The sequence below is a fragment of the Tepidiphilus succinatimandens genome (assembly GCF_006503695.1).
GTDB classification, from domain to species: Bacteria; Pseudomonadota; Gammaproteobacteria; order Burkholderiales; family Rhodocyclaceae; genus Tepidiphilus; species Tepidiphilus succinatimandens.
This window is the reverse complement of the sequence record NZ_SBIK01000007.1, coordinates 56,905-112,171: the sequence shown is the minus strand read 5'-3', so window position 1 is coordinate 112,171 and position 55,267 is coordinate 56,905. Positions and strand designations below refer to the sequence as shown.

Annotated in this window: 51 protein-coding genes and 1 pseudogene (2 of these 52 running past the window's edge); 28 read left to right on the top strand and 24 right to left on the bottom strand. The window is 67.4% G+C overall.

All coding sequences use genetic code 11. The annotated features are described in order from the left end of the window. The 3 genes in view from arsB to EPD82_RS06075 are tightly spaced (each overlapping or abutting the next) and all read right to left on the bottom strand, a layout consistent with a single transcriptional unit that may run on beyond the window. On the bottom strand, positions 1-317 hold the beginning of the coding sequence (gene arsB / locus EPD82_RS06085) for an ACR3 family arsenite efflux transporter (RefSeq protein ID WP_141056131.1). The gene continues 730 nt to the left of window position 1, outside the view; 317 of the gene's 1,047 nt are visible here — the first part of the coding sequence; it begins with the start codon at positions 315-317; the stop codon falls past the left edge of the window. Then, positions 314-745 carry an arsenate reductase ArsC gene (locus tag EPD82_RS06080; RefSeq protein WP_141056130.1) on the bottom strand — a complete coding sequence of 144 codons (432 nt, stop codon included), beginning with the start codon at positions 743-745 and terminating at the stop codon, positions 314-316. The genes arsB and EPD82_RS06080 overlap by 4 nt, the downstream gene beginning before the upstream one ends. Then, positions 742-1,098: an ArsR/SmtB family transcription factor gene (locus tag EPD82_RS06075; protein WP_240803310.1), complete on the bottom strand. Its 357-nt coding sequence runs from the start codon at positions 1,096-1,098 to the stop codon at positions 742-744. The genes EPD82_RS06080 and EPD82_RS06075 overlap by 4 nt, the downstream gene beginning before the upstream one ends. 128 nt (positions 1,099-1,226) lie before the next feature. Between EPD82_RS06075 and chrA the strand changes: the two genes are divergently transcribed. Continuing rightward, positions 1,227-2,420: a chromate efflux transporter gene (chrA, locus tag EPD82_RS06070; RefSeq protein ID WP_141056128.1), complete on the top strand. Its 1,194-nt coding sequence runs from the start codon at positions 1,227-1,229 to the stop codon at positions 2,418-2,420. A gap of 100 nt (positions 2,421-2,520) precedes the next feature. Further along, complete coding sequence (locus EPD82_RS06065) at positions 2,521-3,303, top strand: GNAT family N-acetyltransferase (RefSeq protein WP_082438377.1); 783 nt, start codon at positions 2,521-2,523, stop codon at positions 3,301-3,303. Between the two features lie 102 nt (positions 3,304-3,405). On the opposite strand, the gene EPD82_RS06060 is transcribed toward EPD82_RS06065, so the two are convergent. From EPD82_RS06060 to EPD82_RS06050, 3 genes are read right to left on the bottom strand one after another with little or no spacing between them, the layout of a single operon-like run. Further along, positions 3,406-4,566 carry an acyl-CoA dehydrogenase family protein gene (locus EPD82_RS06060; protein WP_141056127.1) on the bottom strand — a complete coding sequence of 387 codons (1,161 nt, stop codon included), beginning with the start codon at positions 4,564-4,566 and terminating at the stop codon, positions 3,406-3,408. A gap of 10 nt (positions 4,567-4,576) precedes the next feature. Beyond that, the gene (gene badI, locus EPD82_RS06055) at positions 4,577-5,359 is read right to left on the bottom strand and encodes a 2-ketocyclohexanecarboxyl-CoA hydrolase (RefSeq protein ID WP_141056126.1); all 783 of its coding nucleotides are present in this window, start codon (positions 5,357-5,359) and stop codon (positions 4,577-4,579) included. A gap of 26 nt (positions 5,360-5,385) precedes the next feature. Continuing rightward, positions 5,386-6,153, bottom strand: coding sequence for a glucose 1-dehydrogenase (locus EPD82_RS06050; RefSeq protein WP_055423298.1), 768 nt, complete (start codon positions 6,151-6,153; stop codon positions 5,386-5,388). Between the two features lie 108 nt (positions 6,154-6,261). On the opposite strand from EPD82_RS06050, the gene EPD82_RS06045 reads away from it, so the two are divergent. Then, on the top strand, positions 6,262-6,732 hold the full coding sequence (locus EPD82_RS06045) for a MarR family winged helix-turn-helix transcriptional regulator (protein WP_055423297.1): 471 nt from the start codon (positions 6,262-6,264) through the stop codon (positions 6,730-6,732). On the opposite strand, the pseudogene EPD82_RS06040 reads toward EPD82_RS06045, so the two are convergent. Continuing rightward, positions 6,729-7,480, bottom strand: a pseudogene (locus EPD82_RS06040) (acyl-CoA dehydrogenase family protein). The gene EPD82_RS06045 and the pseudogene EPD82_RS06040 sit on opposite strands and share 4 nt — an antisense overlap. Positions 7,481-7,904: 424 nt before the next feature. On the opposite strand from EPD82_RS06040, the gene EPD82_RS06035 reads away from it, so the two are divergent. Genes EPD82_RS06035 through EPD82_RS06020 form a run of 4 tightly spaced genes read left to right on the top strand, consistent with a single transcriptional unit; the run spans position 7,905 to position 13,505 of the window. Beyond that, entirely contained in the window at positions 7,905-9,854 is a 1,950-nt protein-coding gene (locus EPD82_RS06035) for a hypothetical protein (RefSeq protein WP_055423294.1), read from the top strand. Next, positions 9,851-11,488, top strand: coding sequence for a PEP/pyruvate-binding domain-containing protein (locus EPD82_RS06030; RefSeq protein WP_206202212.1), 1,638 nt, complete (start codon positions 9,851-9,853; stop codon positions 11,486-11,488). The genes EPD82_RS06035 and EPD82_RS06030 overlap by 4 nt, the downstream gene beginning before the upstream one ends. Continuing rightward, the gene (locus EPD82_RS06025; RefSeq protein ID WP_055423292.1) at positions 11,481-12,653 is read left to right on the top strand and encodes a glycosyltransferase family 4 protein; all 1,173 of its coding nucleotides are present in this window, start codon (positions 11,481-11,483) and stop codon (positions 12,651-12,653) included. Before EPD82_RS06030 ends, EPD82_RS06025 begins: the two co-directional genes overlap by 8 nt. Positions 12,654-12,665: 12 nt before the next feature. Next, positions 12,666-13,505 (top strand): UDP-2,3-diacylglucosamine diphosphatase, encoded by an 840-nt coding sequence (locus EPD82_RS06020; RefSeq protein ID WP_055423291.1) that lies wholly within the window; start codon positions 12,666-12,668, stop codon positions 13,503-13,505. Between the two features lie 45 nt (positions 13,506-13,550). On the opposite strand, the gene EPD82_RS06015 is transcribed toward EPD82_RS06020, so the two are convergent. Beyond that, positions 13,551-15,335 carry a GGDEF domain-containing protein gene (locus EPD82_RS06015; protein WP_198289004.1) on the bottom strand — a complete coding sequence of 595 codons (1,785 nt, stop codon included), beginning with the start codon at positions 15,333-15,335 and terminating at the stop codon, positions 13,551-13,553. A 161-nt stretch (positions 15,336-15,496) separates the two neighbouring features. Here EPD82_RS06015 and EPD82_RS06010 point away from each other — a divergent pair, with 161 nt between their 5' ends. From EPD82_RS06010 to EPD82_RS06000, 3 genes are all read left to right on the top strand, one after another. Further along, complete coding sequence (locus EPD82_RS06010) at positions 15,497-16,729, top strand: sensor domain-containing phosphodiesterase (protein ID WP_141056124.1); 1,233 nt, start codon at positions 15,497-15,499, stop codon at positions 16,727-16,729. An 83-nt stretch (positions 16,730-16,812) separates the two neighbouring features. Further along, the gene (locus EPD82_RS06005) at positions 16,813-18,942 is read left to right on the top strand and encodes a methyl-accepting chemotaxis protein (RefSeq protein WP_141056136.1); all 2,130 of its coding nucleotides are present in this window, start codon (positions 16,813-16,815) and stop codon (positions 18,940-18,942) included. 30 nt (positions 18,943-18,972) lie between these two features. Continuing rightward, complete coding sequence (locus EPD82_RS06000) at positions 18,973-19,704, top strand: glutamine amidotransferase (RefSeq protein WP_141056123.1); 732 nt, start codon at positions 18,973-18,975, stop codon at positions 19,702-19,704. Between the two features lie 9 nt (positions 19,705-19,713). Here the strand turns inward: EPD82_RS06000 and EPD82_RS05995 are convergent, their stop codons facing one another. Further along, positions 19,714-20,025, bottom strand: a complete 312-nt coding sequence (locus EPD82_RS05995; RefSeq protein ID WP_141056122.1) for a hypothetical protein — start codon at positions 20,023-20,025, stop codon at positions 19,714-19,716. A gap of 79 nt (positions 20,026-20,104) precedes the next feature. Then, entirely contained in the window at positions 20,105-20,866 is a 762-nt protein-coding gene (locus EPD82_RS05990) for a TorF family putative porin (protein WP_055423288.1), read from the bottom strand. Between the two features lie 232 nt (positions 20,867-21,098). Between EPD82_RS05990 and phoB the strand changes: the two genes are divergently transcribed. Both phoB and EPD82_RS05980 read left to right on the top strand, forming a co-directional pair. After that, positions 21,099-21,800, top strand: coding sequence for a phosphate regulon transcriptional regulator PhoB (phoB, locus tag EPD82_RS05985; protein ID WP_141056121.1), 702 nt, complete (start codon positions 21,099-21,101; stop codon positions 21,798-21,800). Continuing rightward, positions 21,797-23,119 carry an ATP-binding protein gene (locus EPD82_RS05980; RefSeq protein ID WP_141056120.1) on the top strand — a complete coding sequence of 441 codons (1,323 nt, stop codon included), beginning with the start codon at positions 21,797-21,799 and terminating at the stop codon, positions 23,117-23,119. The genes phoB and EPD82_RS05980 overlap by 4 nt, the downstream gene beginning before the upstream one ends. Here EPD82_RS05980 and EPD82_RS05975 read toward each other — a convergent pair. The 4 genes from EPD82_RS05975 to gatC all read right to left on the bottom strand — a co-directional run bounded on the left by EPD82_RS05975 (position 23,112) and on the right by gatC (position 27,978). Further along, positions 23,112-24,656, bottom strand: coding sequence for a hypothetical protein (locus EPD82_RS05975; RefSeq protein ID WP_141056119.1), 1,545 nt, complete (start codon positions 24,654-24,656; stop codon positions 23,112-23,114). The two genes, EPD82_RS05980 and EPD82_RS05975, sit on opposite strands and share 8 nt — an antisense overlap. Positions 24,657-24,746: 90 nt before the next feature. Next, positions 24,747-26,207, bottom strand: coding sequence for an Asp-tRNA(Asn)/Glu-tRNA(Gln) amidotransferase subunit GatB (gatB, locus tag EPD82_RS05970; protein ID WP_141056118.1), 1,461 nt, complete (start codon positions 26,205-26,207; stop codon positions 24,747-24,749). Between the two features lie 14 nt (positions 26,208-26,221). Continuing rightward, positions 26,222-27,700, bottom strand: coding sequence for an Asp-tRNA(Asn)/Glu-tRNA(Gln) amidotransferase subunit GatA (gene gatA / locus EPD82_RS05965; RefSeq protein ID WP_055423283.1), 1,479 nt, complete (start codon positions 27,698-27,700; stop codon positions 26,222-26,224). Continuing rightward, entirely contained in the window at positions 27,697-27,978 is a 282-nt protein-coding gene (gene gatC / locus EPD82_RS05960; RefSeq protein ID WP_055423282.1) for an Asp-tRNA(Asn)/Glu-tRNA(Gln) amidotransferase subunit GatC, read from the bottom strand. Before gatC ends, gatA begins: the two co-directional genes overlap by 4 nt. A 145-nt stretch (positions 27,979-28,123) precedes the next feature. Here gatC and EPD82_RS05955 point away from each other — a divergent pair, with 145 nt between their 5' ends. Genes EPD82_RS05955 through EPD82_RS05910 form a run of 10 tightly spaced genes read left to right on the top strand, consistent with a single transcriptional unit; the run spans position 28,124 to position 39,451 of the window. Continuing rightward, positions 28,124-29,164 (top strand): rod shape-determining protein, encoded by a 1,041-nt coding sequence (locus EPD82_RS05955; protein ID WP_055423281.1) that lies wholly within the window; start codon positions 28,124-28,126, stop codon positions 29,162-29,164. 22 nt (positions 29,165-29,186) lie between these two features. After that, a complete protein-coding gene (gene mreC, locus EPD82_RS05950) occupies positions 29,187-30,053 on the top strand; it encodes a rod shape-determining protein MreC (protein WP_072247925.1) in 867 nt (288 codons plus the stop codon). Beyond that, positions 30,053-30,577 carry a rod shape-determining protein MreD gene (gene mreD / locus EPD82_RS05945; RefSeq protein ID WP_141056117.1) on the top strand — a complete coding sequence of 175 codons (525 nt, stop codon included), beginning with the start codon at positions 30,053-30,055 and terminating at the stop codon, positions 30,575-30,577. Before mreC ends, mreD begins: the two co-directional genes overlap by 1 nt. A 7-nt stretch (positions 30,578-30,584) precedes the next feature. Further along, positions 30,585-32,456, top strand: coding sequence for a penicillin-binding protein 2 (gene mrdA, locus EPD82_RS05940; protein WP_055423279.1), 1,872 nt, complete (start codon positions 30,585-30,587; stop codon positions 32,454-32,456). Continuing rightward, on the top strand, positions 32,453-33,613 hold the full coding sequence (gene rodA / locus EPD82_RS05935; protein ID WP_055423278.1) for a rod shape-determining protein RodA: 1,161 nt from the start codon (positions 32,453-32,455) through the stop codon (positions 33,611-33,613). Before mrdA ends, rodA begins: the two co-directional genes overlap by 4 nt. Next, positions 33,610-34,644 carry a septal ring lytic transglycosylase RlpA family protein gene (locus EPD82_RS05930; RefSeq protein ID WP_141056116.1) on the top strand — a complete coding sequence of 345 codons (1,035 nt, stop codon included), beginning with the start codon at positions 33,610-33,612 and terminating at the stop codon, positions 34,642-34,644. The genes rodA and EPD82_RS05930 overlap by 4 nt, the downstream gene beginning before the upstream one ends. A 52-nt stretch (positions 34,645-34,696) precedes the next feature. Further along, complete coding sequence (locus EPD82_RS05925) at positions 34,697-35,839, top strand: D-alanyl-D-alanine carboxypeptidase family protein (protein WP_055423276.1); 1,143 nt, start codon at positions 34,697-34,699, stop codon at positions 35,837-35,839. Then, the gene (lipB, locus tag EPD82_RS05920) at positions 35,836-36,501 is read left to right on the top strand and encodes a lipoyl(octanoyl) transferase LipB (protein ID WP_198289003.1); all 666 of its coding nucleotides are present in this window, start codon (positions 35,836-35,838) and stop codon (positions 36,499-36,501) included. The genes EPD82_RS05925 and lipB overlap by 4 nt, the downstream gene beginning before the upstream one ends. A 12-nt stretch (positions 36,502-36,513) precedes the next feature. Beyond that, entirely contained in the window at positions 36,514-37,470 is a 957-nt protein-coding gene (lipA, locus tag EPD82_RS05915; protein ID WP_141056115.1) for a lipoyl synthase, read from the top strand. 10 nt (positions 37,471-37,480) lie between these two features. Beyond that, a complete protein-coding gene (locus EPD82_RS05910; RefSeq protein ID WP_055423274.1) occupies positions 37,481-39,451 on the top strand; it encodes a UvrD-helicase domain-containing protein in 1,971 nt (656 codons plus the stop codon). On the opposite strand, the gene dsbD is transcribed toward EPD82_RS05910, so the two are convergent. Together dsbD and cutA are read right to left on the bottom strand one after the other, a co-directional pair. Further along, positions 39,448-41,277, bottom strand: coding sequence for a protein-disulfide reductase DsbD (dsbD, locus tag EPD82_RS05905; protein WP_141056114.1), 1,830 nt, complete (start codon positions 41,275-41,277; stop codon positions 39,448-39,450). The genes EPD82_RS05910 and dsbD overlap by 4 nt on opposite strands. Further along, entirely contained in the window at positions 41,274-41,612 is a 339-nt protein-coding gene (gene cutA / locus EPD82_RS05900; RefSeq protein ID WP_141056113.1) for a divalent-cation tolerance protein CutA, read from the bottom strand. Before cutA ends, dsbD begins: the two co-directional genes overlap by 4 nt. Positions 41,613-41,707: 95 nt before the next feature. On the opposite strand from cutA, the gene paeA reads away from it, so the two are divergent. Next, positions 41,708-43,036 (top strand): polyamine export protein PaeA, encoded by a 1,329-nt coding sequence (gene paeA / locus EPD82_RS05895; protein ID WP_141056112.1) that lies wholly within the window; start codon positions 41,708-41,710, stop codon positions 43,034-43,036. A gap of 1 nt (position 43,037) precedes the next feature. Here paeA and EPD82_RS05890 read toward each other — a convergent pair whose 3' ends face one another. Together EPD82_RS05890 and EPD82_RS05885 are read right to left on the bottom strand one after the other, a co-directional pair. Beyond that, on the bottom strand, positions 43,038-43,253 hold the full coding sequence (locus tag EPD82_RS05890; RefSeq protein WP_141056111.1) for a glycine zipper 2TM domain-containing protein: 216 nt from the start codon (positions 43,251-43,253) through the stop codon (positions 43,038-43,040). Positions 43,254-43,332: 79 nt separating this feature from the next. Next, entirely contained in the window at positions 43,333-43,848 is a 516-nt protein-coding gene (locus EPD82_RS05885) for a lipid-binding SYLF domain-containing protein (RefSeq protein WP_420824930.1), read from the bottom strand. A 270-nt stretch (positions 43,849-44,118) separates the two neighbouring features. Between EPD82_RS05885 and EPD82_RS05880 the strand changes: the two genes are divergently transcribed. Next, complete coding sequence (locus tag EPD82_RS05880) at positions 44,119-45,270, top strand: N-acetylglucosaminyl phosphatidylglycerol synthase (RefSeq protein ID WP_055423268.1); 1,152 nt, start codon at positions 44,119-44,121, stop codon at positions 45,268-45,270. Beyond that, positions 45,267-46,082: an N-acetylglucosaminyl phosphatidylglycerol deacetylase gene (locus EPD82_RS05875; RefSeq protein WP_141056109.1), complete on the top strand. Its 816-nt coding sequence runs from the start codon at positions 45,267-45,269 to the stop codon at positions 46,080-46,082. Before EPD82_RS05880 ends, EPD82_RS05875 begins: the two co-directional genes overlap by 4 nt. Here EPD82_RS05875 and EPD82_RS05870 read toward each other — a convergent pair. The 6 genes from EPD82_RS05870 to EPD82_RS12050 are packed head-to-tail and all read right to left on the bottom strand — an operon-like array spanning position 46,005 to position 51,923. Next, entirely contained in the window at positions 46,005-47,024 is a 1,020-nt protein-coding gene (locus EPD82_RS05870; RefSeq protein ID WP_170210798.1) for an alpha-hydroxy acid oxidase, read from the bottom strand. The two genes, EPD82_RS05875 and EPD82_RS05870, sit on opposite strands and share 78 nt — an antisense overlap. Before the next feature lie 2 nt (positions 47,025-47,026). Then, positions 47,027-47,707, bottom strand: a complete 681-nt coding sequence (locus EPD82_RS05865; RefSeq protein ID WP_141056107.1) for a Fe2+-dependent dioxygenase — start codon at positions 47,705-47,707, stop codon at positions 47,027-47,029. Between the two features lie 43 nt (positions 47,708-47,750). Beyond that, on the bottom strand, positions 47,751-49,943 hold the full coding sequence (locus tag EPD82_RS05860; protein WP_141056106.1) for a TonB-dependent receptor: 2,193 nt from the start codon (positions 49,941-49,943) through the stop codon (positions 47,751-47,753). Positions 49,944-49,981: 38 nt separating this feature from the next. After that, positions 49,982-50,404: an ExbD/TolR family protein gene (locus EPD82_RS05855; RefSeq protein WP_055423264.1), complete on the bottom strand. Its 423-nt coding sequence runs from the start codon at positions 50,402-50,404 to the stop codon at positions 49,982-49,984. A gap of 12 nt (positions 50,405-50,416) precedes the next feature. Then, positions 50,417-51,184 (bottom strand): MotA/TolQ/ExbB proton channel family protein, encoded by a 768-nt coding sequence (locus EPD82_RS05850; protein WP_055423263.1) that lies wholly within the window; start codon positions 51,182-51,184, stop codon positions 50,417-50,419. Positions 51,185-51,203: 19 nt separating this feature from the next. Beyond that, positions 51,204-51,923, bottom strand: a complete 720-nt coding sequence (locus EPD82_RS12050; protein WP_055423262.1) for an energy transducer TonB — start codon at positions 51,921-51,923, stop codon at positions 51,204-51,206. A gap of 245 nt (positions 51,924-52,168) precedes the next feature. Here EPD82_RS12050 and EPD82_RS05840 point away from each other — a divergent pair, with 245 nt between their 5' ends. The 3 genes in view from EPD82_RS05840 to EPD82_RS05830 are tightly spaced (at most 13 nt apart) and all read left to right on the top strand, a layout consistent with a single transcriptional unit that may run on beyond the window. Then, positions 52,169-54,148, top strand: a complete 1,980-nt coding sequence (locus tag EPD82_RS05840; protein WP_141056105.1) for an AMP-dependent synthetase/ligase — start codon at positions 52,169-52,171, stop codon at positions 54,146-54,148. 11 nt (positions 54,149-54,159) lie between these two features. Next, positions 54,160-54,942, top strand: coding sequence for an ABC transporter ATP-binding protein (locus EPD82_RS05835; RefSeq protein ID WP_055423260.1), 783 nt, complete (start codon positions 54,160-54,162; stop codon positions 54,940-54,942). Between the two features lie 13 nt (positions 54,943-54,955). After that, a protein-coding gene (locus EPD82_RS05830; protein WP_141056104.1) for a branched-chain amino acid ABC transporter permease crosses the window boundary here: on the top strand, positions 54,956-55,267 show its start. The gene runs 615 nt beyond the window's last position; only the first 312 of its 927 coding nucleotides appear in the window; it begins with the start codon at positions 54,956-54,958; its stop codon lies beyond the right edge, outside the window.

Sequence of the window (55,267 nt, the reverse complement as noted above, 5' to 3'; positions counted from 1 at the left end):
CGAATGAAGAACCAGCCGAAGAATGCCATCGAAAAGGGTTTGACCAGCCAATTGACGAAGAGCGTCACGCCGATGCCGCGCACGTGGCGGCGCAGGTCGTGCAGGGCGCTGAAATCGACCTTCACCAGCATCGGGACGATCATTACCCAGATGAGGAGACCCACCGGCAAATTGACTTCGGCCACCGTGCAGCGGGAGAGTGCCGCGAACACCTCGGGCAGCGCCTGCCCTAGCCCGATGCCGGCACCGATGCACAGGAGCACCCAGAGCGTGAGATAGCGTTCGAAGAATCCCAAAGGCGAGGCGGGAGCGCTCATGGACGGGCTCCTCGTTCAGCATCCAGAGCCTGGCGAACGGCAGGCACCAGCCTGGCGCGGATTTCGTCGCGCACTTCGAGGAAACGCGCAAGCGGCTGCCCCATCGGGTCGGGGAAGGCAACGTGCAGCCGTGGCACCGGACGCGGGAAGACGGGGCAGGATTCCTTGGCGTCGTCGCAGACGGTGACGACGAGCTCGACCGGTTCGTCGAGCACGGCGTCGAGGGATTTGGGCACGAGCCCATCGGCCGGCAGGCCGGCGAGGCGCAGCGCGGCGAACACTTCGGCCGGCACTTCGTTCGCCGGCCGGGTGCCCGCCGAAATCGCCCGCACCGCGGGAGCGAGGTCGTGCGTGAGAATAGCTTTTGCCAGTTGCGAGCGGCAGGCATTGTGCGTGCACAGCACGAGCACGGTTTTCGTCATCGTCATGTTCCTTGGGGCGCAAGGATGGTCGTCGGAGGGCGTTTTTCGCTGGGTCCGGTTGCCGCCCCAGAGAGGCAAGTGACCCCGCCGCAGCAGTTCTGCGTGAGGAAGGCAAGGAGTTCGTCCATCGTCTCGTAAGCAGCGGCGTAGCGCAGGTACCGCCCCTCTTTGTGCCGGCGGATGAGACCGACGCGGTTCAGATGCGCGAGGTGGAAGGACAGTGTGGTGGGAGGCAGGCCGAGCGCTTCGCTCAGTTCGTTCGGATAGCGACCCTGCGGCCCAGCTTCGACGAGCAGGCGGAAGATGGCGAGCCGCGTTTCGTGCCCCAGCGCGGCGAGGAGTTCGGCAGCAAGTAACATTTCCATATTTCCATTATTGTTGAAGTATTGAATGATGTCAAGCATGCGATACCCGAAAAACCGTTCACCGACTATCCTGAGTCGACCAGGCGGTCGATGTGCCCGGCGCAGATGTGGAGGGAGGGGCAATGAACGGGGAACGAAAAAGGGCAGGGGCGTGGGACGTCTTGTTCGTCTTTCTGCGCCTGGGGCTGACGTCGTTCGGCGGGCCGATCGCGCATCTGGGCTATTTTCGCGAGGAGTTCGTGGTGCGCCGTGGCTGGCTCGACGAGCGGGAATATGCCGATCTGGTGGCGCTGTGCCAGTTCCTGCCGGGACCGGCGAGCAGTCAGGTGGGAATGGCATTAGGCTATCTGCGGGCCGGCTACGGCGGGGCGCTCGCCGCCTGGCTCGGGTTCACCCTGCCCTCGGCGGTGGCGATGATCCTGTTCGCGCTGGGCCTGACGCACTACGCCCAGGCGGTTCCCGCCGGCGTCTTGCACGGTTTGAAAGTGGCGGCGGTGGCGGTGGTGGCGCAGGCGGTGTGGGGCATGGCGCGCACGCTGTGTCCCGATGCGCGGCGCGTGACGCTGATGACGGTGGCGGCGTGCTGCGTCGCGCTCGCGCCGCTGGCTTGGGTGCAGGTGGCGGTCATCGCGGCGGCGGGCGTGGCCGGTTTGGCACTACTCCCAGGGCGGGAATTACCGCCGCCCGAGCCGTTGCCGATCGCGGTGCGACGGCGGATCGGCCTCTTTTGGCTCGCGCTCTTCGCCGCGCTGCTCATGGTCCTGCCGCTGCTCGCCCACTTGACCGAAAACCCCACGCTCACGCTCGTCGATGCATTCTACCGCGCCGGCGCGCTCGTCTTCGGCGGAGGGCACGTGGTGCTGCCGCTGCTGCAGGCGGAGACGGTGCCGCGCGGCTGGGTGGACGCGCAGACGTTCCTCGCCGGCTACGGGGCGGCGCAGGCGGTGCCGGGGCCGCTCTTCACCTTCGCGGCTTTTCTCGGTGCCGTTCGCGAGATACCGCCGGCGGGCTGGACGGGCGGTCTGCTCGCGCTCACCGCGATTTTCCTGCCTTCGTTCTTCCTGATCCTCGGCGCACTGCCGTTCTGGGCGAAATGGCGCCACCTGCGGCACACGCAGGCGGCGCTCGCCGGCGTCAATGCCGCAGTGGTCGGCCTCCTGCTTGCCGCGCTCTATCAGCCGGTGTGGACCAGCGCGATCCTGCAGCCGCAGGATTTCTGTCTCGCGCTCGTCGCCTTCGTCGCGCTGCTCTTCTGGCGCGTGCCGCCTTGGGCAGTGGTCGGCGGGTGCGGTTTCCTGGGTGGGGTGCTGGGGTGAGGGAAGGGTTGCAGCGATGTGCCGTTGACATCACCATGTAACCTGACGTGCTTACTCTGCCGCCGTCGTCCCGATCGGGACTCGTGCCGCAGGAGCCGTCATGACCCTTGCCGTTGCCGTGCAACACCAGCGCGCCACCTTGCCGGCGCTGGGACGCTATGAACTGGCGCTCGCCGCGAGCGAGCTCGACGTGTATGAGGCGCAGCGTCTGCGCTACCGCGTCTTTCACGATGAACTCGGGGCGCGTTTGACGAGCCGCATTCCTGGGCTCGATTGCGATTTCTTCGATCCGTATTGCGAGCACCTCATCGTGCGCGATCGGGTGGAGCAGCGCGTGGTCGGCTGCTATCGCGTGCTCACGCCGGAAGGGGCGAAGCGCGTGGGCGGCTTGTATTCCGAGCAGGAATACGATCTGGTGCGCCTCGACCCCTTGCGCGAGCGCATGGTGGAGGTGGGGCGGGCCTGCATCGCGCCGGGACACCGTCATGGCGGGGTGATCGCGCTGCTCTTTGCCGGCCTGGCGAGCTATCTGGACGTGCGCGGCTACCGTTATCTCTTTGGGTTGGCGTCGGTGCCGCTGCATGCGGGGCTCGACGCGGTTCATGCCCTGTTTGTGGCACAGTGGGCGGAACGCGCTGCACCGATCGAATATCGCGTCACGCCGCGCCGGCCGCTGCCTGAGGTCGAAGGGGCGACACGCGCCGAGCCGGCACCTTGCCCGGCGCTCCTCAAGGCCTATCTCAACGCGGGGGCGTGGCTGTGCGGTGCGCCCGCGCTGGATGCGGATTTCCGGTGCGCGGACGTGCCGGTATTGCTGTCGGCCGAGCGGATCTCTCGGCGCTACGCGCGGCATTTTCGGGCGGAGATGGGGAGCATTGGCTGAACATGAGCGAGACACGAACGGCCGGTACGCGACTCGAGCACCTGCCAGCGAGCGGCAGGCGCTCGGTTTGGCGTTGCGCGAACCCTTGGACGTGGACGCGACTCAGCCGTAGATTTTCCCCGAACGGATGAGGTTGCGCGCGATCACCAGCTGCTGGATCTGCGTGGTGCCTTCGTAGATGCGGAAGAGCCGCACGTCGCGGTAGAAGCGCTCGATGCCGTATTCGGCCATGTACCCCGCGCCGCCGTGGATCTGCACGGCCCGGTCGGCCACGCGGCCGCACATCTCGGTGGCGAACATCTTGGCGCAGGCCGCCTGCAGGTTGACGTTCTCTCCCGCATCCCGCAGGCGCGCGGCATCGAGCACCGTGCAGCGCGCGGCGTAGATCTCGGCCTGGCTGTCGGCGAGCATCGTCTGGACTAGCTGGAATTCGGCGATGGGCTTGCCGAACTGCTCACGCTCACAGGCGTAGCGCAGCGCATCCTGCAGCATGCGCTCGGCCACGCCGACCGCGGTTGCGGCGATGGCGATGCGCCCTTTGTCGAGCACTTTCATCGCCGTCTTGAAGCCTTGGCCTTCGCGTCCGCCGATGAGGTTTTCGGCCGGCACGCGGCAGTTCTCGAAGACGACGTCGGCGGTGTGGGCCCCGCGCTGGCCCATTTTGACGTCGGGCGGGCCGACCCACAGGCCCGGTGTGTCGCGCTCGACGAGGAAGGCGGAGATGCCGTCGGCTCCTTTTTTGGCAGGATCGGTGCGGGCCATCACGGTGAAGATGCCGGCTTCCGGGGCGTTGGTGATGAAGCGTTTGGTGCCGTTGAGCACATAACAGTCACCTTCACGCACCGCGGTCGTCCTCAGGCTTGCTGCGTCCGACCCGGCGCCCGGTTCCGTCAGAGCGAAGGAGCCGATGAGCTCGCCGGAGGCGAGGCGGGGCAGATAGCGGGCTTTCTGCTCCGGCGTCCCGTCGATGACGATCGCCTGGCTGCCGATGCCGCAGTTGGTGCCGAAATAGGAACGGAAGGCCGGCGAGGTGTGCCCCATTTCGAAGTACACCCGCACTTCTTCCTCCATGGTGAGCCCCATGCCGCCGTATTCTTCGGGGATCGTCAGGCCGAAGAGCCCCAGGCGGCGCATCTCGGCGACGATCTCCTCGGGGATGCGGTCGGTGCGCGCCACTTCCGCCTCGGCCGGCACCAGACGCTCGCGTACGAAGCGGGCGATCGTGTCGAGCAGAAGCGTCAAGGTTTCCTCGTCCCGGATCATCGACGCGCCCTCATTTGACGTATTTGCGGAAATCGGGCTTGCGTTTTTCCTGGAACGCGCGCACGCCCTCGGCCGATTCCGGCGTCTCGTAGTAGAGGCGCAGCGCCTGCATCGCCAGCGCTCCCATGCCGCGGATCATCTCGGTGTCGACGTTGAACGACTTCTTCGCCAGTGCGATCGCAGTCGGGCTCTTCTCCAGGATCTCGTCGCACCAGCGGCGCACTTCCTCATCGAGCCGCTCGGGCGGCACCACGGCATTGACGAGCCCCATGGCCAGCGCTTCCTGGGCCGTGTAGCGCCGGCATAGATACCAGATTTCGCGTGCCTTCTTCTCGCCCACGACGCGCGCCAGCAGCGCCGTACCGAATCCGGGATCCACCGAGCCTACCTTGGGACCAACCTGGCCGAACTGCGCCGTCTCGGAGGCGATCGCCAGATCGCACAGCGTCACGAGCACGTTGCCGCCGCCGATCGCATAGCCGTTCACCCGCGCGATCACCGGCTTGGCGATGTCACGGATCACGCTCTGCACTTCCTCGATCGGCAGGCCGATGGTGCCACGCCCGCCGTAGCCGCCCTCGTGGGTGCTCTGGTCTCCGCCGGTGCAGAACGCCTTGTCACCGGCGCCGGTGAGTACCACCACGCCGATGCTGCGGTCGAAGTCTGCATCTTTGAAGGCGTGGATCATTTCCTCGCAGGTTTGGGCGCGGAAGGCGTTGTAGCGCTGCGGGCGGTTGATCGTGATCGTGGCCACGCCATCGACCTTGGTGTAGAGAATGTCCTGATATTCCATCTTCTTGCTCCTTCCTTTTGGGTGGATCAGCCGGCCATCGTCAGGCCGCCGGAGACGCTGATGACCTGGCCGGTGATGAAGGCCGCTTCGTCGCTGGAGAGAAACACCACGATGCCCGCCACGTCTTCGGGTTCGCCCAGACGGCCGAAAGGGATTGCCTTGATGAGCGCCGCGCGCAGCTTCTCTCCTTGTTCGCCTTCGCCGGCAAAATCGCGAAAGAGTGCCGTGTCGGTGGGGCCGGGGCAGACGACGTTCACGTTGATCTTCTGCCGGGCGAGCTCGCGGGCGATCGTTTTCGAGAACGCCACCAGCCCGCCTTTGCAAAAGGCATAGACTGATTCGCCCGACGAGCCCACGCGCGCCGCGTCCGAGGCGATGTTCACGACCCGCCCCTTGCCGCGTGCCGCCATCCGGCTCAGCACTGCGTGGTGCATGTAGAGCGGCCCGTAGAGGTTGACCGCCACGATCTTGTCCCACAGCGCCTTGTCGGTTTTGAGGAAAGGAGCCGCCCGGTCCCAGCCCGCGTTGTTGACGAGGATGTCGATGGGGCCGAGATCATTCTCGACCGCCGCCACCGTGGCCTGTACCTGTTCCTGTACGGTGAGGTCGACGGGGTAGGCTTTGGCCTTGCCGCCGGCGGCACGGATCTCCCCAGCCACCTCCTCGGCGGCTTTGCCGTTGAGATCGAGCACCGCTACAGCCGTGCCCTCTTCGCCGAAGCGGCGGCAGATGGCCGCACCGATCCCGCCTCCGCCGCCCGTGATTACCGCTACTTTGTCGCGCAAGCCTTTCATCATCTTCCTCCTTCCTCCTTGGTATCGAACACGATCCCGGTGCCGGGACCCCTACGGTTATACTTTCCTATTCTTTCCCGCCGCGTGCCTTTGCGCCATGAGTTGCCCATGAAGGATCTGACCCCTGAAAAGACCCTCGCCATCGTCGAGATCAACAACCGTCTCTTCTTTCGTTTCTTTCAGACGGCCAACACGCTGCACACCAAAGGGACGCAGGCGCTGAGCGAGTTTGGCGTGACCACCCAGCAGTGGTCGGTGCTCGGGGCACTCTCCCGTCCGCAGGCGGCCGAGGGGATGACCGTGGGTGAGCTCAGCCGCTATCTGCTGGTGAGCCGGCAGAACCTTTTCGGCATCCTCAACCGCCTGGAACGCCAGGGGTACGTCGAACGCGTCACCGGCGAGGAGGACCGTCGCTCGCGCAAGGTGCGCCTTACCGCGAAAGGGGAGAAGCTCTGGGCCGATCTTGCCGAACCGATCCACGATTTCTACGACAAGGCGCTCAAGGGGTTGTCGTTCGACGATCGCATCACCTTCATCCATTATCTCAACGTTCTGCATAACAACATGGCCAAACTCTAGGGGCGATGCCGGGCGAGCATCTGCCGGGAGATGATCATCTTCATGATGTTGGCGGTGCCGTCGCCGATCTGCAGACCGAGCACGTCGCGGTAGCGCTGACCGAACGGCAGATCGTTGCTGTAGCCTCCGTGACCGTGGGCGATCAGGCACTGCTGGATGATCTCGCAGGCGAGCTTTGGCGCCCACCACTTGCACATCGCCGCCTCGGCCGTGTGCGGAAGCTCTTGGTCTTTCAGCCATAAGGACTACCGCCACGTCGGCTTGGGTAGCCATCGAAATCGAGGCCTTCTCTCCGTTGAGCACGAAATGATCGCCTTTGCGCTGCGCTCGCAACCGGATGCGGGCGGCGTCCGACCCTGCGTGGGGTTCGGTCAGGGCGATCGCGATGAGTTTCTCTCCCGCCGTCACTGCCCGCAACCATTCCCTTGCCATGGAGGAGCGGCCGTACGTATTGTGCAACGATCTGCCCGCACAAGGAGGCGAGGAGATTGACATAGGCGACGTTGAAATCGCCCCTGGCGATGCTCTCGAGCAGTAAGCCGCTGCTGAGGCGATCCAGCCCCGAGCCACCGAAGTCCACGGGGAGCTCCGGCGCGATGAACCCTAGCTGGCCCATCTCCCGCGCGAGCTCCCTTTCGATCCGTCCTGCGTGCTCGCGGGCACGATAGCCCGGTTTCAGCCTTTGCGTGGCGAACCGGTCGGCTGCATCGACCAGTGCCTGTTGGTCTTCGCTGAGCGAGAACTCCATCTCCCCCCCCTCCTTCTTTTATCGTCAGTTTTTCTTTTCATTCCGCCGACGAGGATCAGTCTAGGGGAAGGGAAAGTTAATGTCAATACCTTTACGTTTACGCCCGAAAATTTGATTCGTGGCATGATTTTTATTGAAAACAGGTTGACACGATAATCGCAGGCTGCTAGCGTGGCTTCCCGAACGTCCCGTCGAAAGGGGCGCGTCAAAGGAGGAGACCATGGAATTCAACCCTGTTTTACTTTTTCGCCACCGACCTGCCATGGTCGCTGCAGGTATTCATGCTAACGGGTACGGGAAGCGGGTGGCTGAGAGAGTGCGTTAGAGAGCCGGGAAGAGGCTTGGCCCCGGTATCGTCTCATGTCATCGCTGCGCAATCTTTCCGCGTCAGACTCGGGGCATCGTGGTCGCGCCGGAGGGAAAGATGCGCAAGGAAGAGGCGGTGGCGGCGCTGGGACAGCGTTCCTTGCTGTTGCCCGGCTGGGTGCAGGCGGCGCTGGCGGCCAATGACCGGCTCAAGCTCTATCTGAGCTTGCTGCAGGAGGCGGCGCGCCATGCCGGTGATCCGCAGGCGGCGGTGACGGACTGGTCGGCCGAGTTCGCCCGGGCGGGGGTGACGGAGACGGGGTGGCTGCAGGAGCTGGTGCGCAGCGCCTATCTTGCCGACGGGGTGCTGATGCTGCGCCATCTCGACCGGTGGTGCGAGGCGGTGGCGGCCGATCTGCAGACGATGGCGCGCCCCGTGTGCGAGTCTGCACCGTCGGGGCCGGCCGAGCTGCTGGCGCGGCGCGATGCCTGGCTCGAATTCTTGCATTCGCTCGATCCGCAGGAGGGGCTGGAACCCGAGCAGCTCGCTGCCTTGACGCATGGCGAGCGCGAGCGCGGCGATAGCCTGCACCTGCTGGTGATGGACCTGCACAAGGCGCTCAATGCGCTGGCCGCCGAGATCGCCACCGAGGAGCTCGACGGGGCGAACGTCTGGGGGCTCGCGCCCGAGGATCGGCCCTTGGTGCGGGCGTTCATGCGCGGACTCAGGCGCACGGCACCGCTCAAGTTCTCTCACCCGGGGCTGGATACGGCGGCCACGCGCGACGGCGCGCGCCTGCTCATCCAAAACGACATCGGTACGAACGACGTGCACGTGCTGGTGGTGACGGTCGAAGATCTGGAGATCCGGCTGAACTATTCGGATCTGCATCGCGGGCGTTTCCGTTTCTTCCAACGCTTGCTGGAGGAGGTCGGTTTCGTCTGGACGGTGCAAACCTCCGCCGCAGGGGCGGGCCTCAACGCGGGGCGGCCCTACATGGTGGGGGAGGCGGTGTTTCGCGGGCAGGATCGCGCTGCGCTCGAGGAGGCGCTGGAGGAGCTGGCTGCCAAGATCGTGTTCGTGATCGACTGGAACCGGGCGCGCAAGCGCTTGCAGCAGTTCGTCGGCAAGGCGCAGGCCCAGGAGATCCTCTACCGGGCGGCCAAGGAGGAGTGCGGGCACATGGGGTGGTTGCTCGCCGGGGGCGAGCGGCTGGTGTTCGCGGCCATGGAATCGGTCGATGGCGAGGCGTTTCGCATCGGCGATCGGCTCGACGAGGTGTTGGGTCCGCAGGCGGCCGGTGAGTACCTCTTCACCTTGCTGCGCGTGTCGAGCCGCATGCTGCTCGAGCGCCAACCGGTGGATCTCGTCGCCGACGAGGCGCGCATCCTGCTCGCCCGTCTGCTGCGGCAGCGCACTTTCGAGCTGGAGCTGCTGGCCGAGCATGCGGCGTATACGCACGCCATCGCGCGCGAGGTCTGCGCCGTGCTGGAGGAGGAGCCTGGGCCCGAGGCGCTCGAAGCGCAGGGGCAACGCGGCAAACAATGGGAGCGCGAGGCCGATCATCTCCTGATGCAGGCGCGTGCGCGTGCCGAGCGTCACAGCCGCTGGCAGCCTCTGGTGGCCTTGATGGAGCATGCCGACGACGTGTCCGATGCGCTCGAGGAGGCGCTCTTTTTGCATTCGCTGCTCTTCGTTGGGCCCTTGGCCGGGCTCACGCCGGGGGCGCGCGAGCCCCTGAGCCGGCTGGCGGACACGACCTTGGCGGCGATTCAGGATCTGGTGCGTGCCGTAGAGATCGCCCGCGCGGTGAGTGCGCAGGGGGAGGCGGAGGACGAGGACGCGTTCTTGCAGACGCTGTGGCGCATCCTGCGCGCCGAGCGCCTGTGCGACCAGCTCGCGCGCGAGGCGAGCCGCGCCATCGTCGCGACCATGTCCGAGAAACCCACGGGGGCACAGATCGCCGGGCAGATGGCTGCCGCGGTGGAGAAAGCCTCCGACGGTCTGCTCGCCGTGGGGTATGCCTTGCGCCAGATGGTGATGGCGCGCACGGGGGTGACGTCATGAACGCGCCGCATTGGCCCGAGGCGTGCTATCTGATCGCTGGTCGTCGGGAGATGGAGACTTTGCCGCGCAAGGCCCATCCTCCGAGCAAAGGGGTGCTGCAGCTCGGGAACAAGGCGTGGAACCTGTGGCTGATGGCGAGCGCCGGCTTGCGCGTGCCGCCGGCGCTGGTGCTGGGAACGCCCTATGCGCACCGGCCGGTCGCGGCGTGGGAGGAGGCGCTCTTCACGGCAGGATTGCCGGCGCTGGAGGCACTCACCGCTCGGCGCCTGGGTGATGCACGTCGTCCCTTGCTCGTGTCGGTGCGCTCGGGGGCGCCGGTGTCGATGCCGGGGATGATGGAGACGGTGCTCGACGTGGGCTTGTGCGACGAGACGGTGCCGGGGCTGCTGCGCCTGACCGGCAATCCGCGGCTGGTGTGGGATTCCTACCGGCGCTTGGTGGCGGGCTACGGTGAAGTGGTGGCCGGGATCGACCCGGGCGTGTTCGAGGCGGCGCTCGCCGAGCTCGCCCAGGGGCGGGAGGAACAGGCGCTCGCTTTCGACACGCTGCGCGCGCTCACGCGCCGTTTCCTGGAGTGCTACCGCGAGCAGGCGGGCGAGGCGTTCCCTCAATCGGTGCGGGTGCAGCTGCGCGAAGCGGTGCGGGCGGTGTTCGCTTCCTGGAATGCCCCCAAGGCCGTGGACTACCGGCGGCATCAGGGGATCGACGACGCGCTCGGTACGGCGGTCACCATCCAGCAGATGGTCTTCGGCAACGCGGACCGGCGCTCGGGGGCCGGGGTGGGATTCACGCGCGACCCGACCGACGGGACGCCGCGGCCGTGGGTGGATTTCCTCTTCGAGGCGCAGGGCGAGGACGTGGTCTCCGGGCGGCGCAATGCCGTGGGGCACGAGCGGCTGGCCGCGCGTCTGCCCCAGGTATGGGAGGAGCTGTGCGACGGTGGGACGAAGCTGGAGCGGCTCTTCGGCGACATGCAGGATTTCGAATTCACGGTGCAGGAAGGCACGCTCTTCTGGCTGCAGGCGCGCTCGGGCAAGCGGACCTTGCGGGCAGCCGCGCGCATCGCCCTCGATTTGCTCGACGAGGGAGTGATCGATGAGCGCGCCGCCTGGGAGCGTACGCGCGACATCGCCTTGGAGGAGCTGGCGACGGTGCGCCTGGCCACCGAGGGAGGGGAGGCGCCGCAGCGGCTCGCGTGCGGGATTCCGGCCTCGCCCGGCATTGCCGGCGGTGAGCTCGCGCTCGATGCCGAACGGGTGGCGGAGCGAGTGGCTCAGGGGGCCAAAGTGATCTTGGTGCGGCAGGATGCCGAGACGGCCGACGTCGCGGCGCTGCGCCAGGCCGGGGGACTGCTCACCCGGCGCGGGGCACGCACCTCGCACGCGGCGGTGGTCGCGCGGCAGATGGGCAAGGTATGCGTGGTCGGGTGCGAGGGCTTGACGATCGACGGCTGGGCGCGCAGCGTGCGCTTCGGCGAGCGGGTCGTGGCCGAGGGAGAGCCGATCACGCTCGATGGCAACGACGGCAGTGTCTATGCCGGACTGGTGCAGACGCAGACCGTTCCTGATGCGGCGCTGCAGGAGCGGCTCGCCGCGCTGCGGGCGCGCTTTGTCGGGGAGGGGGAGAATGCCTGAGCGACGGCTGCGTCTGAGTGTGGTCACCGAGACCTATCCCCCCGAGATCAACGGGGTGGCGCGTACCGTCGGGCGGATGCTGCAGGAGGCGGTCGCCGCGGGCCACGAGCTCGAAGTGGTGCGGCCGGATCAGGGAAGAGCAGAAGGGGAGGAGCTCGCGGGCGTGGCCTCGCTGCGGGTGGGCGCGATCGCCTTGCCGCGTTATCCGGGTTTGCGCATGGGGTGGCCGGCGTATGGACGACTCGTGCGCCATTGGCGGCAGAAGCGGCCCGATGGGGTGCATCTGGTCACCGAAGGACCGCTGGGTCTGGCGGCGCTCGCGGCGGCGCGCCGTCTGGGCATTCCGCTCACCTCGGCCTTGCATACGAATTTCGACGCCTATGGGGCCCATTACGGCCTCGGTTGGTTGCGCGGCGGGATCGCGGCCTATCTACGCGCTTTTCACAATGCGACGCAGTGTACGTTCGTGCCGACGCAGCGCCAGCGCGACGCCCTGCTCGCGGCGGGATACCGCCGGGTCGAGGTGCTCGCGCGCGGCGTCGACGCCGAGCTGTTCTCTCCCGCGCGGCGCGATCCGGCGCTGCGCCGGCACTGGGGCGTAGGGGAGGAGGGGCTGGCGGTGCTCTACGTCGGGCGGCTCGCGCCGGAGAAGAACCTCGATCTGCTCGCGCGGGCGTTTCAGGCCATTGCGGCGCATCGTCCTGAGGCGAAGTTGGTCGTGGTGGGGGAAGGGCCCATGGCGGCCTGCTGGCGGCGCGATCATCCTGAGTTCGTTTTCTGCGGCGCGCGCCGGGGCGAGGATCTGGCAGCGCACTACGCCTCGGCCGATCTCTTCCTCTTTCCGAGCCTGACGGAAACCTTCGGCAACGTCGTGCTCGAGGCGATGGCGAGCGGCCTGCCGCTGGTGGGCTACGACGAGGCGGCGGTGGCCGAGTGCGTGGAGGACGGCGTGAGCGGCTTGTCCTGCCCGCCGGGGGATGAGGACTCCTTCATCGCGCGGGCCTGCCGGATCGCCGCCGATGCCCCCTTGCGGCGGCGTCTGGGCACGGCGGCGCGCGCCGCGGCGGCTCGCCGCTCTTGGGCCGAGATCTTTCGCCAGGCGGAAGCGGTGCTCTGCGCCGTGCTGCAGGAAGGGGGCGAAGCGGTGAGTGTGACATCAGCGTAGAAGGGGGTCGATATGCCTGCCGTTCGTTCCGTCTTTCTCTCGGACATCCACCTCGGGACCCGCGCCTGCAAGGCTGAGCGCCTGGTCGATTTCCTGCGCGAATATCCGGCGCAGTATCTCTACCTCGTGGGCGACGTCGTCGATTTCTGGGCGATGCGCCGCGGCATCTACTGGAGCGCAGCGCAGAATACGGTCGTGCAGAAGATCCTGCGGCGGGCGCGCCACGGCGAGCGAGTGATCTTCATTCCCGGCAACCACGACGAGGCGCTGCGTGAATACGTCGGGGCTGCTTTCGGCGACATCACGCTGCACGCCGAGTACGTGCACCAGACGGCCGACGGACGGCGGTTCCTGCTCATCCACGGCGACGAGTTCGACGAAGTGACGCGCCATCATCGCTGGGTGGCGCTGCTGGGCGATGCGGCCTATGGCGCCCTCGTGCGCGCCAACGTCGTCTGGGCCTGGGTGCGTCGCCGGATGGGGCGGCCGGGCTACTGGTCGCTCGCGGGACACGTCAAGCGCAAGGTGAAGAAGGCGCTGGAGTTCATGTACGGGTTCGAAGACGCGGTGATGCGCAGCGTGCGCGAGCGGGGGCTGGACGGCATCATCTGCGGCCACATCCACTGGGCGGCGATCAAGGAGGTGGACGGTCTCACCTACGCCAACTGTGGCGACTGGGTGGATTCCTGCACGGCCATCGTCGAACACCTCGACGGTCGGCTGGAGCTGGTGGACTGGAATCGGGAGATCGCCCCCCCGCCGCCGCCTCAGGCGCCGCGCCGCCTGCTCGAGCCGCTACCACCCGAAGTCGAGCTCGCCGACGTGCTGCACCGCGCCGACGGCATCCTGTAGGGCCCCTCGGACACCCTGCTGCGCGGTGCTCCTGTAGCGCTCTGCTCACTTCTGCCGGCGGCGTTCGACGAAGAGCGAGCTGCCCGGCGTCTTCTTCGCCATCTTCTTCGCCACCGAGGCCGCTTCGGCCACGGCGTGGTGACTCTCGTAGCGCTGTGGCTCGTCGATGACGACGGCGCCGACCGACAAGGCGCACAGCGGGAAGAAGACCGTTCGCCCTTGCCGGTCCTCGGCCTCGATGCCGCCGCGGGCGCGGTCTTCGGGATGGTAGAACTCTGGGATACGCGCATCGAAGGTGCGCAGCAGCGCCTCGGTGCGTTCCTGCCAGTCGGGACTGCCCCACAGCACGATGAAGTCGTCCCCGCCGATGTGGCCGACGAAATCCCTGGCCGGATCGGTGTGCTCACGCAGCAGTTCGCCCACCAGCCGCAGGATGTCGTCCCCGCGGCGGAAGCCATAGATGTCGTTGTACGGTTTGAAATGATCGAGATCGAGGTAGGCGGCCACGAACGGTTCGCCCCGCTTGAGCCGGGCATCGATCTCCCGCTGGATGGGGACGTTGCCGGGCAGGTTGGTGAGCGGGTTGGCGTGACGGGCCGCCTCGAGCTGCAGGCGGGTGATCTCGCGCAGCAGCGCGTGCCCGTTGCCCAGTCCCAGGTAGCGGCCGGAGTCGGTGATGATGAAGCCCTGCACCAGGTGTTTGGGGTCGAGCTGGGTGATGAGATCCGAGAGTTGCTGCAGGCTCATGCGCCGGTCGATCACCAGCGCGTGGCGGTCGAGATACATAGTGCAGGGTCGGTGTCCGTAGAGCTCGCGCCGGTAGGGGCGGGCGTAGGCATCCATGAAGTGATTGCGCGCGATGAGCCCCAGCGGCACGCCGTCGGCGACCACCGGTTGGGCATAGAGCTCCGGGTCGCGTTCGAAGCGGGCGAAGACTTCCTCGTTCGTCGTCTCCGGCGCAAGCGGGGCGACGTAGTGCACCAGGGAGGCGACGCTCGCCTCTGCGCCCGCGGGTACGGAGGCGTCGAGCACCTGCTCGGAGCGGAAGTGTTCCGGCTCGGGCCGATATTCGGGTCGCGGTTCGGGCCGGCCGAAGAGATACCCCTGACCGAGGGGGATGCCGCACTCGCGCACCACGGCGAGTTCGGCCGGCGTCTCGATGCCCTCGGCGATCACTTGGGTGCGGCTGTTGCGGGCGATGCGCGCGATCGACTCCAAGAATTGCCATTTGATCGGGTCGGCGTGTGCCCCTTGCACGAAGTGTTTGTCAATCTTGACGAAATCCGGCTCGAGCTCCGACCACAATCGCAGCGAAGAAAAGCCTTCGCCCAGATCGTCGATGGCGATGGCAAAGCCGAGGCTGCGGTAGTGCGCCACGGCATGGCGCAATTGGGCGTAGTCCAGGCCCGGCGTGGCTTCGGTGAGCTCGATGACGACTTCCCGCGGTGACAATCCCGCCTGTTCGATCCAGGCGAGCGTCCGGCTTTGATCGCCCGGCTGCACCACCATCGCCCCCGGATCGACGTTGAGCAGCAGTTTCCCTTGGCCGCCTTGAGCAGCGAAAGCGGCGATGACCGTCTCGCGGCAGAGGTATTCGAGCTCGCTCAATCGCCCGAGACGGCGCGCCGCGTCGAAGAGCACCAGGGGAGCGTGCAGCGAACTGTCGCTGGGGCCGCGGATGAGCCCTTCGAAGCCGAGGAGTCCGCCGTCCTCCAGCGTGATCACCGGCTGGAAACGCGCTGCCAGGCGTCGTTCCTGCAACAGGCGTTCCAGCTCGGGGAGGACGTCGGCGGGATAGGGAGGGCACATGATTTCGGTCAGGGAATCCATGGACGAATTTCGCCACGACAAGGCGCATCGCCCGCCATCGTAGGCGAGCTGTGTGACGAGGATGTGACGCCGACGCCGTTGCTGCAAAGAGGCTCAGGCATGATTATTGCTGGTTCTAGTGGGCATGCCGCACGGTGCGGTGGAAATCGGAGGAACCCCCAATGCGCGAGCACGACGCGCCGGAATGCCTGGAAACATCGGTGCGCTGGCACCGCCATCCCGAGGACACGATCCTGAGCTATCGTGATTGGCAGCTCATGAGCCATTTCCAGCCGATCTTCAGCATCGCGCACGGGCGCATCGTCGGGCTGGAAGCCTTGCTGCGGCCACAGCACGAGGGGGTGGAGGTGCCACCGCTGCGGTTTTTCACCTCGAGTCTGCACCCCGAAGAGCTCATTCTGCGCGACCGGCTCGCCCGTCGGTTGCACTACGAAAACTTTCGGCCGCTGGCAGGCGACGATCTGTGGCTTTTCGTCAATCGGGCACCGCAGGCACAGCTCACCGAAGAAGACGATCTCCCGGCCGGGCTCGATCCGCACCAGGTCGTGGTCGAGCTCACCGAGGACGAGAGTACCGATTCCGGGTGGCTGCGCGAACTCATGGCCCGCTACCGGGCGCTCGGCTGCCTGGTCGCGCTCGACGACTTTGGTGCTCGTCATTCGAACCTCGACCGGCTCTTCACGCTCGCGCCCGACATCGTCAAGCTCGATCGCACGCTGATTTTGTTCGCGGAAGAGGACGCGCGGGTGCGCCGCAGTCTCCAGCGGCTGGTGGCGCTCATCCGCGACACCGGTGCCTTGGTGCTCTTCGAGGGCGTGGAAACCGCGGCGCAGGCGCAGCTCGCCGTGCAGGCCGAAGCCGATCTCGTGCAAGGTTTCTACTACGCCCGGCCGCAGCCGCGCGCTTTCGCCCTCAAGAGCACCTGGGGCGCGCGGGAGAAACTGCACGACCCGCTGCGGGCGCGTCCTGTGCGCCGTCGTGAGGCGGTACCCAAAACGCTCGAAGAGGTGTTCCGGCAGACCTTGCGCCGCGTCGCTTTGGGAGAAGACTTTGCTCTGGCGAGCGCCGAGTTGATCGCCCGCCCCGAGGTCTATCGCGCCTATCTGCTCGACGCAAACGGCCGCCAGCTCGGGCACAGCGCCTCGCGTGTGCCGGTGACCCTGCTGCGTTACCTACCGCTGGCCGATGGCGCCGGTGCCCTGTGGAGCGCCCGGCCCTATTTTCGCCGTGCCATCGCCATGCCCGGACGAATCCACTTGACCGACCCCTACCTCTCGGTACCCGATGGTACCTGGGTACGCACCCTTTCCGCCACGGCCCACGGCGAGGCCGGCACTTTCGTCGTCTGCGCCGACTTGGCGGCCGATACCCTCGATGCGGAGAATGCACCATGACGGCACAAACCTTGACCCATTCGAACCCTTTTGGTGCAAGTTATGCCCCGCCGCGCGCGGACGGCGCGCTCAAGAGCCGGCGCATGGCGCTCACCCCCGCCGAGCGGCACTGGCTGCCCTGGTTCGGCAAAACCGGCAAGCTCGCCATGGGCTGGGCCTGCTGGCTCAACCGCCACCGCTATCCGGCGATCGAGCGCACTTTCGAGAGCATCGCCGCCACCCGCGTGCGCCTGCTCGAAGACTGGACGCGGACGCAGTGGGAACACCTCGCCGATCTGGCCCAGACCTACGCTGGCCGGTTCGACCAGGCGCTCGATGCCGAACCCTTGCGCCAGAAACGCCTGCTCGCCGCGGATTGTTCCGAACTCTTCGTCATCGACCCGAAAGGGCGAGTGCTCGCCTCGACTGCGCCGCAGCACGTCGGCAAGCAGGATCTGCCGGAGAAAGCCGTCGCCGCCGGGCTGAGCGGCCCGTTCCTGCACGGCCCCTACGCCGACCCATTCACCGAGACGCTGGGGCCGACGACTTCGCGTTTCCACGACGAAGTCACGCTGATGTTTTACCACCCCATCGTGCGCGACGGGGAGACGCTCGGCTGTGTCTGCGCCCGCGTGCCCAACGACGTGATCGGCGATCTCATCCAGCGCGAGGCGGGGCACATCTACCGCGACTCGGGCGACAACTACCTCTTCATGGTCGAATCGCGCTTCGATCCGACGATCGCCCCGGGCACGGCCCTGTCGCGTTCGCGCTTCGAGGATGAAACGTTTACCCTCGGAGACAACCTCAAGCGCGGCGTTTCCACCCCCTACGGCACCGTACGCGTGCAGCGACACACCGAGCTCGAGCTGCGCTTCGTCGACCCGGCCACGGGGCAACTGCACCCCGGCGTGCGCGAAACGATCCGCTGCGGCGAGAACCTCTTCGTCACCTATCCCGGCTATTCCGACTACCGACACATCCCGGTGATCGGCAAGGGCATCACTTTCCGGCTGCCCGGTTCGCCCGATCGCTGGGGGATGATGTGCGAAGCCGATCTCGAAGAGGTCTATCGCCATCGCCCGCTGGGGTTTCAGCTCACGCGCGATTTCCTGCTGCTCGTCGGCGTCGCGGCGCTGCTGGCGACGGTGTTCGCGGCCTACGCCGCACCGCCGGCGCCGACCGTGGTGGTGGCGATGGTCGCGGTGCTGCTCCTCGGCTATGCGCCGCTGCTGCGGCGCCGCGTGCGGGCGTTCACCGGACGGCTCGACGCGATGGCCGAGACGATGCGCTCGCTCGCCGAGGGGGAAGCCAACCTCACCCAGCGCTTCGATCGTCGCCTGCTCGCTGAGGACGAGAGCGGCGAGCTCGGCCGCTGGATCGACAGCTTCATCGATTCGCTCGACGGCACCTTGGGGCAAGTGGTGCGCACCACCGACGAGGTGCGCCAGACGCACGGCGAGATGATCGACAAGAACACGGAAGCTGCTGGCACCGCCAATGAGCTCCTTGCCGAGGTGCAGCATCTGCTCGACTCACTCGGCGAACAGCTCGCCGAGATCGACACCGCCACCCATACCGCCGAGGAAGTGCGCACCGCGCTCGGCGCGGTGGTGGAGAACGCCCAAGCCCAGTTTCAGACGGTGCGCACCCAGACCCAGGCGATCCGCGATTCGATCGACGCCGCCAGCCGCACCATCCAGGCGCTCAACCAGCGCACCGAGGAGATCGGCGACATCGTGGCGGTGATCAGCGACATCGCCGCCCAGACGAATCTGCTCGCGCTCAACGCGGCGATCGAGGCGGCGCGCGCCGGCGAGCACGGGCGCGGATTCGCGGTGGTGGCCGACGAGGTGCGCAAGCTGGCGCAACGCACGGCCAGCGCCACCGGCGACATCCGCGGCAAGATCGAGGGCATCCAGCACGGAGCGCGCGAGGCGGTCTCGATCATGGAATCCGGCGTGGCCGACGTCGAGAACGGTCTGCGGCTTGCCGAAGAAGCGGTCTCCGAGCAGGGCGAGGTGCACGAACTCGCCGAACGACTGCTGGGCGTGATCGAGCGCGTGGCCGAGCGCAGCCGCGTGAACGGCTCCATGATGCAACGCTTGGCGGCGATCGCCGACGGCATGCGCGGCTCGTTGGCGGCGCTCGCGGCGAGCGTCGACCGGGTCAAGCACGCCGCCGGCAAGCTGGGTGCTTCGATGCGGCGCTTCCGCGTGACGAGCGCGCGTTGAGCACCGGCGTGTTCCCTCGGGAGGACGAACATGACGAAGAACGAATCCGGCGCACGACGCGCCCCGCCGCTGGCCGTGGCGCTGAGGCACGTCGCTTACGAAGACTTGGGTCTGCTCGAGCCGTGGCTCGTGTGGCGCGGCTGGCGAGTGCGCTATATCGACCTCGGTCTCGACGAGCTCTGCGGCTGGGATGCGCTCGCCCCCGACCTGCTGGTGGTGCTCGGCGGCCCGCTCGGCGCCGAGGACGACGATGATTTCCCTTTCCTTGCCGAGGAAGTGCGCTTGATCCGGGCGCGGCTGGATGCGCAGCGGCCCACGCTGGGTATCTGCCTCGGAGCGCAGCTCATGGCCCGTGCCCTGGGGGCGCGGGTGCGACCCATGGGAACGAAAGAACTGGGCTATTTCTCGCTCGAACTCACTCCGGCGGCTGTTGGCACGCCCATCGCCCGGATCGGCGCGCAGCCCGTGCTGCAGTGGCACGGCGACGTCTTCGATCTACCCGACGGCGTGCAGAGCCTCGCGCGAACGCCGCTGTGCCCCAACCAGGCGTTCATGGTGGAGGATCACGCGATGGCCTGGCAATTCCACCTCGAAGTCGCCCCTTCTCGACTCGAGCGCTGGCTCATCGGCAACATCGATGAGATCCGGGCCTGCGGTCTGCGTCCGGACGAGCTACGCCGCCAGGCGCGGGCGCAGGAAGCGGGATTGCAGCAGGCAGCCGCAGCGGTGATGCAGGCGTGGTTCGAGCGGCTCGATCTCTGAGGTTGGCGCTCATCCACCCCGTGCGCCAAATCGGTAAGAGCGCACGTTGGAAGAATTTTTCTCGACAGAAGGATCGGCGATTTTCTCCTTTTCCAAGACGTCTTTTGATGAATTTTGCATTATTATCGCTCTCAGCCGGAGAATGAGTGCAAGGAGTTCTTCATCCTCGGCCATATCCTCGATTTCCTTCAGCACCTCCAAGGCTTGTTGTGCGTCTTTTTGCAGCCGTGCCAGATCGATGTTGTATTCCAGCTGACGACGGACGCTGAGTTTGAGTCGGGCGAGTAGTCGAATGAATTCGGGGTCGCTGGCGTCGATCATGGTTTCGTCCCGATCCTGCTTGATTGTTCATGCCCCCTCGACCGGACGTTGCCACAAACGATGGGCGAGGGGGTGTTGATCAAAAGCTTTTTTGGAACGAAAGAACTACTCTGGCATCGGCCACCTCTTCGCCGTCCCAGGTATAGGCGGATTTACTGGCATCGGTGTCGGTATAGGCCAGGGTGGCGACGCCGAAGCCGAGATCCTTGCTCACGCCGAGTTTCCAGTCGGTGTACGAGGCTGCGTCGTTGTCTTCCACTTCCTGATGCCCGACGTGGCCGAGCACACCCCAGCCCCCGCCCAGGTCATAGCTGGCCGAGAGATCGAGGTAGTAGCTGCCGCGGGTATCGCCGCCATCGTCGGTGGTCCAGCCGACGAAGTGGTCGGAAACCGTGTGGTAGTATTTGAGGGCCACCGTTTTCCAGGACAAACCGGCGTAGACTTCGGTGGTGTCCGGGTCGACCGCTCCCGAGATTTTGTCGCCGGGATAGTAGTACGTGATGATGCCGAAGTCATAGCCGAACGAGTCGGCGAAGGTGCCGCGAAAGCCGCCATAGAGGTCCACTTCGAGGCTGTTGTCCTCTTTGTAGCCGCCAGCTTCTACCCAATCGACGTTCGAGCCCCACAGTCCGACGTAGAATCCGCTATCGTGCGCCAATTCGAGGCCGCCTTGGACGGCGGGCTCGTTTTGTGTCTGCGACACACCGCGAAAGACATAGTCGCTGGTGGCCCCGAGGGTAAAACTGAGCGCAAACGGGCTCTTGGCCGTATCTTCGGCATGGGCCAAAGAGACGCCGAGCACGGCCAGGGTGGCGGTGAGGGGAAGCAGAGGGGTTTTCATGAAAGTCTCCGGTGGACAGGCCAGACGTTAGGAAGCAAGAACGATGCCAGTCGTTTTTTCCCCGTTTGGCCGTGGCTTGCGGGCAGGCGCAGGGTGCCCCTTGCGCCATCTTGGGGCGGAAGATGCTTCGTTCGAGGGCAAGGGAACAGGGAGAGGCCCGAAAATGTCACGAAACCGTCACCGTTTCGCGATATAACGGCAACACGTTTCTGATGGCACGAGCGGAGGGATCATGGCGGCCAATGTGCTGGTGGTCGAGGACGAACCGGCGATCCTGGAGCTGATCGCGGTCAATCTCGAACAGGCGGGATTTCACGTGCTGCGCGCGTCCGAGGCGGAGACGGCCTTGCGGCTCATCGGAGAGGCGCTGCCGGATCTGGTGCTCATAGACTGGATGCTGCCGGGGCTGTCGGGCATCGAACTCGTGCGCCGCTTGCGGCGGGAAGAGCGTACGCGGGCGCTGCCGCTCATTTTGCTCACGGCACGCGGGGCCGAGGTGGACAAGGTATTGGGGCTGGAGGCAGGGGCGGATGATTACGTCACCAAACCCTTTTCGCCGCGTGAGCTCGTGGCGCGCATCCGGGCGGTGCTGCGCCGGCGCCGGCCGGAGGTGGGCGAGGAGGTGCTCGAGGCGGGTGGCTTGAAGCTCGATCCGGCGGCGCGGCGGGTGCTGGCAGAAGGGCGGGTGGTGGCGCTGGGGCCGACCGAATTTCGCCTGCTGCATTTCCTCATGGTGCATCCGGAGCGGGTGCACAGCCGCTCGCAGCTGCTCGACCGCGTCTGGGGGGATCACGTCTTCGTCGAGGAGCGCACGGTAGACGTGCACGTGCGCCGCTTGCGCGCGGCGCTCGAACCCTATGGGATGGCGGGTCTGATCCAGACGGTGCGCGGGGCGGGGTACCGGTTTTCGGTGCAGACGGCACAGGAAGCATGAAGACGGCGCAGCGGCTGCGGCGACAGCGCCGTTTCGCTTGGCGGCGGCTGGCTGGCGTGGGAACGGTTGCAGCGGTGGGTGCGCTCTTTTCCTGGCCGGCGGGGCTAGGCCTGCTCGCGCTCGGGCTGGGCTGGGCATGGTGGTGCGTCGAGCGCGAGTTTGCCGAGGTGCTGGGGGAAGCGCTCACTGGAGCGCCTCATGAGGATCTTTCCCCCCGGGCGCGGCTGGTGCTCGAGCCGCTGCGGGCGCAGGAGCGGGTGTGGCGGCGCCGGCTGGAGGCGGCACGGCGCGACCGGGAGCGCCTGATCGCGGCCTGGGATCGCCTGCCGGTGGGGGTGGTGTGGCTGGCGGCCGACGGGACGATCCGCCGGCTCAACCGGCGCGCCGAGGATCTGCTGCAATTACAGCGCCGCCTGCATGGGGGGCAGCCGCTCGCCCTCTTCCTGCCCGAGCCGCGCTGGCTCGAACGCATTCGCGCTTCGGGCGAGGCCGGGTTTACCGGCGAGGTGCCGCGGCGCGGGGAAACGCTCCATTGCCGCCTGCAATGGGTTCCGCTAGAGGAAGGAGAGGCGCTGCTGCTCGTCGAGGATCGCACCGAGGCGATGCGGCTCGAGCGGATGCGGCGCGATTTCGTCGCCAACGTCTCGCACGAGCTGCGCACGCCGCTCACCATCGTGCGCGGCTACGTGGAGACGGCGCTGGATGCGCCCACTCCCCTGCCACCGCCCTTGGCGGGCTATCTGGAGCAGGTGCATGCGCAGGCGGTGCGCATGCAGCGGCTGGTGGAGGATCTTTTGACGCTGGCGCAGCTGGAGGGGACGCAGCCGCCGCCGGCGAAATGGGTGGACGTCGGGGAGCTTCTGGAGACGGCGGCCGCCCAGGCCAGAGGCGTGGCGCCTGAGGGGCTGACGGTGGAGGTGGATTTCCCGCCGCAACCCCGCGCGATCTTGGGCGTGCGCACCGAGCTGGAGTCGGCCTTGGGCAATCTCGCCCTCAACGCGGTGCGCTACACGCCCGCGCCGGGCCGGGTGGTGATCGGAGCGCGTGCGGCGGAAAACGGCGAAGGGGAGCTCTTCGTGCGCGATACCGGCATTGGGATCGCGCCGGAGCACCTGCCGCGCCTCACCGAGCGCTTCTACCGCGTCGATCGGGCCCGCTCGCGCGACCGCGGTGGCACCGGCCTGGGGCTGGCGATCGTCAATCACGTGGCGCAACGCCACGAGGCGAGGCTATTCATCGACAGCGCGCCGGGCAAGGGGAGCGAATTCCGGCTGCGCTTTCCCTCCGGGCGCTGGCGCGAGGGCGAGGCGGTCAAATGATGACTGGGTCGATCCAGAAGAAGGTGAGGATCAGGTAATCCTCGCCCTTTTCGAGGACTTCCTGCACGCGGGCGCCGCGCGTCTTGTGTTCGACCCACAGGTTGAGCAGCTTGGCTTCGGTGCCGATCTCGAGCGGAGCGAGCAGACGGTGCGTGCCTTCGTCGCCACGGCTCGTGTCGGGAAACCAGAAAGCGGGGTACCAGGGAGTTGGCGGCGCTCCTACCACGGGGAAGTGCTGCACCGCCGTCGGGCGGGGGATGCCGGGGATCTGCTCGAGCCCGAGGTGGATCTCGCCGTCGAAGGTGGCTTGGCGCCAGCGCACGCGCGTGAGCATGCCGCCGTAGGTCTTGGGGTGTTTGCGCACGAGAAGCAGCCGCCCGGGCGGCCAGCGGGTGAGCTCGCTGCGCGCGCCGCTGCGGCGGATGCGCCACCCCTTGGGACTGCGGTCCATGGCATCCCACTGCGTGAGGTGGGGGGAGTAGAGCAGCTCGTTCTTTTCCCGCTCGCGCTCGGTGAGATCGACGTCGCTGACGGTGCCGCCGAAGAGCTGGATGCGCTGGGCTTCCTCGAAGGTGCGGCGCACCGACACCGCCGTGGGCGGCTCGAAGGCGCGTCCCGTAAAGTAGAAATAGATCGCTGGCCAGTCGGAGACGACCTGCAGCCCTTCATTGCTCGGCTCGCGGGGTTCCTGTCGCTTGGGCGGCTCTCCCGTCCAGCGCTGCGACAGGGTTTCGAGGAGCAGGCGCTCGTCGGTGGATAAGCCTGCCTGAGCGAGCCGCATCTGCACTTTGGGTATGAGTGCGCCGGCATCGTAGAGGCGCAGCATCTTGGCGTCGGCCAGGGCAAGCGCGGGGATGGGGGGCGAATTTCCGGCGAGGTCGATGCCGTAGCGGTCGTCGATGCGATCGAGCCACTCCGGCGGAACGAACTGGGCGTAGGTAGCCAGTTCGAGCGCGAAGGTAACCACCCGCGGCAGCATCGACATGGGCAGGGCGTTGGGATTGGCGAGATGGATGAGGGCGGCGGCATGGTGCACTTCGCGGCAGCTCAGCCGCAGCGGAGTGCCGAAAAGACCGTCGTCGACGCGTCGATTGGCCACGTTGGCGCGCTCGGCGCGCAGCAGCGCCTGGTGCAAGCCGCCCCAGAGGGTGTCGGGAACGCGCGTGAGCTCGAACCAGAAAATGAGCATCATGCGCAGCAGGCACCAGCTCTGGCGTTCGTGGGCGAGCGCGCAGTAAGGCGAGGAGGGAACGGCCGCCGGGTGCTGCGTGGCCTTGGTGTACAGCTTGATGAGCTTGCCCCAGGCTTTCAGGTACGGAGATTCGCGCGTGGGCGGGCTGCGGCGCGGCCAGCCAACGCGGTGCAGGGCCGCGCGCAGCAGGTCGGCACGATCGACGAGCTGGGAAAAGGTGGCGAACTCCTGGCCCAGGAGGCTGTCGGCCAGGATCTCGAATTCGGCCGCCGGAGGGGGCGATTCCGGGGCAACGGCCCACAGATGACGCAACCGCTCGTCGATGGCTTCGATCGTCTCCTGCATGGCGGGCCCTTTACCTATGCCGACGGAAATGGCATTGTAGCCGATTTACCCGAACGGTTTTTCCGGTCCGAACGCGATGGGAGCATCCCGTCAGGCGGTGAGTTTGCGCCGCAGCAGTTCGGTCACACGTTGTGGATTGGCCGCGCCGCGCGAGGCTTTCATCACTTGGCCGACGAGGGCGTTCAACGCCTTTTCTTTGCCGGCGCGGAATTCCTCCACCGACTTGGGATTGGCGGCGATCGCCGCTTCTACCAGCGCTTCCAGGGCGCTCTCGTCGCTCACCTGCTTGAGACCCTGCGCTTGGATGATCGCGTCGACGTCCTCGCCTGCACCCGCCCACAGCGCTTCGAACACCTTCTTGGCTCCGGCATGCGAGATCGTGCCATCCTGCACGCGGCGTGCCAGGGCGGCGATGTGTGCTGGGCGCACGGGGCTCTCGCCGATCTCGATCCCGCTGCGGTTGAGCCTGGCGGCGAGCTCGCCGAGAATCCAGTTGGCGCAGGGCTTGGCGAGTACAGGGTCCACGGCGGCAACGGCGGTCAGATAGTAGTCGGCCAGTTCTTTGCTTGCCGTGAGGAGGTTGGCATCGTAGGGGGTGAGGCCGTGTTCCTCGACGAGCCGCCGCCGCAGCGCCTGCGGCAGCTCCGGGAGGCTTGCCCGCACTTCTTCGATCCAGGCGCGGTCGATGACGAGCGGCAGGAGATCGGGATCGGGGAAGTAGCGGTAGTCGTGCGCGTCTTCCTTGGTGCGCATCACGCGGGTCTCGCCGCGCTCGGGATCGAAGAGCACGGTGGCCTGTTGGACGGCGCCGCCTTCCTCGAGCGTTTCGATCTGCCAGCGGACTTCGTAGTCGATCGCCTGCTGCAGGAAGCGGAAGGAGTTGAGGTTCTTGATCTCGCGACGCGTGCCCAGGCGCGTCTCGCCCTTGGGGCGCACCGAGACGTTGGCGTCGATGCGAAACGAGCCCTCCTGCATGTTGCCGTCGCACACCCCGATCCAGCGCACCAGGGCGTGCAGCGCCCGGGCGTAGGCCACCGCCTCTTCGGCCGAGCGCATGTCGGGCTCGGAGACGATCTCGAGCAGCGGCGTGCCGGCGCGGTTGAGGTCGATTCCGGTCATGCCGTGGAAGTCTTCGTGCAGGCTCTTGCCCGCGTCTTCTTCGAGGTGCGCGCGCGTGATGCGCACGGTTTTCTCGTAGGCGGCTTCTCCCTCGCCCACCTGCACGGTGATGGCGCCGTTTTTGACCACCGGCAGCTCGTATTGGCTGATCTGGTACCCTTTGGGCAGGTCGGGGTAGAAGTAGTTCTTGCGGGCGAAGACGCTGCGCTGGGCGATTTCGGCCTCGATCGCCAGCCCGAGGCGGATGGCGCGCTCGACGGCGCCGCGGTTGAGCACGGGCAGGGTGCCGGGCAGGGCCACGTCGATGGCACATGCCTGGCGGTTGGGTTCGGCGCCGAAGGCGGTGGAGGCGCCGGAGAAGATCTTGCTGCGCGTGGTGAGCTGCGCGTGGATCTCGAGGCCGATGACGGTTTCCCAGTCGGTGCGGTTCATGGCGGTTCCGTGGTTTACAGCGGCGGCAACCGGCGGTGCCAGTCGGTTTTTTGCTGGAAGACGTGGGCGGCGAGCAGCAGCCGCGTCTCGGCAAGATAGGGGCCGATGAGCTGGCAGCCGATGGGCAGCCCTGCCGCGTCGAACCCGCAGGGGTGCGACAGCGCCGGCAGGCCGGCGAGGTTGGCGCCGATGGTATAGATGTCCTGCAGGTATTCCTGCACCGGATCTTGACCTTTTTCGCCCAGGCGCCAGGCCGTGGTGGGCGCGGTGGGGGCGAGGAGGAGGTCACAGGAGGCGAAGGCCCGGGCGTAATCTTCGGCGATGAGGCGGCGCAGTTTCTGCGCCTGCAGGTAGTAGGCGTCGTAGTAGCCGTGCGAGAGCACGTAGGTGCCGACGAGGATGCGGCGCTTCACTTCCTCGCCGAAACCCTGGGCGCGCGTCTTGCGGTACATGTCGTCGAGGTCGGTGTACGCCGGGGCGCGGTAGCCGTAGCGCACGCCGTCGTAGCGCGCGAGGTTGCTCGAGGCTTCCGCCGGGGCGATGACGTAGTAGGCGGGAATGGCGAGCTCGGCGCGCGGCAGCGACACCTCCACGAGGCGCGCGCCCAGGGCTTCATAGGTGCGGGCGGCTTCTTCGACGGCGCGGCGCACGTCGGCGTCGAGCCCCTCGACGGCGAAGAATTCACGCGGCAGGCCCAGGCGCAGCCCATCGAGCCGTCCGTCGGCGGCGGCGAGCGCCGCGGCATGGTCTTCGACTGGGCGTTCGAGCGAAGTGGAGTCGCGCGGGTCGAAGCCTTCGATGGCCGTGAGGGCGAGCGCGCAGTCTTCGGCGCTGCGGGCGATCACGCCGGCTTGATCGAGCGAGGAGGCGTAGGCGATGATGCCGTAGCGGCTCACCCGCCCGTAGCTCGGCTTGATGCCGGTGACGCCGCACATGGCCGCCGGCTGGCGCACGCTGCCGCCGGTGTCGGTGCCGGTGGCTACGGGCACGATGCCGGCGGCCACGGCCGCGGCCGAGCCGCCCGAGGAGCCGCCGGCGATGCGGTCCGTATCCCAGGGATTGCGACAGGGGCCGAAGTGGGAGTGTTCGTTCGCCGAACCCATGGCGAATTCGTCGAGGTTGGTCTTGCCGAGGGACACGGCGCCGGCTTGGGCGAGCCGCTCGACGACGAAGGCGTCGTACGGCGGCACGAACTCGGCGAGCATGCGCGAGGCCGCGGTGGTGCGCACGCCCTTGGTGCAGAAGAGGTCTTTGTGGGCGATGGGGATGCCGGAGAGTAACGAGATGTTTCCGGCACGGCGGTGTTCGTCGGCGGCGCGGGCGGCTTCGCGCGCGCGCTCCGGCGTGAGGGTGATGAAGGCGTTGAGTCGTTCCTGCAACGCTTGCGCGCGCTCGAGGGCGGCCTCGGCCAGAGCTTCGGCGCGGGTGCGACCTTCGGCGAGCGCGGTGGCAAGCTCACGCAGCGAGGAGGCAAGGAGCCGTTCTGTGCTCATTCGATCACCTTGGGCACGAGATAGAGGCCGTTCTCCGCCGCGGGGGCGAGGGCGAGCAGGACGTCGCGCTGATCCGGTTCGGTGACGGCGTCCTCGCGCAGGCGCTGTGGCAGATCGAGCGGATGGCTCATGGGTTCGACGCCGCTGGTGTCGACGGCTTGCAGCCGATCTACCAGGGCGAGGACCCGTTCGAGGTCGGCACGGAACGCCGCGGCGTGCTCGGCGGTCAATTCGATGCGGGCGAGTTCGGCGAGGCGGTCGAGGTCGATGGCGGGCATACGGCAGACCCTGTCGCGTCCAAAGCTTTGTAGAGTATCATATTCGCGACCCTTTTGCCGAGACTTCCCCGTGGGGGCGACTCCTTCGCGCCACGACGTCCTAGGCCGGCGAATGCCTGCGTTTCCGTTTCTCCAAGGACCCAACATGTTCGGTTTTCTGCGTTCTTTGTTTTCCAACGATCTGGCGATCGACCTTGGCACGGCCAACACCCTCATCTACATGCGCGGCCGCGGCATCGTGCTCAATGAGCCCTCGGTCGTGGCGATCCGCATCGATCCGTCCACCGGCAAGAAAGTGATCCAGGCCGTCGGGCAGACGGCCAAGCAGATGCTGGGGAAGACCCCTGGCAATCTGCAGGCGATCCGGCCGATGAAAGACGGCGTGATCGCCGACTTCGTCGTCACCGAGCAGATGATCAAACAGTTCATCAAGAAGGTGCACTCTTCCAGTCTGCTCTCGCCCAGCCCCCGCATCATCATCTGCGTGCCTTGCGGCTCGACCCAGGTGGAGCGCCGCGCGATCCGCGACGCGGCGCTCGCCGCAGGCGCGAGCAAGGTGTTTCTCATCGAGGAGCCGATGGCTGCGGCGATCGGGGCGGGTCTGCCGGTGGCCGAGGCCACGGGCTCCATGGTGGTCGACATCGGCGGTGGCACCACCGAGGTTGGTGTGATCGCGCTGGGCGGAATGGTTTACTCCGGCTCGATCCGGGTGGGCGGCGACAAGTTCGACGATGCCATCGTCAACTACATCCGGCGCAACTACGGCATGCTCATCGGCGAGGCGACGGCCGAGCTCATCAAGAAACAGGTAGCCATCGCCTTCCCCTCGTCCGAGGTGCTGGAAGTGGAAGTCAAGGGGCGCAACCTCGCCGAGGGGATTCCGCGCAGTTTCACCGTGTCGTCGAACGAGATCCGCGAGGCGATCGCCGATCCCTTGAACCAGATCGTCTCGGCGATCAAGATTGCGCTGGAGCAGACGCCGCCGGAGCTGGGTGCGGACATCGCCGAGCGCGGCATCGTGCTCACGGGCGGCGGCGCCTTGTTGCGCGATCTCGACCGCCTCATCCAGGAAGAGACGGGGTTGCCGGTGATCGTGGCCGAGGATCCGCTCACCTGCGTGGCGCGCGGCTGTGGCATGGCGCTGGAGAAAGTCGATATGCTCGATACCCTCTTCGCCACGGAATGACCTACGGTTTCGGGGAGTTGCGATGAATTCCCCGCTCGGCGCCTCACCCAACGTTCCGCGTTTCCATCGCGCGATGTCCCCCGGGCAGCGCCTGGGGCTGGCGACGCTCGCGTCGGTGCTGCTCTTGGTGCTCGATCTGCGCTTCGGGGCGCTGGGAGCGGTGCGCGATGCGGTCTCGGTGGTGCTTCGCCCGGTCCAGGAGGCGGCGCACTGGCCGGTGAAACTCGCCGCCGACGGGTCGATCTATTTCGCCACGCTCGCCGAGGTGCAGGCCGAGAATGCGCGTCTGCGGCGCATCGAGACGGAGGACCGGCTGCGCGCGGCCACCTTGGCCAGTCTCGAGGCGGAAAATGCCGAATTGCGGCGCCTGCTGGGCATGGGCAAGCGTGCCGAGCTGCGCACCCTCGGCGTCGAAGTGCTCTACGATGCGCCCGATCCGTTCAGCCGGCGCATCGTCGTCGATCGCGGGGCGAATGCCGGCGTGCGCCTGGGCCTGGCGGTGCTCGATGCCGATGGGCTCGTGGGGCAAGTGACGCGCATCCAGCCGCTGGTGTCGGAAGTGACCCTGATCACGCAGAAGGACCATGCGGTGCCGGTGATGGTGCAGCGCAACGGTGTGCGTGGCGTGGTCTATGGCCTGGGCGACGGCTACCTCGAATTGCGCCATTTGCTCGCCGATGCGGACGTGCGCGCCGACGACCTGCTCGTCACCTCCGGCCTCGATGGCGTGTTCCCTGCGGGAATTCCCGTGGCGAGGGTGGTATCCGTCGACACCGGCGCGGGTTTTTCCCATATCGTGTGCGAGCCCGTGGCCTTGGGCGAGCGTCGGCGTTATCTCATGGTGGTCGAACGCGTGCCGGCGAAGGAAGCGTCGGCGGGAGGTGCGTGATGCGGGCCGTTTCCCGTCCGGCGCGGGTGCTTCAGCCGCCGCGGCCGCGCTTCATCCTCCTTACCCTGGCGCTGGCGTTTTTCTGGGATCTGATTCCCAAGGGGGGGTGGGGGTTCTGGCCCGAACTGACGCTGGCGGCGCTCACTTTCTGGGCGATGCGCGATCCCGATCGGGTGGGCGTGGGGACGGCGTTCGTGCTGGGAGTGATGCTCGACGTGGGGCGCGGCGTGGCCTTGGGACAGGAGGCATTGGCCTTGGTGTGGGTGGTCTATCTGGCGCAGCGCCGTTCGGCGCGCATCCTGTGGTTCGGCGGCTGGGGCCAGGCCCTTTTGCTGTTGCCCTTATGGGTGCTGGCGCTCGCCGTGCAGGCGGCGGTCCGTCTGGCCGCGGGGGGCGACTGGCCGGGATGGGGGTATTTCGGCTCGGCCTTTGCCAATGCCGCCTTGTGGCCGCTCCTGAGCTACGCTCTGCTATGGCCGCAATGGCGGGCGGTGCGCTCGGACGCTTCGGCGTCTTTGTCCTGAGACGGGCATGACGGATAGCGGATTGGACGGCGAGGCGGTGGTGGGTCGGACGCGCCGGCGTCTGGCGGTGCTGGCCGTCTTGATCCTTGCTGGTTTTTCGGTCCTGCTCGGCCGCCTGCACCAGCTGCAAGTGCGGGAGCACGCGCGCTTTCAGACGCTGGCCGAAGACAACCGTCAGGCGTTCGTGCCCATCGTACCGCATCGCGGCCAGATCCTGGACATTCACGGTGAGGCACTCGCGCGCAACGTGCGAGCCTATACCCTGGAGATCGATCCGGCGCAGGTTCGGGATCTCGATGGCACGATCGATCGCCTCTCCAAAATCGTCACGATCGAAGAGAGCGACCGCAAGCGCTTCCTGCGTCAGATGCGGGACCAGCGCGGCCTGGGCAGCATCGCGATCCGCCAGCATCTCACGGACGAGGAGGTGGCGCGCTTCGTGGCCTGGAAGTTCGCCTTTCCCGGCGTCGAGGTGCAGGCGCGGCTCTTTCGCGAGTATCCGCAGGGCGAAGCGACGGCGCACGTGGTCGGTTATCTCGGGCGAATCAACGAGCAGGATCTGGAGCGGCTGGAGGGCGAGGGGCTCACGGGTGCCTACCGCGGCACCGACTATACCGGCAAGGAAGGTATCGAGGCGCAGTACGAGGCGCTGTTGCACGGCACGACCGGCTGGGAGCGGCTGGAAGTGAATGCGGCGGGGCGGGCGGTGCGCCGGCTCGACCGGCGCGAGGCGGTGAGCGGCAAGGATCTGGTCTTGACGATCGATGCGCGCCTGCAGCGTTTCGTGCTCGACGCCTTTGCCGGGCGGCGCGGGGCGTTCGTCGCGCTCGACCCGCGCGACGGGGCGGTGATCGCCATGGTTTCTTCCCCCTCTTTCGATCCGAAGCTCTTCCTCGACGGTTTGACGCAGGCCGACTGGGAGCGGCTCGCTCTGAGCGAGGATCGTCCCCTCTTCAACCGCGCCTTGCGCGGTACCTATCCGCCCGGCTCGACTTTCAAACCCTTCATGGCCATGCTCGGGCTCACCTCGGGCAAGCGCCAGCCGGGGCAGCGGTTCGACCGGCAAGGGATGTTCGAGTATTCCGGCGTCAAGTTGTATGACAAGAAGAGCAGTTGCCAGAGCGGGGTCGATCTGCACCGGGCGCTGGCCTTCTCCTGCAACGTCTATTTCTATACGCTGGGTAACGAGCTGGGAATCGATGCCATCAGTTCCTTCATGGGTAAACTGGGGTTCGGACAGCGCACCGGCATCGACCTGCCCGGCGAAGCGTCCGGGGTGTTGCCTTCGCGCGAATGGAAACGGCAGCGGTTCAAGAAGGCGAGCCAGCAGCAGTGGTTCGGCGGCGAGACGCTGTCGACCTCCATCGGTCAGGGCTACAATGCCTATACGCCCTTGAAGATGGCACATGCCTTGAGTATCCTCGTCAACGGCGGCGTGATCCGCAAGCCGCACGTGCTGGCGGCCACGCTCGATCCGGCCACTGGCGAGCGCATTCCCGTCGCCGGTGAGGTAGCCGGCTTCGTCAAACTCGATCCCGCGCACGTCGATGCCGTGCTGCGGGCGATGGTCGACGGCGCGCGCATCGGCACCTCGGCCCGCGCCTTTGCCGGGGCGGCCTATTCGGTGGGCGGCAAGACCGGCACGGCGCAGGTCTTCTCCTTGCAAGGGCGCAAGTACGACCCCGATGCCACCGATGAGGATCTGCGTGACCATTCGTGGTACATCGCCTTCGCTCCGGCCGACGAGCCCCGCATCGTCGCGGCGATCATCGTGGAAAACGGCGGCCCCGGCGGCCGGACGGCGGCTCCCCTGATGCGGCAGATCTTCGATTATTATTTTGCTTCCCATGTGGAACCCGGAGAAGAGGGCGGGCGATGAATCTCATGCCATGGCTCGCTGTCTTGAAGCGGATGGGACGGCGTTGGGACCCTCCGCTCATCGCCTGTGTGCTGCTGTTCTTCGCCGGCGGGCAGGTGGTGCTGATGAGCGCTTCTCCCGAGCGGGTCGATTCCCTGTGGCTGCACCAGATCTTGGCGCTCACGGCGCTTTTGGCGGCAGCCCAGGTGCCGTTTCGCTGGTGGTTTCGCCTGGCCCCGCCGCTGTATCTCGTGGGGGTGCTGCTGCTGGTGGCCGTGCTGCTCTTCGGCGAGACGGCCAAGGGGGCGACGCGCTGGCTCGATCTGGGCGTGGTGCGCATCCAGCCCTCGGAACTTATGAAGCTCGCGGCGCCGCTCATGCTGGCATGGTACTTTGCTCGGCGGCGCCAGTCGCTTGCGTGGTGGGATCACGCCGTGGCCTTCGCGCTGCTCGCGATCCCCGCCGCGCTGATCCTGAAGCAGCCCGATCTGGGCACGACCATCCTGGTGGTGGCCGCCGGTGGCTTCGTCCTCTTTTTCGCCGGGCTGTCGTGGCGGCTCATCGGGCCGCTCGTACTGGCGCTGGCGATCGGCGTGGGGGCGCTGCTCGTGCAGGGCGATCGCTGGTGTCAGCCGGACGTGGCCTGGCCCATGCTGCACGATTACCAGAAACAGCGCGTGTGCACGCTGCTCGATCCGGAGCGCGATCCCTTGGGCAAGGGATTCCACACCATCCAGGCGGCGATCGCCATCGGTTCGGGGGGCGTGTGGGGCAAGGGGTGGCGCGAGGGGACGCAGTCGCAGCTTTCTTTCGTGCCGGAGCGCCACACCGATTTCATCTTCGCGGTGCTTGCCGAGGAGTTCGGTTTCTTCGGCGCGGCGGCTTTGCTGTCGGCCTACGCGCTGCTGCTGCTGCGCGGCGCCTGGCTTGCCGCCCGCAGCCCGAGCTGGGCCGGGATGCTGATGGGAGGGGCGGTCGTCGGAACCACTTTCGTCTATGCGTTCGTGAACGTGGCGATGGTGAGCGGCATGTTGCCGGTGGTCGGCGTGCCTTTGCCGTTCATCAGCTACGGCGGAACGGCGCTGGTGACGCTGGCCACCGGTCTGGGGTTGCTCTTGAGCGCGGCGGCCGAGAGTGCCCCTGAGAGAGGTTTTTCCGCCTGGCGGGGGGTGGCATGAAACGCGTGCAGAGATGGCCTGCGGCCAGCGTGGTGGTCCTCGTCGGTCTGAGCGTGGCGGCCTGCGGTTCGCCGCAGACGAAGCGCACGGCAACCGAGGCAGGGGTGCGCAGCGCGATGGTTTCCGGCGAGGAGCCGATTCCGCGCGTCGAGCCCTTGCGTCCGGCCAATGCACGCGCTTACACCGTGCTCGGCCGCACGTACTTCCCCATGACGGATTTTGCTCCGTACCGGGAGATCGGCCTGGCTTCGTGGTACGGCCGGCAGTTCCATGGCCAGCCGACGGCTACGGGCGAGACCTACGACATGTATTCCTTCACCGCCGCGCACAAAACACTGCCCATTCCCAGCTACGCGCGCGTGACCAACCTCGCCAACGGTCGACAGGTGATCGTGCGGGTGAATGACCGCGGCCCCTTCGTCTCCGAACGGCTCATCGACCTGTCGTTCGCGGCGGCCGACCGCCTGGGATTCGCCAACCAGGGGACGACGCAGGTGGAGGTGGAGCTGATCCTGCCGGAAGAGATTCGCCTGGCCGAGGCGCGCGGCGAGCCGATTCGTGCCCGCGGCGCCGAGAGCCGGCCGACGCTGATGGCAGCTCGTTCCGCTTCTGCCTCGATGCCGGCGGCAGGGCGCACGCCGCCCGAGGCGGAAACCGCCCCGACCGCCGTGCCGCCCGTGATCGCCACGGCCAGTACGCCGGCGAACGAGGCGGCGGCCGTACAGACTGCGGCCGTTCCGACGCAAGAGGCGATTGCGGCGGTCCCGCTCGCACCCGCCGCGATCGAGCGCACGGTTCCGGCGCCTGGCTATTACCTGCAGCTGGGAGCGTTCGCCCAGGCAGACAACGCCGATTCCTTCCGGCGACACGCGGCAACGATGCTGCCGGAAGTCGATCTGCACGTGGTTGCCGCCCTGGACAAAGTCCGCGTCTGGGCTGGTCCGTTCGCCGACGAGGCGGCGGCGCGCGCGGCAGCGCGCATCGTCACGGCACGCCTGGGCGGCAGCGCCTTCGTGGTCACCGCCCCCTGAAGCGTCGCGGCGTATAATGAGATGCTTCGCAATGTGTCGTAGGAGTCGGAGCGTGAGGTTTCCTCGGACGATTCAGGCTTTGTTTGCGTTCTTTCTGGTGTGCTGGGTCGCAGTGGCGCAGGCGGTGGTGCCGCCCATCACGCTCAATGCCCGGCAGTGGGTGCTGATCGATGCGCGCACGGGCGAAGTGCTCGCCGGCAAGGATGCCGACCAACCGGCCGAGCCGGCCTCCATCACCAAGCTCATGACCGCCTACATCATCTTCGGTGCGCTGCGTGACGGGCGTCTTCGGCTCGACCAAAGCGTGCCCGTCTCGCCCACGGCGTGGAAGATGGGCGGTTCGCGCATGTTCATCGACCCCAAGATGGCGCCCACGGTGGAGCAGCTGCTGCGCGGCATGATCATCCAGTCGGGCAACGACGCTTCCGTGGCCTTGGCCGAGGCGGTGGCCGGCAGCGAGGAGGCCTTCACCGCCCTCATGAACGATGCGGCGAAGAAACTCGGCATGAAGAACTCGCACTTCATGAACGCGACCGGCATGCCCGATCCGCAGCACTACATGAGTCCGCACGACATCGCCCTGCTCGCGCGCGCCCTCATCGACGAGTTTCCCCAGTTCTACAAGATCTATTCGGAAAAGGAATACGTCTTCAACGGCATCCGCCAGCCCAACCGCAACCGCCTGCTGTGGCTCGACCCCAGCGTCGATGGCATCAAGACGGGGCATACCGCCAGCGCCGGCTACTGCCTGGCCTCTTCGGCGCAGCGCGAGGGGCGCCGGCTCATCGCCGTGGTGCTGGGGGCGCCCTCTGACGAGGTGCGGGTACAGGAATCGCTCAAGCTGCTCAATTACGGCTTCCAGTTCTTCGATGCCGTCAAACTCTACGATGCCAACCAGACGGTGGCCACGCTGCGCGTGTGGAAAGGCGAGAAGAAAGAAGTGCCCGTGGGCTTCACCTCCGACGTGGTGCTGACTCTGCCGCGCGAAGACGCCAAGCACGCCCAGGCGCGCTTCGTCGGCGAAGAGCCGCTGCTCGCGCCCGTGAGCAAAGGGCAGCCGGTGGGCCGGGTGGAAGTGACCGTCGAGGGTAAACCGCTCACCACGCTCACCGCGGTGGCGCTCGAGGACGTGCCGCAGGCGGGCTGGTTCGGCCGAGCCTGGGACGCGCTGGTGCTGTGGCTCAAGCGTTGGTGAATCCTACCTCGGTGCACTGGCTCGGCCGGCAGTCCTACCAGCCGGTGTGGCGCGCCATGCAGCGCGCCACCGCCGAGCGCGGGGGAGATGCCCCCGACCGGCTGTGGTGCCTCGAACACGAGCCCGTCTATACCCTGGGGCTTGCCGGCCGTCCCGAGCACCTGCTGCCCCAGGGGCGGGCATTGGGGATCCCCGTGGTGCACATCGACCGCGGCGGACAGATCACCTATCATGGCCCGGGGCAGCTCATCGTCTATTTTCTCCTCGATCTGCGCCGCCGGGGTTTGAGTGTGCGCGCCCTGGTGCACCACATCGAGCAGAGCGTGATCGACCTGCTCGCCAGCTGCGGCCTGCACGGCGAGCGGCGTGAGGGCGCCCCTGGCGTTTACCTCGCTGGCGCCAAGATCGCCGCGCTGGGGCTGCGGGTGAAGAATGGCTGTACGTACCACGGGCTCTCGCTCAACGTGGACCTCGACCTCTCGCCTTTTGCCGGCATCAATCCCTGCGGCTATGCGGGGCTCGTCACCACGCGCCTGCGCGATCACGGCATCGATTGGAGCGTGCGCGAGACCGCCGAGCGGCTGCTCGGGCCGCTGCAGACCTGGCTCGGGCCGCTTGCCTGGAGCGCTGCTCCCGACCCCTGGGCCCCGCCCTCTTCCTGAAAGGAGCCGATCATGGACCGACCCGTCGATGCGCCCGAGAAAGCCCGCGGTGCTCAAAAAACCGCCCGCATTCCGATCAAGATCGTCCCCAAGGCACCACTGCCCAAACCCGAGTGGATCCGCGTGCGCCTGGCGGGCGGCGAAGAGGCCGAACGTTTCCAGAGCATCAAGGCGACCTTGCGCGCGCACCGGCTGCACACCGTGTGCGAGGAGGCCTCCTGCCCCAACATCCACGAGTGCTTCGGCAAGGGCACGGCCACCTTCATGATCCTGGGCGACGTCTGCACGCGCCGCTGCCCCTTCTGCGACGTGGCCCACGGCAAGCCGCTGCCGCCCGATCCGGCCGAGCCCGAGCACCTCGCGCGCACGGTGGCGGCCCTGCGCCTGCGCTACGTGGTCATCACCAGCGTCGACCGCGACGACCTGCGCGACGGCGGCGCGGCGCACTTCGCCGCCTGCATCCGTGCCGTGCGCGAGCACTCGCCTTCCACCCGCATCGAAGTGCTGGTGCCGGATTTCCGCGGCCGGCTGGAGGCGGCGCTGGAAGCCTTCGCCCACGATCTGCCCGACGTGATGAACCACAACCTGGAAACCGTGCCCCGGCTCTACCGCCAGGCGCGGCCCGGGGCCGACTATGCCCATTCCTTGCGGCTGCTGGCGGAATTCAAGGCGCGCCATCCCGAAGTGGCGACCAAGTCCGGCCTGATGGTGGGGTTGGGCGAAACCGACGAGGAGATCGTGCAGGTGATGCGCGACCTGCGCGCGCACGGCTGCGACATGCTCACCATTGGCCAGTACCTGCAGCCGTCGTCCGGGCACCTCCCGGTGGAGCGCTACGTTCCGCCCGAGACCTTCGCTGCCTTCGAGCGCGAGGCACTCGCCCTGGGATTCCGTCATGCCGCCTGCGGGCCGCTCGTGCGTTCTTCCTACTGGGCCGACCGCCAGGCGCAGGAAGCGGGCGTGGCCTGACCCGGCGCGTATGGAGCTCAATGCGGCGCAGCGCGCGGCGATCACCCACCTCGACGGCCCCTGCCTCGTGCTCGCCGGGGCCGGCAGCGGCAAGACGCGCGTCATCACGCACAAGATCGCCCACCTCATCCAAAAGGTGGGGCTCGCCCCCCGGCACATCGCCGCCATCACCTTCACCAACAAGGCCGCTCGCGAGATGCAGGAGCGGGTGGCGGCGCTCCTGGGCGGGCGCCTCCCCGGCGGGCTGACCGTGAGCACTTTCCATGCGCTCGGTGTGCGCCTGCTGCGCGAGGAGGCGCCGCATCTCGGCCTCAAGCCGAGATTCTCCATCCTCGATCCGGCCGATGCGCAGAACGTGCTCGCCGAGCTCCTGCCCGCGGCCGAGCGCGGCATCGTGCGCCAGCTGCACTGGCGCATCTCACAGTGGAAGAACGCAGCGGTCGAACCGGAGGAGGCCGAGCAGCTCGCCGGCGACGAGCTCGCCGCGGCCGCGGCGGCGGCTTACCGCGACTACGAGCGCACGCTGCGCGCCTACCACGCGGTCGACTTCGACGATCTCATCCTCTTGCCCCTGCGTCTGCTACGGCGCGATGCCGAGGTGCGCGAGCGCTGGCAGAACCGGCTGCGCTACCTCCTCGTCGATGAATACCAGGACACCAACCGCACCCAGTACGAGCTCCTGAAACTGCTCGCCGGGCCGCGCGAAGCCTTCACCGCCGTGGGCGACGACGATCAGGCGATCTACGGCTGGCGCGGCGCCGACGTCGAGAACCTGCGCCTGCTCGCGCAGGACTACCCCCGGCTGCGCGTCATCAAGCTGGAGCAGAACTACCGCTCCAGCCGCCGCATCCTCGCCGCCGCCAACACGCTCATCGCGCACAACGACAAGCTCTTCGACAAGCGCCTGTGGTCCGAGCACGGCGAGGGCGACCCGGTCACCGTGTTCGCCTGCCGCGATCCCGAGCACGAGGCCGAATGGGTGGCGGCGCGGCTCGATGCCCACCGTTTCCAGCACCGCGGCCGCTGGCGCGACTATGCCATCCTCTATCGCGGTAACCATCAGGGGCGGCTCTTCGAGCAGGCCCTGCGCCAGCACAAGATCCCCTACACCCTCACCGGCGGGCAATCCTACTTCGACCGCGTCGAGATCCGCGACGTCATGGCCTACCTGCGGCTGCTGCTCAACGAGGACGACGACCCGGCCTTCGTGCGCGCCGTCACCACGCCGCGGCGCGGCATCGGCCCGGCGAGCATCGAGGCCCTGTCGCGCTACGCCGGCCTGCGCCACCTGAGCCTGTCGGCGGCATTGCGGGAAGAAGGCGCGGCAGCGCACGTGCCGGCCGCGGCGCTGCAGGCCCTGCGCACCTTCGCCGGCTTCCTCGACCGGCTGCGCTGGCGGGCTGAGCGCGAGCCGGCCGCCCGGCTCCTCGAAGAGCTGCTCGCGGCGATCGACCTCGAAGGCTGGTATCTCGCGCACGGGCAGCCGCGCGAGGCCGAGGCGAGGGCGCGCTCGCTGCGCGACTTCGCCGCCTGGGTGGGGCGCAAGGGAGAGGAGGAAGGAAAGACGCTACTCGAGCTCGCGCAGACGCTCAACCTCGTCGCCCGGCTCGACGAGGGGGAAGACGATGCCGACGCGGTGCAACTCGCCACCCTGCACGCGGCCAAGGGGCTGGAATTCAAGCACGTCTTCCTCGTCGGCGTCGAGGAGGGCATCCTGCCGCATCAGGCGAGCCTGGAAGAAGAGCGGATCGAGGAAGAGCGCCGGCTCATGTACGTCGGCATTACGCGTGCGCAGCGCAGCCTGACGATCACCTGGTGCGAGCGCCGGCGCGAGGGCAAGGAATGGCGCAGCGTGGAGCCGTCGCGCTTCATCGCCGAGATGGGCGATGGCGTGCAGACGCGGCGGCGCGACGAGCCCGTGGCCAAGGAAGACGCCCAGGCGCGGCTGGCGCGTCTGCGCGCGATGCTCGAAGGCGGCTAGCGCCCCAGCCAGCGCTCGAGCCGCGGCAGCAGCTCGTCGGGGCCGAGATAGCCGGCCACGCGCAACTCGCTGCGCTCGGCGCCGCCGGGTGAAAAGAAAAGGAGCGCCGGCGGCCCGAAGAGCTCGAAGCGACGCAGCAGCGCGCGGGCGGATTCGTCGGCGGCGGTGACGTCCGCTCCGACACGGACCACTCCAGCCAGGCGCTCGCGCACGCGAGGATCGTCGAGCGTGACGCGCTCCAGTTCCAGGCAGGAGACGCACCAGTCGGCCCGCACGTCGACCAGCACGGGGCGATCGCTCGCGCGCACGGCCGCCTCCAGCTCGGCGAGCGAGCGCACCGTGGGAACCTGCTGCGCCGGTGCCGCTGCGGCGGAAGCGGCCGACAAGCGCAGCGCGAGCGGCTGCAGGGGGTCGCGTCCGCCGGAGAGCAGGCCGATCAGGGCGACGATGCCGTAGGTGGCGAGCGCCAGACCCACGGCCTTGCCCAGGCGTCGCATGGCCGACGCCTGCGGGGGTAGGGGGTCGATCGCGTGCAGGAAGACGCCGGTGCCCAAGGCGAGCAGCGCCCAGCCGAGCAGCCACAGCCAGTCCGGCGCCACTGGCCGCACGATCCACCAGGCGAGTGCCAGCATCAGCACGCCGAAGGTGCGTTTCACGCCCGTGAGCCAGGGGCCGGAGCGCGGCAGGAGTTCCCGCGCGCCCATACCCACCGCCACGAGCGGCGCCCCCATGCCCAGCCCCAGCGCGAAGAGCGCCCAGCCGCCGAGCCAGGCGTCTCCCGTGCGGGCGATGTAGAGCATCGCCCCGGCGAGCGGCGCGGCCACGCAGGGGCCGACCACCAGCGCCGAGATCGCTCCCATGAAGGCCACCCCGAGATAGCGCCCGCCCGGCAGCCGCCCGGCGGCGGCATCGAGCCGGGTCTGCCAGGAGGACGGCAGCTGCAGCTCGTAGAGGCCGAACATCGACAAGGAGAGCAGCACGAACACCAGCGCAAAGCCTCCCAGCACCCAGGGCGTCTGCAGGGCGGCCGAGAGCATCGTGCCCGACAGCCCCGCGAGCGCCCCCGCGAGGGCATAGACGGCGGCCATGGCCAGGACGTAGGCGAGCGACAGGCCGAACGCCCGTCCGCGCGAGACGTGTTCCTTGCCTCCGACGATGATGCCCGAGACGATGGGGATCATGGGGAAGGTGCAGGGCGTGAAGGCGAGCAGCAGCCCCAGCCCGAAGAAGGTGGCGAGCATGGGGGCCCAGTGGCTGCCGGCGAGCGCCTGCGCGAGCCGCCCACTCTCATCGGCCGGCAACGCGCTCGCAGGCGGCGCAGCCTCGGAGGTCGCAGCGGGGGACGTCTCCACGGCACCGCGCAGCCGCTGTAGCAAACTCGCGGCAGGAGGGGCGGCGGCCACCTCGAGGTCGGTGACCACCGGCGGAAAGCAGATGCCACCGTCCCAGCAGCCTTGGTAGGTGAGGCGCAGGCGCTGCGGGATTTCGCCTTCGTAGGGAAGGGGGATGGCGACACGGTCGCGGTAAACGTAGACGTCGCCGAGGAATTCGTCCTGCTTGGCTTCCCCCGGGGGCAAGCGCGGAGCGTGCAGCTGCGCTCCGGCAGGGGCCGTGGCGGTGAATTTCAGCTTGTCGCGATAGAGGTAGTACCCCTCGCGGATGGTGAAATCGACGACGATGGAGTTCTCCGCCCCGCGCCAGGCATGCGGGACGAAGGCTTCTTCCGGCGGCACCGGATCGGCGGCGCGCGCGACGAACGGTGCGAAGAGGAAGAGCAGGGTCAGCAGGCAATACGGCAGGCGTGACCGAGAACGAAGACGGTTCATGCGGAATCCTCGGGTGCGGGCAGGGTCTGCGCGGCGACCCACTCCAGGTAAGCGGGCAGCCCCGCCGACACTGGGACCGCGACGATCTCCGGGAGTTCATAGGGATGCAGCGCGCGCAGGCGCTCCTGTAGCGCCTGGTAGCGCGCCGCGGTGGTCTTCAGAAGCAGCAGGGCTTCCGCGTCTTCATGCACCTTGCCTTGCCAGCGGTAGAGCGAGCGCAGGCCGGGGACGACGTTCACGCAGGCGGCGAGCCGCTCCTCGACCAAGGTGCGGGCGAGCTCGCGCGCCGTGTCGGGGTCGGGGGCCGTGCAATATACGAGCAGGATCGTGTCCATCGCCATCGTTCCTCGTGACGGTTTTCCATTATATCGCCCGGTGTCGCCGGGCTTCCTCGCTATAATGAATACGTTACGAAGGAAAAATTTTCATCATGACGATCCTCTTCGTCCTGCTGCTGCTCGTATTGGCGAGCGCGTTCTTCTCTCTGGCGGAGATCTCGCTCGCCGCCTCGCGCCGGCTGCGCATCGAGATGTTGGCCAAGGAGGGCAATGCCGCGGCGAAACGGATCCTGCACCTGCAGGACCAGCCGGGTCACTACTTTACGGTGGTACAGATCGGTTTGAATGGCGTCGCCATCCTCGCCGGGGCGGTGGGCGAATCCTCGATCACGCCCTCGCTCGAACCGCTTGCCGCCCTCGTGCTCCCTCCTGAATACGCCGGCTCGGTCGCCTCCTCGATTGCCTTTCTCGCCGTGACGCTGCTCTTCGTCGTGCTCGCCGATCTGGTTCCCAAGCGCCTTGCGCTGCTCGCCCCCGAGCGCATCGCCCTGGTGGTGGCCCCGCCGATGACGCTGCTCATGCGCCTGCTGCACCCCCTGGTGTGGGCGATCGATGCGCTCGCCTCCGCCGTGCTGCGCGTGGCCGGCGCGCCGGAGCGGCGGCGCGAGGAGGTTACCGTCGACGAGATCGTGGCGCTCGCCGATGCGGCCACGCGCGCCGGGACGCTGCTCGCCGAGGAACAGAAACTGGTGACGCGCGTCTTCGAACTCGACGAACGCACCGTGCGCACCGCCATGGTGCCGCGTGACGAAATCGTTTACCTCTTGGTGGGGGAGGCCGAGGAGAGCATCCGCAAGAAACTGCGCAACCATCCGCACGGCAAGTTTCCCGTGTGCGACGGCTCGCTCGACCGGCCCGTGGGCTACGTCGATACGCGTGATCTCTTTCTCTCCATCATCGACGGCGAGAAAGTCTCGCTCACTGCCGAGATGGTGGTACGGGATTTGTTGGTCTTCCCCGATACGCTCACGCTGCTCGAAGCGCTGCAGCGCTTCCGCAGCGCGGGGCAGGATTTCGCGCTCATCGTCAATGAGTACGCCATCGTCGTCGGTCTGCTCACCCTGCGCGACGTGATGGATACGGTGGTCGCCGTCGACCCCGTGGTGGGGCGCGAGGAAATGATCGTGCAGCGCGATGCCGACTCCTGGCTGCTCGATGGGCTCACCCCTATCGCCGAGGTGGCCGAGGTGCTCGGCATCGACGAATTCGAGGGCTCGGAGCACTTCGAGACCATTGCCGGCTTCATGATGTACCACCTACGCAAGGTGCCCAAGCGTACCGATGCGCTCGAATACAAGGGTTATCGTTTCGAGGTGGTCGATATCGACAACTATCGTATCGACCAGCTGCTGGTGACGCGCCTGGCGCCGCCGTCGGAGGCGGCGCCAGCGGCGGAAGGCGCAAGGGCGCCTGCTTCCTGAGTCATTTGCCGATTTGGTCGCCGATGAGACCGCCGATGGCGGCTCCACCGACGGTTCCCAGCACGCCGCCGTCGGAGACCGCCGCCCCGACCACGCCGCCCACGGCGGCTCCGCCCACGGCGGCTTTCTCGCGGGCCGACATGCGATCCCACGTGGTGCAACCACTCAGTACGCCCAAGGCGGTGGCAGTGAGCGCGAGGAAGAAAACCCGTTTCATGTCCACTCCCTTCGTGATTCGAACGTTTCCCTTTTATACCGCAAGCGGCGTTCGGGAGATGTTTCGGAGTGTCAAGCGCTCAAGGCTGCTTGATACGGGTGATCTTCGTGCCCTCGATGTTGATGCCGCCCATCAAGCCTTGCTGGTCGAAGATGAAGGCATAGGCGTCGTCGCGCAAGGTGGTGGTGGAGAGGTTCGCGGCCACGCCGGTATCCACCAAGGTGACGGTTGGGCCGGTGCCCAGCTCCCAGCCTTGGCTTTCCTCGAGGTATTTCAGCGCCTTGTCGTTCATCAAAAAGAGCGCGTAACCGTAGGACTGGGCGCCGAGCTGCAGCCCCCAGGAGGCGGAGACGGAATTGTAGAAGCCGCGCACCTTGCCATCGACGAAGAGCACCCCTTCGCCGTAGCTGCCACCGAAGATGAGCCCTGCCTTGATGATGTTGGGGAACACCAGCACGCCTTTGGCCGATTTGGCGATGGCATCCGCCGCGGGGTTGATCTTGCGCAGCGTGGCGAGTGCTTCGCGGGCGTCGCGGATGAGCTCTTCCTGGTTGGTGGCCGCTTGCGCCGGCGGCAGGATCAGGACGAGGCTCATGGCGATGAGAAGGGCGTAGAGCCAAGGAGTGAGACGTCGGCTGTATTGGATCATCGTTTTTCCCTCCAGGGAATGAACAAAGTGTGCACGCCCCTCAGCTTAGGATATGGAAGAATGGCCTGCCAGAACGAAAACGAGACGAAATGTTGCAGGGTGGCTCCCATGTCCGTGCAAGAAAGATGACATGAGGGGGTCTCGCTTGGGCGGGGGTGGCGTCCAGGGGCAAGTCGGCGTTACACTTGCGGCAATTTTCTCTTGACCGGACAGTTCATGCATCTTGCCGATGTCACGTTGTTCTACTCGGAATCGAGCGGAGGCGTTCGGACGTATCTGGAATCGAAGCGGCGCTTTCTTTCCGCCATCGAAGGGGTGCGGCACACCTTGGTGGTTCCTGGGGCCGAAGATCGCTCCGCACCCGGCTGCGAGACGATCTCGGCCTGGCCCATTCCTTTTTCCACCGGCTACCGCTTCCCCTTGCGCCCCGGACCGTGGGAAGAGCGGCTCGTGGCGCTTTCGCCCGACGTGATCGAGGCGGGAGACCCTTACGTTCCCGCCTGGGCGGCGCTGTCGGCCGGCGAGCGGCTGGGGGTGCCGGTGATCGGTTTCTACCATTCGGATTTGCCACGCCTCGTCGAGCGGCGCTTCGGCCGCGCCTGGGGTTTGGCGGCGGCCGCCTACGTGCGCAAGCTCTACCGGCGTTTCGACCGGGTGCTCACGCCCAGCCGCACCATGGTGGAACATCTGGCGGCGCTCGGCGTGGAGGGGGCGATCGCCCAGCCCTTGGGGGTGGATACGCAGATTTTTTCGCCGGCGCGGCGCGATCCCGCTCTGCGTGCCGAACTGGGCATTCCCCAGGCGCGCTGCCTCATGGTCTTCGCCGGCCGTGGTGCGCGCGAGAAGAATCTCGACGTGCTGCTCGCGGCGACGCGGCTCTTGGGCGAGGACTTCCACCTGCTGCTCGTGGGCAGCGCCATGCCGCACCGGGTACCGGAAAACGTGACCGTGGTCGATCGCTTCGTCGGCCGTGAGGACGTCGCCCGCATCCTCGCCAGCGCCGATCTGCTGGTGCACGCCGGCAATCAGGAGACTTTCGGTCTGGTGGTGCTCGAGGCGATGGCAAGCGGCATCCCCGTGGTCGGCGTAGCCGGCGGGGCCGTATCCGAACTGGTGCCGCCCGAGGCTGGCCGGATCGCGCCGAGCCTGGATGCGACGGTCTTTGCACAGACGGTACGCGACTTCGTGCGCGAAGTCGATCTCGAAGAGGCCGGGCGGCAGGCGCGCGCCTGGGTGGAACGCCGCTACGCCTGGCCGGCGGTGCTTCCCGGACTGCTGGAGCATTACCGCGCCTTGTGCGGGGTGCCTGCATTGCTGCCGGTGCCGGTGGATGCAGAAGTGGCCGATGCCTGGCAGGGGGGGCGATGAAGGCGCTCTTTTCCGTGGTGCTGCACGACGTGGCCCCGGCCACCTGGCCGCTTTATGCCGACTTTGCCGCGCGCGCAGCGGCGCTGGGCGTGCCATTGACGCTCTTGGTGGTACCCGACTACCACGGGCAAGGGACGTTCGACCGCGATCCCCGTTTTTGCGCGGCGATCGAGCGGGAACTGGCCCGCGGCGGCGAGGCGGTGCTGCACGGCTATTTCCACGCCGACGAGTTGCCCTGCCGTGGTCTGGCCGATTTCGTGCGCCGCCGCATCCTTACCCACGAGGGGGAATTCGCGGCGATCTCCGAATCAGAGGCCCAGGCACGGCTCGAACGGGGACTCGCGCTCTTCTCGTGCCTGGGCTGGCCGGTGGAGGGCTTCGTCGCGCCGGGTTGGCTCTTGGGCGAAGGCGCCTGGCGCGCGCTCGCGGGCTTTCCCCTGCGCTACACCAGCTCGCCGCGGCGGGTGTATGGGCGCGCGGGCGAGGGGTGGTGTCCGATCGATGCGCCGAGCCTCGTGTGGAGCGCCCGCAGCGGCTGGCGGCGGCTTGCCTCGCAGGCGGTCAATGAGCGCTGGCTGAGGCGCAGCGCGAACCGTTCCTGGCTGCGACTGGGGCTGCATCCGGTGGATATGCGCCACGAGCGCTCGCGCCGTTTCTGGGAGCGGGCGATGCGCGCGCTGCTGGCCGAACGAACGCCGTGCACCAAGGGTGAAGCGCTTCGCAGTCTGGCGCCGTTACAGCAGGGCGGCGACGGCGGCGTACTCGTCGCGCAGCAAGCGCAGGCAGCGGGCGACGCCGTGCGCGCCCTCTAGGGCAAGCGCTGCCACGTAGGGGCGGCCGACGAGCACGGCCGACGCGCCCTGCGCCAGGGCTTTGGCGACGTCGCTGCCGCGGCGCACGCCGCCATCGAAAAGCACGGTCATCTTTTCTCCCACGGCCCGTGCGATCGGTTCGAGCTGGGTGAGACTCGCCGGGGCGGCATCGAAAGTTCGTCCGCCGTGGTTGGAGACGGCGAGGCCGTCGTAACCCAGCCGCGCCAATGCCTCGGCGTCTGCTTCGTGCAATACGCCTTTGGCCAGGAGGGGCTGCCGCAGGCGATCGCGCAGCCAGGCGAGATCGTCGCGCGTGGGGGCGAGCGCAAGGAGGGCCGCCAGGTCGTGCGTGCGCTGCGTCGGCGCCTGCGCTTCGAGGTTGGCTGGCGCCGCCCGCGGCGGCAGGCGAAAACCGCTGCGCCACAGCCGCCAGCGCAAGCCTCCGATGGGCGCATCCAGGGTGATCATCCAGGCTTCGGGGCGCAGCGCCGCGGCGCGCTCGATGAGCCGCTCGGTGGCGGCACGATCGCCCTGCCAGTAGATCTGGAACCACAGTGCTTCGTCTTCGGCGAGCTGGCGCAGTTGCGGCCAGGGGGTGCTCGCCAGGCTGGAGACGATGGGCGTGACGCCTTGCGCCAGCGCGGCGAGGACGCTCGCCGCTTCGCCGTCGGGATGGAAGAGGCGCTGATGGGCGATCGGCGCGAGCAGCAGCGGCGAGGCGTGGCGCCGGCCGAAGAGGGTCGGGCCGCCCGGTGGGGTAAAAGGAGTGTCGCGCACGAAACGGGGAATGAGGGTGGCGGCATCGAGCGCCTCGCGGTTGCGCCGCGCCGCCAGTTCCGCCTCGGCCCCGCCGAAGAGGTAGGCGGCGACGTCCGGCGGCAGCCGCTGCTGCGCCAGTTCGAGGTAGTCTTCGGCGCATACGGGCGCAGGAGTGTCGGACACGGCTAGACGCTCCAGCGTCGCAGCAGGTTGTGGTAGATCGTGGAGAAGCGCGCGGCGAGCGCGCCCTCCCCGTGTTCGCTGCGCAGCGTCAGGGTGGCCATGTCGAGTTCGAAGAGCAGGCGTCGTTCGACCGGGTCGGGCACCAGGCTCTGGAACCACATGAAGGAGGCGAGCCGCTCGCCCCGGGTGACCGGCGTGACCTCGTGCAGCGAACTGGCGGGGTAGATGACGATGGAACCGGCCTTGCCCTTGACGCGCTGTGTGCCGAAGAGGTCGTGGATCACGAGCTCGCCGCCGTCGTATTCTTCCGGGGCGCTGAAAAAGAGGGTGGCCGAGACGTCGGTACGCAGTTTGCGCTCGCCCACCAGCCGGATGGCGGCATCGACGTGCGGCCCGTAGTGCTCACCCTCGCCGATGGCGCGGTAGCGGTTGAACTGCGGCGGGAAGATGTCGCGCGGCAGGACGGCCGAAAAAACGAGCGGCTCGCGCTCGAGCGCCTGCAGCACCAGCTGGCGCAAGGGGGCGAGGGTGGGGCAGTCTTCGGCGATCTGCAGGTTGTTCTTGACCTCGCGCGCGAGCGGCCCGGCGGTGCTGCGGCCATCGACCCAGCGTGCCTGGGCGAGCAGCGTGCGGGCCTGTTCCACTTCCGCGGCGGAGAGGACTTCGTCGATCGTCAGGAGCATAGCGTCTTCCGTGAGAGGCGGGGCTTCGCGCCCCGCCGAAAGCTCAGAACTTGAACTCGGCAGTGAGGATCACCGCCCGGTCGGTGCCGGGAACGACCAAGCTGCCGTTTTCGTAGAGGGAATCATAATAGACCTTGTCGAAGAGGTTGCGCACGTTCATGCGTACCGTGTAGGAGGGTTGCTCGTAGGCGAGCATGGCGTCCCAGCGGGTGTAGGAGGGGGCGACGTTGGGCGAGAACTTGCCGTTTACGAAGGGTCCGTTGGCGGCCCTGGGGTTATAGCCATAGCGCTCGCCTTTGGTCTCGGCGCCCAGGCCGGCTTTCCAGCTTGGCATGAAGCGGTAGGTGGTCCACAGGTTGAAGGTGTAGTCTGGCGTGTTGCGCGGCTGCTGCCCCTTGAGGCGCGGGTCGGCGCCGGGGGCCACTTTGAGGATTTCGGCGTCCATCAGGGCCAGGCCGGCGAAGACTTCCCAGCGCTCGGTGATGCGGCCGGCGGCTTCGAGCTCCAGCCCGTCGGTGCGGCGCTTGCGGGTGAGGATGGCGCCGGTGGTCTCGAGATCGGTGTTGCGCTCCCAATCCTTGGTGGCGCGAAAGAGCGCGGCGCGCAGCGAGAGATCGCCTTCGAAGAGCATCCACTTGGCCCCGAGCTCGACCACGTCGCTGCGCTCGGCCGGATATTCGCCGCCGGAGAGCTGGTAGAGGTCGGCGGTGGGGCTGAAGCTGTCGGACCACGAGAGATAGTAGTGCTGGTTGGCGGTGGGCAGCCACGACAGGCCCGCCCGGTAGCTGTTCTCGCCGTAGTCGAGGCTGGGGGAATTGACGTTGCTGTAGTCGGCGGAGATCTCGTCGCGGCGTGCGCCCAGGGTGAGTTTCCAGCCGGGCAGGAATTCGATGGTGTCCTGGGCGAGCAGCGCGTAGCTGTCGCCGGTGAAATCGGTGGCGCTCGCCTTGGGATCCTCGATGCCGGGGCGATAGAAGGCCGGCGCCCCCGGGGCGGCGAGATTGCGCAGCGAGCGGCGGTGGCTGTCTTCGTTGAGGTATTCGAAGCCGGCGAGCAGCTCGTGGCGCATGCCGGCGAGCGTGAGGGCATGGGTGAGGTCGGATTGCAGCGCCACGGTCCGATAGTCGGTGTTGCGCGTTTTCGCGCTGCCGCTCGAGCCGTCGGCCGAGGGCGCGGCTCTGCCTGAAGGGGCGAGCGCCCAGTAGCTGCGGTCGTAGTCGGCAAAGCGCAGCACGGTGCGCCACTCGGTCCCGGGCTGGAAGCGGTGGGTGTAGGTGGCGGTGGCGATGTGCGTGTCGGAGTCATCGAACGTGTCGTCGGTGCCCCAGAAGGCGGAAGTGCCGTAGCGTTTGAGCGGCCGCTTGGTCGTGGAGTCGAAGGGCACGCCGTAGTCGGGATTGTCGCGGGTCTGCAGATAGTAGTAGTTGAGCTGTACTTCGTCGCGCGTGCCCATGCCGTGGACGAAACTCAGGGCCGCGCCCTGGCGGTCGATCTCGGGTTCGGCGCCGTTGGCGGGGTTCTCACGCCAGCTCTCCTCGGTGCGCTTCATGAGGTTCACGCGCAGCGCCGAGTTCTCTCCCAGGGTTTTGTTGAGATCGGCCGTGCCCTCGCGATAGTCTTCACTGCCAAAGGAGCCGGTGAGCTTGTATTTGTCGGCGGGTAGAGGCGCCTTGCTTACCTGGTTGATGATCCCGCCTGCCTGGCCGCGGCCGTAGAGCATGGCCGCCGAGCCGCGCAGCACTTCCACGCTTTCGAGGTTGAAGGTCTCGCGGTTGTATTGGGCGGTGTCGCGGATGCCGTCGAGGTACATGTCGCCGAAGGTGTAGAAGCCGCGCAGCATCATGTTGTCGCCGGAGCGGCCCCCCTCGGCGGCGTTGAAGGTGAGCCCCGAGACGTTGCGCAGGGCTTCGCGCAAGGAGCCTACCTGCTGGTCTTCGAGCAGGTCCTGGGTGAGGATGGTGATCGCCTGCGGGATCTCGTGCGGGTCCTGCAGCGTCTTGCCCACGCGGGTGGTGTGCTTGAGGTAGCCCTGCGTTGCGGTAGGGGCCTCATCGGTGACGGTGACGGTGGGCAGCACCTGGGCGTCGGCAGCGCCCGTCTCGGCGCTTTGCGCGAGCGCCGGCTGCGCCGCGCCCAGGCCGATCAGCATCGCTGCGCCCAGCGGCAGCACCTTGGGGCGAAGAGGCGCGGCGTTTTCCGCTCGCGGCTGGGGTTCGTGCGGAGGGACGGTCGACATCGAAAAAACTCCTTGGGGTTGGGGAAAAGCGTCGTTTTTCAGGGAGCGGGTTCGCCGGGCAGCGTCACGAAGGCGATCTTCGCCAGGCCGTGGCGCGAGGCGGCGGCCATCAGGCGGGCGAGCGCCTCGTAGGGGGTGGCACGGTCGGCCTGCAGCTCCAGGGTGGTTTGGGGTGTGAGCTCGGCGAGGCGCGCTTCCAGAGCCGTCCAGTCGATCGCCTCGTCGTTCCAGTGCAGGGTCTGGCCGTCGGCGGCGAGCCGCAGGCGCAGGCGCTCCTCGTCGCGTTTCGTGTCGGGGGCGCTGCTCGCCTGGGGAAGGTCGACTTTCACCGCGTGGGTCATCAAGGGCGCGGTGACGATGAAGATGATGAGCAGCACCAGCATCACGTCGATGAAGGGCACCATGTTGATCTCGTTGATCGGTTCGGTGTCGCCGGTGCTGTCGAGTCGGGCGAAGGCCATGGGGGTTCTCCGTCAGGAGGCGGTCTTGCGGGCGGGGCGGGGGGCATCGGCATCGAGCGCGACGACGGCGGGCTCGGGCCGGGTCGCTGGGCGCTTGATGCCGGTGACGAGGAAGGTGTAGACGTCGTAGGCGAAGGCTTCCAGCTCCTGCGCGCGGCGACGCTGGATGCGGCTGAAGGCGTTGTAGGCGATCGCGGCCGGAATCGCGGTGGCCAGACCGAATCCGGTCATCACCAGGGCTTCGCCGATGGGGCCGGCCACCTTGTCGAGCGAGGCGCTGCCGCTGGCGGCGATCGCCTGCAGGGCGTGATAGATGCCCCAGACGGTGCCGAAGAGCCCGATGAAGGGGGCGCTGGAAGCGGTGGTGCCGAGCAGCGTCATGCCGGCCTCGTCGCGGGCGCGGGCTTCGTCGATGGCGCGGCGCAGCGCCCGGGTGAGGAGCTCCTGAGGCTCGCCGCGCTCCCCGAGCGGCCCGGGGCGCGCCGCGGCGTTTTCGCCGGCCCGCTCGAGGCGTTCGAGCACCTCGAGGCCGTGATGCACGAGGTGCGAGGCCGGGTCGATCGCGCCGTGTTCCCGCAGGTCGCGCGCAATCTCGGCCAGGTCGCCCGCGTTCCAGAATCGGCGCAGAAACTGGGCGGCGCGCCGCGACAGGCGCAGATGCAGCGCCGTCTTGGCAAGGATCACGGCCCAGCTCAGCACGGAGAGCAGCGCGAGCAGCAAGAAGATGAAGCGGCTCACGCCGTCGCCTTGGGCGAAGAAATGCAGTAGGGATTCGTTCATGGGTGAGGCTCCGCAAGGGTCAGGATGAAGAAAGGGAGAAAGCGATGGGGACGAGCACGGTGGCTTCGACCGGGGTGTCGCCGCGGCGCGCGGGGACGAATCTCCAGCGCTCGACGGCCTCGCGCGCGGCCCGGTCGAGCCGGTGGTAGCCGGAAGAGCGCTCCAGTTCGACGCGGCGTGGCGACCCGTCGGCGCCGACCAGTACGCGCAGGATCACTTTGCCCTGCTCGCCGAGCTGGCGCGATACCGGGGGGTAGGAGGGGCGCGGATTGGCGAGATAGGCGGCGTCGAAGCGCGGTTCGGTGAAGGGCGCGGCTTCCGTGCTTCCAGTATTGCCGCGCACGGGGGCGGCCGGTGCCGTGTCCGCAGGGGGTGCAGGGTCGCCTCCGGCCTCGTTTGCCGCGACGGACGAGGTTGCGGCCGCAGTCACCGCTTGCGTCGGCGGCGGGCTGGATCTGGCAGGAGTACGGGGCTTGGCCGTCGTGCGTGCGGGGGCTTTCGCCTTGGGCGGGGTCGGCGAGGGCCCGGTGGCCGGCGCAGGTTCGACGGCGGGGGCCGCCGTTGCCGCAGGAGCGGGATCCGGTGCCGGAACGACCCAGGCGATCGTCATGCTCGGGGCGACAGGAGGCGTCTGCACTTCAGGCAGGGCGCGTGCCCCGGCGTAGAGGACCGCGCCGTGCAGCGAGAGGGCGGCGAGGATCGCCCAGGGCGGAAGGACGCGGCGAGGTTCTTGGGTCATGGCTCGGTTCGTGAGACGTTTCTTTGCAAATGATATAGTAAACGATAATCAGTATCAAGTGCAAAAAAGCTATCTCGCGTGTGAGGGGATCCGCGGGCGCTCGCCGTTACATTCGCGTTACGTTTTTGACAAACCCTTGCAAGACTTCGCCGGCACAATGCAGCCGTCGCGTGGAGGGAGACGGCCCCGCCGAAAAAAGAAAACGACGGCGGGGCACACGCTCATCGGATTGGAGGAGGGTTGGCATGGCCGAGGGCACGAAACCGCATGCCCCTGCGATCATTCCGGGTCTGGAGACTTTTCCGCGCCTGCTGCGGCATCACGCCCGCGTACGCGCCGACCGGCCGGCGATCCGCGAGAAGGAATACGGCATCTGGCAAACCTACACCTGGGGCGAGTGCTACGCCCAGGTGCGCGCGCTCGCCTGCGGGCTGGCCGAGGCGGGATTCCGGCGTGGCGATCGCCTGGCCATCGTCGGCGACAACCGGCCACGCCTCTACCTGGCGGTGGCCGCGGCGCAATGTCTGGGGGGCATCCCGGTGCTGCTCTACCAAGATGCGATCGCCGAGGAGATGGCCTACGTGCTGCAGGATGCCGAGGTCAAGATGGCGGTGGTGGAGGATCAGGAGCAGGTCGACAAGCTCCTCGAGATCCTCGACCGCCTGCCCTCGCTCGAGCGCATCTTCTACGACGATCCGCGTGGCATGCGCCATTACACCCAGCCGCTGCTGCAGGGGCTGGACGAGCTCCTGGAGGCCGGGCGCATCCACGACCGCAACCAGCCCGATTTCGTCGACGAGGAGATCGAGAAAGGGGAGAGCGACGACGTCTCGGTGATGCTCTACACGTCGGGCACTACTGGCAAGCCCAAGGGGGTGTGCCAGACGCATCGGGCGTTCCTCTTCGCCGGCATGGGCGGGGTGCAGTTCGACCACCTCACCGACCGCGAGGAAGTGCTCTCCTACCTGCCGATGGCCTGGGTGGGGGACCATCTTTTCTCTTATGCCCAGGCTTACGCGGCAGGCTTCACCATCAATTGCCCCGAGTCGAGCGAGACGGTGATGACCGATCTGCGCGAGATCGGTCCCACGTACTACTTCGCCCCGCCGCGCGTGTTCGAGAACCTGCGCACGCAGGTGTGGATCCGCATGGAGGATGCCGGGCGTTTGAAGCAGGCGATGTTCCGCCATTTCATGAAGGTGGCCGAGCGCTGCGGCATCCAGATCCTCGAAGGCAGGCCGGTGCCGCTGCTGCAGCGCCTGCACTACGCCTTGGGCGAGATCCTGGTCTATGGGCCGCTGCGCAACGTGCTCGGCCTGTCGCGCCTGCGCGTGGCCTATACGGCCGGGGCGGCGATCGGGCCGGATCTCTTCCGTTTCTACCGCTCGATCGGCATCAACCTCAAGCAGCTCTACGGTCAGACGGAGACCTGCGCCTACGTCTGCCTGCAACCCGACGGCGAGGTCAAGCTCGACTCGGTGGGCAAGCCCGCCCCTGGGGTGGAGGTGAAAATCGCCGACAACGGCGAGATCCGCGTGCGCGGTCCGATGCTGCTCAAGGCCTACTACAAGCGGCCGCAGGATACGGCCGAGGCCTTCGACGAAGAAGGCTACTTCATGACCGGGGATGCGGGCTTCTTCGACGAGGATGGGCACCTCAAGATCATCGACCGGGCCAAGGACGTGGGAAGGCTCAAGGACGGCTCGATATTCGCGCCCAACTACATCGAGAACAAGCTCAAGTTCTTCCCCCTCATCAAGGAGGCGGTGGCCTTCGGGCACGATCGCCCTTACGTGACCGCCTTCATCAACATCGACCTGGAGGCGGTGGGCAACTGGGCCGAGCGCCGGGGGCTCGCCTATTCGGGCTACACCGATCTGGCGCAGCAGCCGGCCGTCTACGATTTGATCCAGCAGTGCGTGGAAGAGGTCAATGAAGACCTGAGCCACGATCCGCAGATGAGCGGCTCGCAGATCCGGCGTTTCCTCATCCTGCACAAGGAGCTCGATGCCGACGACGAGGAGCTCACCCGCACGCGCAAGGTGCGCCGGCGCTTCATCGCCGAGAAGTATGCCGTGCTGGTCGAGGCGCTCTATGCCGGCAAGGACAGCCAATACATCGAGACGGCGGTCAAGTACGAGGACGGGCGCGCCGGCAAGATCGCCGCCGAGGTGCGCATCCGCGACGCGAAGGTCTTTCCGCCCTCGCCGCGCGCGCAAGGCTGAAGGAGGAGGAAATGGCGCGAGTCATCGGCGACGTGATCCTCGATCTGCAGAACATTTCGCTGTCGTTCGGCGGGGTCAAGGCGCTCACCAACATCAGTTTCGACGTGCGCGAGGGCGAGATCCGCGCCATCATCGGCCCCAACGGCGCGGGCAAGAGCTCCATGCTCAACGTCATCAACGGGGTGTATCACCCGCAGCAGGGGCGCATCGTCTTCCGTGGCCAGGAGCGGCGGCGAATGAACCCGCACGAGGCGGCGGCGCAGGGCATCGCCCGCACCTTTCAGAACATCGCGCTCTTCAAGGGCATGACGGTGCTCGACAACATCATGACCGGTCGCAACCTCATGATGCGGCGAAATTTCCTGTGGAATGCGCTCTACTGGGGGCCGAGCCGGCGCGAGGAGATCGCGCATCGCAAGCGCGTCGAGGAGATCATCGATTTCCTCGAGATCCAGAACATCCGCAAGACGCCGGTGGGGCGCCTGCCCTACGGCCTGCAAAAGCGGGTGGAGCTCGCCCGGGCGCTGGCGGCCGAGCCGTCGCTGCTGCTGCTCGACGAGCCCATGGCCGGCATGAACGTGGAGGAGAAGCAGGACATGTGCCGCTTCATCCTCGACGTGAACGAGCAGTTGGGCACCACCATCGTGCTCATCGAGCACGACATGGGCGTGGTGATGGACATCTCCGACCGGGTGGTGGTGCTCGATTACGGCCGCAAGATCGGCGACGGGCCGCCCGATGAGGTGCGCAACGATCCGGTCGTGATCGAAGCCTATCTCGGCGCCGGGCATTGAGGAGGAGCGGACGATGGGATTCTTTCTGGAAGTGCTGATCGGCGGTCTGCTGGCCGGCATGCTCTATGCCCTGGTGGCGCTGGGATTCGTGCTCATCTTCAAGGCGTCCGGCGTGCTCAATTTCGCCCAGGGGGCGATGGTCTTCTTCGCCGCGCTCACGTTCGTGGGGCTCACCGAGCGTCTGCCGGCCTGGCTGGGGCTTTCGCCCGAGTGGGCGGGGCTTTTCTGGATCGCGCTGCTACTCACCGCCGTCGTCATGGTGCTGCTCGCCTGGCTGGTGGAGCGCTTCATGCTGCGCAAGCTCGTCAATCAGCCGGCGATCACC

Excerpts from the sequence above, each read along its gene's own strand:
- EPD82_RS06050 (WP_055423298.1), bottom strand. The coding sequence starts at position 6,153 with ATGAAAGGCTTGCGCGACAAAGTAGCGGTAATCACGGGCGGCGGAGGC.
- chrA (WP_141056128.1), top strand. The coding sequence starts at position 1,227 with ATGAACGGGGAACGAAAAAGGGCAGGGGCGTGGGACGTCTTGTTCGTC.
- mreD (WP_141056117.1), top strand. The coding sequence starts at position 30,053 with ATGCGGGCCGTTTCCCGTCCGGCGCGGGTGCTTCAGCCGCCGCGGCCG.
- EPD82_RS05990 (WP_055423288.1), bottom strand. The coding sequence starts at position 20,866 with ATGAAAACCCCTCTGCTTCCCCTCACCGCCACCCTGGCCGTGCTCGGC.
- EPD82_RS06065 (WP_082438377.1), top strand. The coding sequence starts at position 2,521 with ATGACCCTTGCCGTTGCCGTGCAACACCAGCGCGCCACCTTGCCGGCG.
- EPD82_RS06045 (WP_055423297.1), top strand. The coding sequence starts at position 6,262 with ATGAAGGATCTGACCCCTGAAAAGACCCTCGCCATCGTCGAGATCAAC.
- EPD82_RS05930 (WP_141056116.1), top strand. The coding sequence starts at position 33,610 with ATGAAACGCGTGCAGAGATGGCCTGCGGCCAGCGTGGTGGTCCTCGTC.
- gatB (WP_141056118.1), bottom strand. The coding sequence starts at position 26,207 with ATGAACCGCACCGACTGGGAAACCGTCATCGGCCTCGAGATCCACGCG.
- EPD82_RS05875 (WP_141056109.1), top strand. The coding sequence starts at position 45,267 with ATGAAGGCGCTCTTTTCCGTGGTGCTGCACGACGTGGCCCCGGCCACC.
- EPD82_RS12050 (WP_055423262.1), bottom strand. The coding sequence starts at position 51,923 with ATGACCCAAGAACCTCGCCGCGTCCTTCCGCCCTGGGCGATCCTCGCC.
- EPD82_RS05980 (WP_141056120.1), top strand. The coding sequence starts at position 21,797 with ATGAAGACGGCGCAGCGGCTGCGGCGACAGCGCCGTTTCGCTTGGCGG.
- cutA (WP_141056113.1), bottom strand. The coding sequence starts at position 41,612 with ATGGACACGATCCTGCTCGTATATTGCACGGCCCCCGACCCCGACACG.
- EPD82_RS05890 (WP_141056111.1), bottom strand. The coding sequence starts at position 43,253 with ATGAAACGGGTTTTCTTCCTCGCGCTCACTGCCACCGCCTTGGGCGTA.
- mrdA (WP_055423279.1), top strand. The coding sequence starts at position 30,585 with ATGACGGATAGCGGATTGGACGGCGAGGCGGTGGTGGGTCGGACGCGC.
- lipA (WP_141056115.1), top strand. The coding sequence starts at position 36,514 with ATGGACCGACCCGTCGATGCGCCCGAGAAAGCCCGCGGTGCTCAAAAA.
- dsbD (WP_141056114.1), bottom strand. The coding sequence starts at position 41,277 with ATGAACCGTCTTCGTTCTCGGTCACGCCTGCCGTATTGCCTGCTGACC.
- badI (WP_141056126.1), bottom strand. The coding sequence starts at position 5,359 with ATGGAATATCAGGACATTCTCTACACCAAGGTCGATGGCGTGGCCACG.
- EPD82_RS05855 (WP_055423264.1), bottom strand. The coding sequence starts at position 50,404 with ATGGCCTTCGCCCGACTCGACAGCACCGGCGACACCGAACCGATCAAC.
- EPD82_RS05865 (WP_141056107.1), bottom strand. The coding sequence starts at position 47,707 with ATGCTCCTGACGATCGACGAAGTCCTCTCCGCCGCGGAAGTGGAACAG.
- EPD82_RS06000 (WP_141056123.1), top strand. The coding sequence starts at position 18,973 with ATGACGAAGAACGAATCCGGCGCACGACGCGCCCCGCCGCTGGCCGTG.
- EPD82_RS06060 (WP_141056127.1), bottom strand. The coding sequence starts at position 4,566 with ATGATCCGGGACGAGGAAACCTTGACGCTTCTGCTCGACACGATCGCC.
- EPD82_RS05975 (WP_141056119.1), bottom strand. The coding sequence starts at position 24,656 with ATGCAGGAGACGATCGAAGCCATCGACGAGCGGTTGCGTCATCTGTGG.
- EPD82_RS06015 (WP_198289004.1), bottom strand. The coding sequence starts at position 15,335 with ATGGATTCCCTGACCGAAATCATGTGCCCTCCCTATCCCGCCGACGTC.
- EPD82_RS05850 (WP_055423263.1), bottom strand. The coding sequence starts at position 51,184 with ATGAACGAATCCCTACTGCATTTCTTCGCCCAAGGCGACGGCGTGAGC.
- EPD82_RS05955 (WP_055423281.1), top strand. The coding sequence starts at position 28,124 with ATGTTCGGTTTTCTGCGTTCTTTGTTTTCCAACGATCTGGCGATCGAC.
- paeA (WP_141056112.1), top strand. The coding sequence starts at position 41,708 with ATGACGATCCTCTTCGTCCTGCTGCTGCTCGTATTGGCGAGCGCGTTC.
- EPD82_RS05860 (WP_141056106.1), bottom strand. The coding sequence starts at position 49,943 with ATGTCGACCGTCCCTCCGCACGAACCCCAGCCGCGAGCGGAAAACGCC.
- EPD82_RS05995 (WP_141056122.1), bottom strand. The coding sequence starts at position 20,025 with ATGATCGACGCCAGCGACCCCGAATTCATTCGACTACTCGCCCGACTC.
- EPD82_RS06020 (WP_055423291.1), top strand. The coding sequence starts at position 12,666 with ATGCCTGCCGTTCGTTCCGTCTTTCTCTCGGACATCCACCTCGGGACC.
- EPD82_RS06010 (WP_141056124.1), top strand. The coding sequence starts at position 15,497 with ATGCGCGAGCACGACGCGCCGGAATGCCTGGAAACATCGGTGCGCTGG.
- gatC (WP_055423282.1), bottom strand. The coding sequence starts at position 27,978 with ATGCCCGCCATCGACCTCGACCGCCTCGCCGAACTCGCCCGCATCGAA.
- EPD82_RS05835 (WP_055423260.1), top strand. The coding sequence starts at position 54,160 with ATGGCGCGAGTCATCGGCGACGTGATCCTCGATCTGCAGAACATTTCG.
- EPD82_RS06080 (WP_141056130.1), bottom strand. The coding sequence starts at position 745 with ATGACGATGACGAAAACCGTGCTCGTGCTGTGCACGCACAATGCCTGC.
- EPD82_RS05880 (WP_055423268.1), top strand. The coding sequence starts at position 44,119 with ATGCATCTTGCCGATGTCACGTTGTTCTACTCGGAATCGAGCGGAGGC.
- EPD82_RS06025 (WP_055423292.1), top strand. The coding sequence starts at position 11,481 with ATGCCTGAGCGACGGCTGCGTCTGAGTGTGGTCACCGAGACCTATCCC.
- EPD82_RS06005 (WP_141056136.1), top strand. The coding sequence starts at position 16,813 with ATGGCGCTCACCCCCGCCGAGCGGCACTGGCTGCCCTGGTTCGGCAAA.
- gatA (WP_055423283.1), bottom strand. The coding sequence starts at position 27,700 with ATGAGCACAGAACGGCTCCTTGCCTCCTCGCTGCGTGAGCTTGCCACC.
- phoB (WP_141056121.1), top strand. The coding sequence starts at position 21,099 with ATGGCGGCCAATGTGCTGGTGGTCGAGGACGAACCGGCGATCCTGGAG.
- EPD82_RS06030 (WP_206202212.1), top strand. The coding sequence starts at position 9,851 with ATGAACGCGCCGCATTGGCCCGAGGCGTGCTATCTGATCGCTGGTCGT.
- EPD82_RS05910 (WP_055423274.1), top strand. The coding sequence starts at position 37,481 with ATGGAGCTCAATGCGGCGCAGCGCGCGGCGATCACCCACCTCGACGGC.
- EPD82_RS05885 (WP_420824930.1), bottom strand. The coding sequence starts at position 43,848 with ATGAGCCTCGTCCTGATCCTGCCGCCGGCGCAAGCGGCCACCAACCAG.
- rodA (WP_055423278.1), top strand. The coding sequence starts at position 32,453 with ATGAATCTCATGCCATGGCTCGCTGTCTTGAAGCGGATGGGACGGCGT.
- EPD82_RS05840 (WP_141056105.1), top strand. The coding sequence starts at position 52,169 with ATGGCCGAGGGCACGAAACCGCATGCCCCTGCGATCATTCCGGGTCTG.
- mreC (WP_072247925.1), top strand. The coding sequence starts at position 29,187 with ATGAATTCCCCGCTCGGCGCCTCACCCAACGTTCCGCGTTTCCATCGC.
- EPD82_RS06035 (WP_055423294.1), top strand. The coding sequence starts at position 7,905 with ATGCGCAAGGAAGAGGCGGTGGCGGCGCTGGGACAGCGTTCCTTGCTG.
- EPD82_RS06075 (WP_240803310.1), bottom strand. The coding sequence starts at position 1,098 with ATGTTACTTGCTGCCGAACTCCTCGCCGCGCTGGGGCACGAAACGCGG.